Origin of the sequence: Pseudomonas rhizoryzae (assembly GCF_005250615.1) — a bacterium.
Taxonomy (GTDB): domain Bacteria; phylum Pseudomonadota; class Gammaproteobacteria; order Pseudomonadales; family Pseudomonadaceae; genus Chryseomonas; species Chryseomonas rhizoryzae.
In genome coordinates this window covers 285,329-342,999 of sequence record NZ_SULM01000001.1, presented here as the reverse complement: position 1 = coordinate 342,999, position 57,671 = coordinate 285,329, and the positions used below count along the sequence as shown (strand labels likewise).

Annotated in this window: 44 protein-coding genes (2 of these 44 running past the window's edge); 33 read left to right on the top strand and 11 right to left on the bottom strand. The window is 64.1% G+C overall.

Features of this window, described 5'->3' with window-relative positions; translation table 11 throughout:
• From FAZ11_RS01505 to hutG, 14 genes are all read left to right on the top strand, one after another.
• Nucleotides 1-848, top strand: the 3' portion of a protein-coding gene (locus FAZ11_RS01505) for a gamma-aminobutyraldehyde dehydrogenase (RefSeq protein WP_420849688.1). It extends 580 nt beyond the left edge of the window; 848 of the gene's 1,428 nt are visible here — the last part of the coding sequence; its start codon lies off the left edge, out of view; it ends in the stop codon at nt 846-848.
• A gap of 105 nt (nt 849-953) precedes the next feature.
• A complete protein-coding gene (locus FAZ11_RS01500) occupies nt 954-1,982 on the top strand; it encodes an ABC transporter substrate-binding protein (protein WP_058774505.1) in 1,029 nt (342 codons plus the stop codon).
• A gap of 100 nt (nt 1,983-2,082) precedes the next feature.
• On the top strand, nt 2,083-3,156 hold the full coding sequence (locus FAZ11_RS01495; protein ID WP_058774504.1) for an ABC transporter ATP-binding protein: 1,074 nt from the start codon (nt 2,083-2,085) through the stop codon (nt 3,154-3,156).
• Between the two features lie 2 nt (nt 3,157-3,158).
• A complete protein-coding gene (locus FAZ11_RS01490; protein WP_058762234.1) occupies nt 3,159-4,040 on the top strand; it encodes an ABC transporter permease in 882 nt (293 codons plus the stop codon).
• 4 nt (nt 4,041-4,044) lie between these two features.
• Nucleotides 4,045-4,866 (top strand): ABC transporter permease, encoded by an 822-nt coding sequence (locus FAZ11_RS01485; protein ID WP_058774503.1) that lies wholly within the window; start codon nt 4,045-4,047, stop codon nt 4,864-4,866.
• Nucleotides 4,863-6,335 (top strand): 2Fe-2S iron-sulfur cluster-binding protein, encoded by a 1,473-nt coding sequence (locus FAZ11_RS01480; protein ID WP_058774502.1) that lies wholly within the window; start codon nt 4,863-4,865, stop codon nt 6,333-6,335. Before FAZ11_RS01485 ends, FAZ11_RS01480 begins: the two co-directional genes overlap by 4 nt.
• Complete coding sequence (locus FAZ11_RS01475; protein WP_058774501.1) at nt 6,332-7,498, top strand: NAD(P)/FAD-dependent oxidoreductase; 1,167 nt, start codon at nt 6,332-6,334, stop codon at nt 7,496-7,498. The genes FAZ11_RS01480 and FAZ11_RS01475 overlap by 4 nt, the downstream gene beginning before the upstream one ends.
• An 86-nt stretch (nt 7,499-7,584) precedes the next feature.
• Complete coding sequence (locus tag FAZ11_RS01470) at nt 7,585-8,376, top strand: IclR family transcriptional regulator (RefSeq protein WP_058762238.1); 792 nt, start codon at nt 7,585-7,587, stop codon at nt 8,374-8,376.
• 133 nt (nt 8,377-8,509) lie between these two features.
• On the top strand, nt 8,510-8,869 hold the full coding sequence (locus FAZ11_RS01465; protein WP_058762239.1) for a RidA family protein: 360 nt from the start codon (nt 8,510-8,512) through the stop codon (nt 8,867-8,869).
• 58 nt (nt 8,870-8,927) lie between these two features.
• Nucleotides 8,928-10,421: a CoA-acylating methylmalonate-semialdehyde dehydrogenase gene (locus FAZ11_RS01460; protein ID WP_058774500.1), complete on the top strand. Its 1,494-nt coding sequence runs from the start codon at nt 8,928-8,930 to the stop codon at nt 10,419-10,421.
• A 254-nt stretch (nt 10,422-10,675) separates the two neighbouring features.
• Nucleotides 10,676-12,358 carry a urocanate hydratase gene (hutU, locus tag FAZ11_RS01455; RefSeq protein WP_137279345.1) on the top strand — a complete coding sequence of 561 codons (1,683 nt, stop codon included), beginning with the start codon at nt 10,676-10,678 and terminating at the stop codon, nt 12,356-12,358.
• A 111-nt stretch (nt 12,359-12,469) separates the two neighbouring features.
• The gene (locus tag FAZ11_RS01450; protein WP_058774498.1) at nt 12,470-13,876 is read left to right on the top strand and encodes a purine-cytosine permease family protein; all 1,407 of its coding nucleotides are present in this window, start codon (nt 12,470-12,472) and stop codon (nt 13,874-13,876) included.
• Complete coding sequence (hutI, locus tag FAZ11_RS01445; protein WP_058774497.1) at nt 13,873-15,078, top strand: imidazolonepropionase; 1,206 nt, start codon at nt 13,873-13,875, stop codon at nt 15,076-15,078. The genes FAZ11_RS01450 and hutI overlap by 4 nt, the downstream gene beginning before the upstream one ends.
• On the top strand, nt 15,071-15,874 hold the full coding sequence (gene hutG, locus FAZ11_RS01440; protein ID WP_081320096.1) for an N-formylglutamate deformylase: 804 nt from the start codon (nt 15,071-15,073) through the stop codon (nt 15,872-15,874). Before hutI ends, hutG begins: the two co-directional genes overlap by 8 nt.
• Nucleotides 15,875-15,913: 39 nt before the next feature.
• Here the strand turns inward: hutG and FAZ11_RS01435 are convergent, their stop codons facing one another.
• Nucleotides 15,914-17,272, bottom strand: coding sequence for a formimidoylglutamate deiminase (locus FAZ11_RS01435; RefSeq protein WP_058774496.1), 1,359 nt, complete (start codon nt 17,270-17,272; stop codon nt 15,914-15,916).
• 95 nt (nt 17,273-17,367) lie between these two features.
• Between FAZ11_RS01435 and hutC the strand changes: the two genes are divergently transcribed.
• Complete coding sequence (hutC, locus tag FAZ11_RS01430; protein ID WP_058774495.1) at nt 17,368-18,108, top strand: histidine utilization repressor; 741 nt, start codon at nt 17,368-17,370, stop codon at nt 18,106-18,108.
• On the top strand, nt 18,105-18,689 hold the full coding sequence (locus FAZ11_RS01425; protein WP_058774494.1) for a HutD/Ves family protein: 585 nt from the start codon (nt 18,105-18,107) through the stop codon (nt 18,687-18,689). Before hutC ends, FAZ11_RS01425 begins: the two co-directional genes overlap by 4 nt.
• Nucleotides 18,690-18,801: 112 nt before the next feature.
• Here the strand turns inward: FAZ11_RS01425 and FAZ11_RS01420 are convergent, their stop codons facing one another.
• Together FAZ11_RS01420 and FAZ11_RS01415 are read right to left on the bottom strand one after the other, a co-directional pair.
• On the bottom strand, nt 18,802-21,249 hold the full coding sequence (locus FAZ11_RS01420; RefSeq protein WP_058774493.1) for a YbcC family protein: 2,448 nt from the start codon (nt 21,247-21,249) through the stop codon (nt 18,802-18,804).
• On the bottom strand, nt 21,246-22,772 hold the full coding sequence (locus FAZ11_RS01415; RefSeq protein WP_193557162.1) for an NADH-quinone oxidoreductase subunit L: 1,527 nt from the start codon (nt 22,770-22,772) through the stop codon (nt 21,246-21,248). The genes FAZ11_RS01420 and FAZ11_RS01415 overlap by 4 nt, the downstream gene beginning before the upstream one ends.
• A gap of 102 nt (nt 22,773-22,874) precedes the next feature.
• On the opposite strand from FAZ11_RS01415, the gene FAZ11_RS01410 reads away from it, so the two are divergent.
• Nucleotides 22,875-23,771, top strand: a complete 897-nt coding sequence (locus FAZ11_RS01410) for a LysR family transcriptional regulator (protein WP_058774492.1) — start codon at nt 22,875-22,877, stop codon at nt 23,769-23,771.
• 62 nt (nt 23,772-23,833) lie between these two features.
• Here FAZ11_RS01410 and FAZ11_RS01405 read toward each other — a convergent pair whose 3' ends face one another.
• Entirely contained in the window at nt 23,834-26,878 is a 3,045-nt protein-coding gene (locus FAZ11_RS01405; protein WP_058774491.1) for an autotransporter domain-containing protein, read from the bottom strand.
• A gap of 336 nt (nt 26,879-27,214) precedes the next feature.
• Here FAZ11_RS01405 and FAZ11_RS01400 point away from each other — a divergent pair, with 336 nt between their 5' ends.
• The 3 genes from FAZ11_RS01400 to FAZ11_RS01390 all read left to right on the top strand — a co-directional run bounded on the left by FAZ11_RS01400 (nt 27,215) and on the right by FAZ11_RS01390 (nt 32,867).
• The gene (locus FAZ11_RS01400; protein WP_081320095.1) at nt 27,215-27,694 is read left to right on the top strand and encodes an NUDIX hydrolase; all 480 of its coding nucleotides are present in this window, start codon (nt 27,215-27,217) and stop codon (nt 27,692-27,694) included.
• A gap of 382 nt (nt 27,695-28,076) precedes the next feature.
• A complete protein-coding gene (locus tag FAZ11_RS01395; protein ID WP_137279344.1) occupies nt 28,077-30,590 on the top strand; it encodes a nuclease-related domain-containing DEAD/DEAH box helicase in 2,514 nt (837 codons plus the stop codon).
• A 261-nt stretch (nt 30,591-30,851) separates the two neighbouring features.
• Nucleotides 30,852-32,867: a peptidase U32 family protein gene (locus FAZ11_RS01390; protein WP_058767658.1), complete on the top strand. Its 2,016-nt coding sequence runs from the start codon at nt 30,852-30,854 to the stop codon at nt 32,865-32,867.
• Between the two features lie 129 nt (nt 32,868-32,996).
• Here the strand turns inward: FAZ11_RS01390 and FAZ11_RS01385 are convergent, their stop codons facing one another.
• Nucleotides 32,997-33,701 carry a glutathione S-transferase family protein gene (locus tag FAZ11_RS01385; protein ID WP_058765283.1) on the bottom strand — a complete coding sequence of 235 codons (705 nt, stop codon included), beginning with the start codon at nt 33,699-33,701 and terminating at the stop codon, nt 32,997-32,999.
• A 324-nt stretch (nt 33,702-34,025) separates the two neighbouring features.
• Here FAZ11_RS01385 and FAZ11_RS01380 point away from each other — a divergent pair, with 324 nt between their 5' ends.
• The 4 genes from FAZ11_RS01380 to FAZ11_RS01365 all read left to right on the top strand — a co-directional run bounded on the left by FAZ11_RS01380 (nt 34,026) and on the right by FAZ11_RS01365 (nt 38,329).
• Nucleotides 34,026-34,658: a pyridoxamine 5'-phosphate oxidase family protein gene (locus tag FAZ11_RS01380; RefSeq protein WP_058772900.1), complete on the top strand. Its 633-nt coding sequence runs from the start codon at nt 34,026-34,028 to the stop codon at nt 34,656-34,658.
• Between the two features lie 91 nt (nt 34,659-34,749).
• Nucleotides 34,750-35,313 carry a DUF1993 domain-containing protein gene (locus tag FAZ11_RS01375; protein ID WP_058772899.1) on the top strand — a complete coding sequence of 188 codons (564 nt, stop codon included), beginning with the start codon at nt 34,750-34,752 and terminating at the stop codon, nt 35,311-35,313.
• Between the two features lie 905 nt (nt 35,314-36,218).
• Nucleotides 36,219-37,859 carry a methyl-accepting chemotaxis protein gene (locus FAZ11_RS01370; RefSeq protein ID WP_058772898.1) on the top strand — a complete coding sequence of 547 codons (1,641 nt, stop codon included), beginning with the start codon at nt 36,219-36,221 and terminating at the stop codon, nt 37,857-37,859.
• Nucleotides 37,859-38,329, top strand: a complete 471-nt coding sequence (locus tag FAZ11_RS01365; protein WP_058772897.1) for a chemotaxis protein CheW — start codon at nt 37,859-37,861, stop codon at nt 38,327-38,329. Before FAZ11_RS01370 ends, FAZ11_RS01365 begins: the two co-directional genes overlap by 1 nt.
• A gap of 392 nt (nt 38,330-38,721) precedes the next feature.
• Here FAZ11_RS01365 and FAZ11_RS01360 read toward each other — a convergent pair whose 3' ends face one another.
• Both FAZ11_RS01360 and rlmE read right to left on the bottom strand, forming a co-directional pair.
• Nucleotides 38,722-39,543: a GIY-YIG nuclease family protein gene (locus tag FAZ11_RS01360; protein WP_058765290.1), complete on the bottom strand. Its 822-nt coding sequence runs from the start codon at nt 39,541-39,543 to the stop codon at nt 38,722-38,724.
• Between the two features lie 220 nt (nt 39,544-39,763).
• Nucleotides 39,764-40,384 carry a 23S rRNA (uridine(2552)-2'-O)-methyltransferase RlmE gene (gene rlmE / locus FAZ11_RS01355; RefSeq protein ID WP_058772896.1) on the bottom strand — a complete coding sequence of 207 codons (621 nt, stop codon included), beginning with the start codon at nt 40,382-40,384 and terminating at the stop codon, nt 39,764-39,766.
• 242 nt (nt 40,385-40,626) lie between these two features.
• On the opposite strand from rlmE, the gene FAZ11_RS01350 reads away from it, so the two are divergent.
• On the top strand, nt 40,627-42,276 hold the full coding sequence (locus FAZ11_RS01350; protein WP_058765294.1) for an NAD(P)/FAD-dependent oxidoreductase: 1,650 nt from the start codon (nt 40,627-40,629) through the stop codon (nt 42,274-42,276).
• Nucleotides 42,276-42,998 (top strand): TrmH family RNA methyltransferase, encoded by a 723-nt coding sequence (locus FAZ11_RS01345; RefSeq protein WP_058772895.1) that lies wholly within the window; start codon nt 42,276-42,278, stop codon nt 42,996-42,998. Before FAZ11_RS01350 ends, FAZ11_RS01345 begins: the two co-directional genes overlap by 1 nt.
• 9 nt (nt 42,999-43,007) lie before the next feature.
• Here FAZ11_RS01345 and FAZ11_RS01340 read toward each other — a convergent pair whose 3' ends face one another.
• The 4 genes from FAZ11_RS01340 to FAZ11_RS01325 form a co-directional block, all read right to left on the bottom strand.
• Nucleotides 43,008-43,415, bottom strand: a complete 408-nt coding sequence (locus FAZ11_RS01340) for a DUF1850 domain-containing protein (protein WP_058772894.1) — start codon at nt 43,413-43,415, stop codon at nt 43,008-43,010.
• Nucleotides 43,412-45,439, bottom strand: coding sequence for a TRAP transporter permease (locus FAZ11_RS01335; RefSeq protein ID WP_058772893.1), 2,028 nt, complete (start codon nt 45,437-45,439; stop codon nt 43,412-43,414). Before FAZ11_RS01335 ends, FAZ11_RS01340 begins: the two co-directional genes overlap by 4 nt.
• A gap of 232 nt (nt 45,440-45,671) precedes the next feature.
• A complete protein-coding gene (locus FAZ11_RS01330; RefSeq protein WP_058765302.1) occupies nt 45,672-46,625 on the bottom strand; it encodes a TAXI family TRAP transporter solute-binding subunit in 954 nt (317 codons plus the stop codon).
• 596 nt (nt 46,626-47,221) lie between these two features.
• Entirely contained in the window at nt 47,222-47,899 is a 678-nt protein-coding gene (locus FAZ11_RS01325; protein WP_058772892.1) for a DUF4396 domain-containing protein, read from the bottom strand.
• A gap of 156 nt (nt 47,900-48,055) precedes the next feature.
• On the opposite strand from FAZ11_RS01325, the gene FAZ11_RS01320 reads away from it, so the two are divergent.
• From FAZ11_RS01320 to FAZ11_RS01290, 7 genes are all read left to right on the top strand, one after another.
• Nucleotides 48,056-49,318, top strand: a complete 1,263-nt coding sequence (locus FAZ11_RS01320) for a cation:proton antiporter (protein WP_058772891.1) — start codon at nt 48,056-48,058, stop codon at nt 49,316-49,318.
• Between the two features lie 109 nt (nt 49,319-49,427).
• Nucleotides 49,428-52,412, top strand: a complete 2,985-nt coding sequence (gene fdhF, locus FAZ11_RS01315) for a formate dehydrogenase subunit alpha (RefSeq protein WP_058787327.1) — start codon at nt 49,428-49,430, stop codon at nt 52,410-52,412.
• Nucleotides 52,412-52,894, top strand: coding sequence for a helical membrane plugin domain-containing protein (locus FAZ11_RS01310; RefSeq protein WP_058773408.1), 483 nt, complete (start codon nt 52,412-52,414; stop codon nt 52,892-52,894). Before fdhF ends, FAZ11_RS01310 begins: the two co-directional genes overlap by 1 nt.
• Before the next feature lie 7 nt (nt 52,895-52,901).
• Nucleotides 52,902-54,281 carry a cytochrome ubiquinol oxidase subunit I gene (locus tag FAZ11_RS01305; RefSeq protein ID WP_058767436.1) on the top strand — a complete coding sequence of 460 codons (1,380 nt, stop codon included), beginning with the start codon at nt 52,902-52,904 and terminating at the stop codon, nt 54,279-54,281.
• Nucleotides 54,281-55,276: a cytochrome d ubiquinol oxidase subunit II gene (gene cydB, locus FAZ11_RS01300; RefSeq protein WP_058773407.1), complete on the top strand. Its 996-nt coding sequence runs from the start codon at nt 54,281-54,283 to the stop codon at nt 55,274-55,276. Before FAZ11_RS01305 ends, cydB begins: the two co-directional genes overlap by 1 nt.
• Before the next feature lie 755 nt (nt 55,277-56,031).
• On the top strand, nt 56,032-56,277 hold the full coding sequence (locus FAZ11_RS01295) for a hypothetical protein (protein WP_074528027.1): 246 nt from the start codon (nt 56,032-56,034) through the stop codon (nt 56,275-56,277).
• Nucleotides 56,278-57,211: 934 nt separating this feature from the next.
• Nucleotides 57,212-57,671, top strand: the 5' portion of a protein-coding gene (locus FAZ11_RS01290; protein WP_058773405.1) for a SulP family inorganic anion transporter. 1,025 nt of this gene lie beyond the right edge of the window; only the first 460 of its 1,485 coding nucleotides appear in the window; its start codon is at nt 57,212-57,214; its stop codon lies beyond the right edge, outside the window.

The window sequence follows — 57,671 nt, the reverse complement described above, 5'->3', positions numbered from 1 at the left end:
GTGGGGTGGTGAATATTCTCTCCGGGCGCGGCGCGACCCTGGGCGCCCAACTTTCCGCCCATCCCAAGGTGCGCATGGTGTCGGTCACCGGTGACATCGGCACCGGCCAGGCGGTGGTCAAGGCCGCGGCAGGCAACCTCAAGCGAACCCACCTGGAGCTGGGCGGCAAGGCGCCGGTGCTGGTCCTGGCGGATGCCGATGTCCAAGCCGTAGCGGCCATGCTGCGCACCGGGGGCTATTACAACGCCGGGCAAGACTGCACCGCGGCCTGTCGCGTCTATGTCGCCGCTGCTCGCCAGGACGAGTTCCTCGAAGCGCTGCACCGTGAGGTCGCCGGCCTCAAGGCAGGTCATCCGGAAGATCCCGCCAGTGACTTCGGCCCCCTGATCAGCCGCCGCCAGCAGGAACGGGTCCAGGGTTTCGTGCAGCGCGCCCGCGAGCTGGCGCATAGCGAGGTCGTCCTGGGCGGCGCCCCTCAGGAGGGACCAGGCTTCTTTTTCCAGCCCACGGTCATCACCGGCGTCCGCCAGGAGGATGAGATCGTGCAGAAGGAGGTGTTCGGCCCCGTGGTCACCGTGACCCGCTTCGACGACGAGGACCAGGTGCTCGACTGGGCCAACGACAGTGAGTACGGCCTCTCCGCCTCGTTCTGGACGCGGGACGTCGGCAAGGCGTTGCGGCTGTCGAGCCAACTGCACTATGGCTGCGTCTGGGTGAACCAGCACATGACCCTGGCCACCGAGATGCCCCATGGCGGGCTGCGCCAATCGGGCTACGGCAAGGACCTGAGCATGTATGGTCTGGAGGACTACACCAACGTGCGCCACATCATGATCAAGAACGCCTGATCGTCAGGCGTTCGCATCCATAAAGAATGTAGGGAAAGCTATCCGGACAGGACGTCCGAGTGTTTCGCCTCAACTGCCTAACTAAAACAAACCAGGGGTCGAATGATGAAACGGATTAATTGGTCGAACGTCACGTTGGCAATCGCGGTCGGAGTCGTCACCGTTCAGAGTGAAGCGGCTCAAAGCATCACCTTCGCGGGTTGGGGCGGCGCCCTTCAGGATGCCGAGCGCAAGGCCTATCTAGAGCCTGCCGCGAAGCACCTCGGGGTAACCATCAAGGAAGACACCATGGATGGCCTGGCGGCGGTGCGCGCCCAGGTCATGTCGGGCAAACCCGAATGGGACGTCGTCGAGCTGGCCTCGAACGACTGTGTCCTGGCGGAAGCCCAGGGCCTGACCGAGCCGCTGGATTACTCGGTCATCAATGTCGACGGTGTCGACCCCAAGCTGCGGGGCAAGAACTGGATCGCCAGCAACGCCTATTCGACCGTGCTCGCCTGGACCACGGAGAAGGACGCGGCCAAGGTCCGCACCTGGAAGGAATTCTTCGATCCCGCGGTGAAAGGCCCGCGCGCCCTCTACCGGCAGCCCTTCACCACCCTGGAGCTGGCGCTCATGGCCGATGGGGTGGCGCCCAAGGACCTCTATCCACTGGACGTGGACCGCGCCTTCAAGATCCTGGAGCGGATCAAGCCGCAGGTGGTGAACTGGTGGAGCAGCGGCAGCGACTCCGCCCAACTGCTGCGCAGCCGCGAGGTCGACTTCCTGTCGATCTGGGCCTCGCGGGTCGATGATCTGAAAAAGTCCGGCGCCCCCGTCGATTACACCTACGACCAGGCACTCGTGGACTATGACTGCGTGGTGGTACCCAAGGGCGCGCGCAACAAGGCCGGGGCGATGCAACTCATCGCCCAGATCATGTCGCCCGAGAGCCAGGCGAAGCTGGTCACGCTGATCCCCAATCCGCCCATTAACACCAAGGCCTACGACACCGGCATCATTCCAGCGGAGCTGGCGGCCACCTTGCCGACCGCACCGGCCAATGCCGCCAAGACCGCGCTATTCGATCCGCGCTGGTGGCAGGATCACCAGGCCGAGCTGCAACGTCGGTTCGACCTCTTCATCCAGAACTGACGCAGGACGCAGGCTGCGCTGCCCCTCTCGGCTGACGAGAGGGGCTTGGGCCGCGGCCCCTTACGCTTTCGTTTACCGACCTTTGGCCTCGGGCTCGATCATGGCAAAAGATACCCAGCACTCCCTTTCGATCGACATCGAGCATGTCACCAAGACCTACGACAGCTTCGCGGCCTTGGATGACGTGTCGCTCAGTATCCGCAGTGGCGAATTCCTCTCGCTGCTCGGCTCTTCTGGCTCGGGCAAGACCACCCTGCTGATGGCGCTGGCGGGCTTCGTGCGTCCCGATGCCGGCAGCATCCGCTTCGGCGGCCGCGAGATGGTGTTCGAGCCACCGCACAAGCGTGACCTCGGCATGATGTTCCAGAACTACGCCCTGTTCCCGCACATGGACGTCTTCCAGAACGTTGCCTATCCGCTAAAGCTGCGTGGCTATGGACGCGACGACATCCGGCGCCGGGTACAGGAAGCCCTCGAACTGGTCGAACTGGACCAGCTCGTGGCGCGCAAGATCAACGAGATGTCGGGTGGACAGCGGCAACGCATCGCCCTGGCACGCGCCATCGTCTTCGAGCCCAAGGTTCTGCTCATGGACGAACCGCTCTCGGCGCTGGACAAGCGCCTGCGCGAGGCCATGCAGCTGGAGCTGCGCAGGTTGCACGAGCGCCTGGGCATGACCGTGGTCTACGTGACCCACGATCAGCGCGAAGCCTTGACCATGTCCGACCGGATCGCGGTCATGAGCCAGGGGCGCATCCAGCAGATCGATACCCCGAAACGGCTCTACGAACGGCCGGTCAATCGCTTCATCGCCGAGTTCGTGGGTGAGTCGTCATTCCTGCCGGTGACGGTTCGCGACGGTCGCACCTGGTTCCAGGATCAGCTCCTCGAAGCGACGCTCAGCACCAGCGGCCTCCAGCGCCCGAGCCTCCTGCTGCGCCCGGAAAAATTACGTTTCGTCAGTGACCAGGACAGCGCCTTCAACCGCTTCCGTGGCACCATCACCGATGTCATCTACCAGGGCGAAAGCCAACTGATCCAAGTCGACTTGGGTCAAGGTCAGCTGACCACGATTCGCCGGCCCTCGCGCACCGACCACGCGCCGCCGCCCGCCCGCGGTGATCGCGTCACCCTCGGTCTGCACCCGCAGGACACCTACGTGGTGGGAGAATAGCGATGGCCCTCGATGCCCAACAGCCCATGCACCAGAACGCCTTGCGCCGCGCCGCCCGCCGTCATGGCTGGCTGCTCATGTCGCCCCTGGTCCCGGCCCTGCTGTTGATCCTGGTGACCTTCGTCGTACCGATCGGCTGGCTGTTCGGCTTGTCGCTGTTCGACGCCGATGGGCAGCTGACCGTGGACAATTACAGCCGCTTGCTGCAACCCATCTATGTGCTCGCCTTTACCCAGACCTTCAAGATCAGCCTGATCGTGACCCTGGTCTGCGTGCTGATCGGCTATCCGTTCGCCTATTTCATGGTGCACGGCAACAAGGTCTTCGCCGCTATCGCCATGGGCGTGCTGCTGATCTCGCTCTGGACCTCGCTGCTGGTACGGACCTATGCCTGGCTGGTGCTGCTGCAGCGACGCGGCGTGGTCAACGACATTCTGCTGAGTCTGGGGCTGATCGACACGCCCCTGACCCTGGTGCACAACCTGACCGGCACCATCATCGGCATGACCCATATCATGCTGCCCTACCTGGTGCTGCCGCTGTACGCCTCCATGAAGAGCATCGATCCGATCTACACCCAGGCCGCCGCCACCTTCGGCGCTTCACCGGCCAGGGCCTTCCGCGACGTCTTCCTGCCGCTGTCGCTACCGGGCCTCGCCGCGGGCGCGACGCTGGTCTTCGTGCTGAGCCTGGGTTTCTACGTCACTCCGGCCCTGCTCGGCGGCGGCAAGGTGCAGATGCTCTCGATGCGCATCGAGAGCGATGTCGCCCAGTATTCGAACTGGGGCGCCGCCTCGTCGCTGGGGGTGGTGCTACTGGTGGCGACGTTGCTGATCCTGTTCCTCGCGCAGAAGCTCGCGAACCTTGGCAAGCGGGGTAACTGAATCTATGCATCCCTCTCTCTCCCGCATGCTTGGCGAGCTGGCACGTCGCGTCTGGCTGTATCTGTTGATCCTGGCGACCCTGATCTTCCTGGTCACGCCGACGCTGATCGTGTTGCCGATGTCCTTCTCGGATGCACGCTATCTGTCGTTCCCCCCCAAGAGCTTCAGCCTGCAGCCCTTTCTCAACTACTTCGCCTCGATCGAATGGCGCACCGCGACGACCATTTCCCTCACTACCGCCTTCCTGACCATGGTGCTGGCGACCACCCTAGGCACCGCGGCGGCCTATGCCTTGCACAATAGCCAGCAGCGCTACCTGGGCGCGCTGCGTGGGCTGATGATGGCGCCGATGATCGTGCCGACCATCTTCACCGCCATCGGTTTGTTCTTCATCTATGCCAGGCTCGGACTCAACAACAGCATCCCCGGCCTGGTGCTGGCTCATACGTTGCTGGCGCTGCCCTATGTGATCATCAACGTCGGCGCCGGACTCAAGAGCTACGACATGACCCAGGAGCACGCTGCGTGCATCCTCGGTGCCACGCGCTTGCGGGCCTTCTTCGACGTGACCTTGCCGCAGATTCGCTTTTCCATCATCGCGGCGGCCATGTTCGCCTTCGCCGTATCCCTGGATGAAGCCGTGGTCTCCATCTTCATCAGTGGGGGCGATAGCGCGACCCTGACCAAGCGAATGTTCAGCTCGCTGCGGTCCGAGATCGATCCGGTGATCGCGGTGGTCGCGACCCTCATGACGCTGCTGTCCATCGTCATGCTGGCGGTGAGCCTGATCGCCCAGCGCCGCAACAAGCGTGGAGGTGCCGCTTGAGCCAGCCAGCATTGCGCCTACCGGGCGCACAGGGCCAACCCCTGAGTTTCTTCTGGAACGGCAGGCGCTTGGCTGCCCTGACTGGCGACAGCGTCGCCGAGGCCCTGCTGGCCAACGGCATCCGCACCCTGGCCTGGACGCGCAAGTCCCATCGCCCCATGGGTCTGTCGGGGATCTACGTCAATGGAGTGCTGGCACGGGTCGATGGGGTGCCCAATGTACGGCTCGACCAGTGTCCGGTCCGCGATGGCATGAGGGTGGAAATGCAGAACTGCTGGCCGAGCCCGCGCTTCGACCTCTTGCAACTGAGCCGGGCGCTGCCCGCACGCTGGATCCAGGGTGGCTTCGAACATACCAATCTGGTGCCCAGCGGCGGTCGCCTGTTTCAACATTGGGAGCGCCTGCTGGCCTTCCTCGCCGGGGTGGCGAAGCCGTCCAGCGACCGCCGCCAGGTGGCGATACCGCCGGCTACCAAGGTCGTGACCGAGGTGCTGGTGATAGGTGCCGGCCGGTCGGGCTGCGAGGCCGCCAATGCCGCGGCCCGGCAGGGCAAGACCGTGGTGCTGGTCACCCGCGACGAGCGGATCGGCCGCGCTGCGCTCAATGCCGGCCGTCCCGTTCCCGAGCTCGATCCCCGGGTGCAGTGCCTGTTCGGTATCGAGGTCTTCGGTGCCTATCGCGAGGGGAAGCTGCTGGTCGGCGCCCCCCTGGATACCTCTCGGGGTGCCATCGCCTTCGCGGCCACCCAGGTGATCCTGGCGACCGGCCGCCGGGCTGCCGTCCCCCTGGTGGGTGGTGCCTGGCTGCCTGGCGTCATGGATGCGCGGACCGCCCTGGCATTGGCGACGGAACGGCGAATCGCGCCAGGATTGGCAGTCGCGGTGGTCGGCGATGATGACGCTGAAGAGGTCGCGAACCGGTTGCGGGCCCTGGCGGTGAACGTGGTACTGGTCGGCGATGTCCAGCGGCTGCGCCGCATCCGGGGCCACGACCGGGTGCGCGGTATTCACTTGCAGGGCAACAGGCGTTGCGATGCGGTGGTCTTCGCCGGGCCGACGACGTTCGACGACAGCCTGAGCTTCCAGGGTGGCGCTCAAGGGCGCCTGCAGTTGCGCACCGGGGCGGACCCTTTCATCCGCGTCGGCTCGGCGAGCCTCGACGAGCAACGCCTGCCACCACCCTATGATGCGAGTGCCCTGCTCTGCCCTTGCTTCGACGTGTCGGCAGCCGAGGTCGATGCGCTGCTCGACCAAGGTATCCAGGATCTGGAAGTCATCAAGCGCCTGACCTCCTGCGGCATGGGCCCCTGCCAGGGCCAACCCTGCTGGCATTCGCTGCGGGAGTTCGTCGCCTGGCGCCTGGGTACCACCCCGGAACGGCTGAGCAAACCCAGCTTGCGGCCGCCACGGCGCGCCATCACGGTCGCCCAGGCGGCGGGCCTCGCCGATGTCGTGGAGCCTCTGCAATGACTCTTGAACGGCTACCGGAACGCTGCTCGGTGTTGATCGTCGGCGGTGGGATCCAAGGTCTTTCCCTGGCGTTCAGCCTGGCGGAGCGTGGGCTCAAGGACGTGCTGGTACTGGACGCCGGCTATTGGCAAGGCGGCGCCTCCGGGCGCAATGGCACCCTGATCCGTGGCGCCTTCAGTTCCGTGGAATGGACCCGCTTCTTCGCCTATTCCTCCGAGTTGTGGCACGGCCTGTCCAGGCGGCTGGGCGAGAACGTCATGTACTCGCGCCGTGGCTACACCATGGTCGGCGAACGGGACAGCACGGCGCAATTGTTGGACCGCACGCTGCGGGTGCACCAGGAGTGCGGGATCAACTCACACCTGCTGAGCCCGGCGCAGCTGCGCGGCGTCCTGCCCGCCCTGGCCCACGAGCGAGTGAGTGCCGCACTGCACCTGCCCGATAGTGGCGTCGCCCCGCATCACGCGGCCATGCACGCCTATCGCCAGGCCTGCGAACGACTTGGCGTACGCATTCTCTATCGCAGCCGGGTCACGGCGATCGACTACGGCGCCGGGCGGGTATCAGGCGCCTGGGTGGGTCAGCAGCACGTCTTGACCGATACCCTGGTGCTGGCGGGCGGAGCGGACAGCAATGCCCTCGCCGAACTCGTCGGGGTGCCCTTGGATGGCTATCCGATGCGCCTGGAAGCCATGGCGCTGGAGCCCACCCGCCCGCTGATCGGCCCTGCGGTGGCCTTGCTGGATCGGTTGTGCTACCTGCATCAAACCGCCCGGGGCGAGGTGGTGGGCGGCGCCGAAGTCGCCGAGCGCCCCCAAGACACCCTCAATGCCGATGTCCCGGTCATGGCGGCGACCGCGAAAGCCTATCTGGAGATGTTTCCACAGCTGGGCGAGGCCCGTATCCTCCGCCAATGGGCCGGGCTCGTACATATCTCCAAGGACTTCGGCCCCTTGCTGGGTGCCCATCCAGCCCTGGCCGGGCTATTCATCTCGGCGGGCTGGTGCTACGGCCATGCGGGTGCGCCCGCCGCTGGCGACCTGCTGGCCAAGGCCATCGTCGACGGGGTGGTCGATGAGCGTATGCAGCCCTTCGCCGTCGACCGCTTCGACCGGGGCTGCCCGGTGATCGAGCCCGGCATCGTCCTGAGCCACTTTGAATGAATACCCAACGCCTGGAAGAGACTATGGCCGCAGTGGCACCGGCCCGAGAGCGTCCTTCCCGGCGCATACCGACAAGGATCAAGCCCATGAGTGACGCGGAAGACTCGCCACTGTTCGTGACTGCCCTGGCCAAGGGGCTAGCGGTGATCACCGCTTTTCGCAGCAGCCGGCCCACCATGAATCTCGTCGAATTGGCCGAGGCCACCGGGCTGAACAAAAGCACGGTGCAGCGCTCGGTGTTCACCCTCGAGGCCTTGGGCTACGTGTGCAAGGAGGCGGATTCCAAGCGCTATCGCCTTACCCCTCGCTCGCTGGACCTGGGCACCGGCTATCTGCAAACCAGCAGCCTGGTCGGGCTCTCCACGCCCTACCTGCACGAACTCAATCGCGGCACCGAGGAAAGTTGCAATCTGCTGGAGCCCGATCAACAGGACATGATCTACGTGGCGCGCTTCCCGAGCCACAAGCAGATTTCCATTCACGTTCCCGTGGGCCGGCGGTTGCCGATGTATTGCACCTCGGCAGGTCGCGCCTATCTCGCCGCCCTGCCGAGCAGCGAATGCGAAAGCCTCCTGGCCGCCATAGAACCGGTGGCCTACACCGCCAACACCATCGTCGACCGTGAGCAATTGCGGCAGGTGATCGAACAGGCCCGCCGGGACGGCTACGCCTTCGCCAACGAAGAATTCTACGTGGGGGACATCAGCGTGGCGGCCGCGGTCGTCAACGCGGACGGCTATCCCCTGGGCGCCGTGAACGTCGCCGTGCCCTTCAGTCGCTGGTCGCTGGACCTGGTCAAGCGCGACCTCGCCCCCAAGGTCATCACCACCGCCCGATCCATTTCCAGCGCTGCCCGCAGCTTGCGCCCAGCCAGTTGATAGCGGCGGCTCGGCCGCCCGCTTCGAGTCACTGAAAAAAGCGCCCGAGTCGGCGCAGCGGCCTCGCTTTGCCTGCAAAAAGCGTCGCCACCCGTTATCGATTCGCCAACCCTGCCCTCCCGAGGAGCACACCATGCTGATTCAACGCTTCCAACCCAACAACGGCCGTCTCAGCCATGCCCTGGTTTACAACGGTATCGTCTACATCACCGGCCAAGTCCCAGCCGACCGGACCCAGGATGTCGGCGGCCAAACCAGCCAGGTCCTGGCGCGGATCGACGAACTCCTGGCGGAAGCCGGCTCAGACAAGTCCCATATCCTGTTCGCCCAGGTGTGGTTGAAGCATGCCGTGAAGGACTTCGCAGCCATGAATGCGGCCTGGGATGCCTGGGTTCCCAAAGATGCTCTACCGGCCCGAGCCACGGTCGAGGCCAATCTGGCGGCCGAAAACATCCTCGTCGAGATCGCCGTGCAGGCTGCGGTAAAGGCCTGATCCCGTCCCTGGCGCTCCTCTGCGCGGAGCGCCCGCCTTTCGTACAAGGAGTCCCTTCATGAGCCTCAAGCATCTCATCGGCGGCCAACTGGTCGACGGTGGCAGCCGCCGCGCACCGGTCTACAACCCGTCCACCGGCGCGGTGATCCGCGAAGTGCCCCTGGCCGATGCCGCCACCCTGCAGCAGGCCATAGACGCCGCCCAGGCCGCCTACCCGGCCTGGCGCAACACCCCGCCGGCCAAGCGCGCCCAGGTACTGTTCCGCTTCAAGCAACTGCTGGAAAGCAACGAAGACCGCCTGGTGCAGTTGATCAGCGAAGAACACGGCAAGACCCTGGAAGACGCCGCCGGTGAGCTGCGCCGTGGTATCGAAAACGTCGAATACGCCACCGCCGCCCCCGAGCTGCTCAAGGGCGAATACAACCGCAACGCCGGCCCCAGCATCGACACCTGGTCCGACTTCCAGCCCCTGGGTGTGGTCGCCGGCATCACCCCCTTCAACTTCCCGGCCATGGTGCCGCTGTGGATGTATCCGCTGGCCATCGCCTGCGGCAACACCTTCATCCTCAAGCCCAGCGAGCGCGATCCCAGCTCCACCCTGGCCATCGCCCAGCTGTTCGAGGAAGCCGGTCTGCCCAAGGGCGTGCTCAACGTGGTGCATGGCGACAAGGAAGCCGTGGACGGGCTGCTCGACGCCCCCGAGGTCAAGGCGCTGAGCTTCGTCGGCTCCACTCCCATCGCCGAATACATCTATGCCCGCGGTACCGCCAAGGGCAAGCGCGTCCAGGCCCTGGGCGGGGCCAAGAACCATGCGGTGGTCATGCCCGACGCCGACCTCGGCAACACCGTCAATGCGCTGATGGGCGCCGCCTACGGCTCCTGCGGCGAACGCTGCATGGCCATCTCGGTGGCGGTCTGCGTCGGTGATCAGGTCGCCGACGCCCTGATCGCCCGGCTGGTGCCGGAGATCGAGAAGCTCAAGGTCGGCCCCGGCACCCAATGCGGTCTGGACATGGGCCCGCTGGTTACCGGCGCGCACCTGGACAAGGTCACCGGCTACGTCGCCGATGGCGTGGCCGCGGGCGCCAAGTTGGTGGTGGACGGTCGCAGCCTCAAGGTCGCCGATCATGCAGAAGGCTTCTTCCTCGGCGGCTGCCTGTTCGACCAGGTCACCCCGGAGATGCGCATCTACCAGGAAGAAATCTTCGGGCCGGTGCTCTGCGTGGTGCGGGTCAAGAGCCTGGACGAGGGCATCGCCCTGATCAATGCCCACGAATACGGCAACGGCACCTGCATCTTCACCCGCGACGGCGAAGCGGCGCGGCGGTTCGCCGACCAGATCGAAGTGGGCATGGTCGGCATCAACGTACCCCTGCCGGTACCGGTGGCCTACCACAGCTTCGGCGGCTGGAAACGCTCGCTGTTCGGCGACCTCCACGCCTATGGTCCGGACGGCGTGCGCTTCTACACCCGCCGCAAGACCATCACCCAGCGCTGGCCGCAACGCGAAGCTCAAGAAGCCTCGCAGTTCGCTTTCCCCAGCAACGGCTGAATGGGCGGAACGCGCTTGGCCGGCTATGCCGCCCAAGCGCTATAGAGCCAACCAGGGGGCGTAAAGGTATCCAGAGGGCGGAGGGTAACGCCATCTGGATCTCCCGGCGTTCGTGTTTACCTGGCACTGCCTGCGCGTGGCTTTCTGATAGCGCCCCAACTGACGGGTATCCCTTGCCCCCCTCTTGCCTGGGCGACCTTTTTCCTATACTTGTATATACATGCTTTATCATTCAACAGCTCGCAGGACCCGCCATGACCGATTCCACCCGCCATCGCTCCGTCACCATCCGTGCACCGCGCGGCACCCAGCTCAATACCCGCAGCTGGTTCACCGAAGCGCCCCTGCGCATGCTGATGAACAACCTGGACCCCGAGGTCGCGGAAAACCCCGAGGAACTGGTCGTCTATGGGGGTATTGGCCGGGCGGCGCGCAACTGGGAGTGCTACGACGCCATCGTCGCCAGCCTCAAGACGCTGGGTGACGACGAGACGCTGCTGGTGCAGTCGGGCAAGCCGGTCGGGGTGTTCAAGACCCACAGCAACGCCCCGCGCGTGCTGATCGCCAACTCCAACCTGGTCCCGCACTGGGCGAGCTGGGAGCATTTCAACGAACTCGACGCCAAGGGCTTGGCCATGTACGGCCAGATGACCGCGGGCAGCTGGATCTACATCGGCAGCCAGGGCATCGTCCAAGGCACCTACGAGACCTTCGTCGAGGCCGGGCGCCAGCACTATGAGGGCAATCTCAAAGGGCGTTGGGTACTGACCGCCGGCCTGGGCGGCATGGGCGGCGCCCAACCGCTGGCCGCGACCCTGGCCGGTGCCTGCTCGCTGAACATCGAATGCCAGCAGAGCCGCATCGATTTCCGCCTCAAGACCCGCTACGTCGACGAGCAGGCCAAGGATCTGGACGATGCCCTGGCCCGCCTCGACCGCTACACCAGTGAAGGTGGCGCCATCTCCATCGCCCTGCAGGGCAACGCCGCGGAGATCCTGCCCGAGCTGGTACGACGCGGCGTCCGCCCGGACCTGGTCACCGACCAGACCAGCGCCCACGACCCGCTCAATGGCTATCTGCCGGCCGGCTGGACCTGGGAGCAATATCGCACGCGCGCCCTCAGCGAACCGGCGGCGGTGGTCAAGGCGGCCAAGGCTTCCATGGCCCAGCACGTGCGCGCCATGCTCGACTTCCAGCGCCAGGGCGTGCCCACCTTCGACTACGGCAACAACATCCGCCAGATGGCCAAGGAAGAAGGCGTGAGCGATGCCTTCGCCTTCCCCGGTTTCGTCCCGGCCTATATCCGCCCGTTGTTCTGCCGGGGCATCGGGCCGTTCCGCTGGGCGGCGCTGTCCGGTGACGCCGAGGACATCTATCGCACCGATGCCAAGGTCAAGGAACTCATCCCCGATGACGCCCACCTGCACAACTGGCTGGACATGGCACGCGAGCGCATCGCCTTCCAGGGTCTGCCGGCGCGTATCTGCTGGGTCGGCCTGGGCCAGCGCGCCAAGCTTGGCCTGGCCTTCAACGAGATGGTCCGTACGGGCGAACTCAAGGCGCCCATCGTCATCGGCCGTGACCACCTGGACTCCGGCTCGGTGGCCAGCCCCAACCGCGAGACCGAAGCCATGCGCGATGGCTCCGACGCCGTCTCCGACTGGCCGCTGCTCAACGCCCTGCTGAACACCGCCAGCGGCGCCACCTGGGTCTCCCTGCATCATGGCGGTGGCGTGGGCATGGGCTTCTCGCAGCACTCGGGCATGGTCATCGTCTGCGATGGCTCCGATGAAGCGGCCGAACGCATCGCCCGGGTGCTGACCAACGACCCGGCCACTGGGGTGATGCGCCATGCCGACGCAGGCTACGAGATCGCCATCGAGTGCGCGCAGGAGCAAGGCTTGAACCTGCCGATGATCGCCAAGCCTCAGGCGTAATAGGTGGCGCGGTGGTGGCCCTGCTGCCGCCACTGGCGCCTTTCCGGGTCCCGGCCTCCCCGGCTGCCTGCGATGGGCACTGGCGGAAGCCCGTCATCGCGCAGGTCCTGCATGTCCGAGTCCGCTTCCGCGTCGTCGCTGATCGAACGGCGCTCCATCGACTACATCCCCACCCACGAACGCCATGGCCGGCTGTACAGCCAGGTCACTCTCTGGCTGGGGGCCAATCTGCAGATCACCGCCATCGTCACCGGCGCCCTCGCCGTGGTGCTGGGCGGCGATGTCTTCTGGTCGCTCTGGGGACTGTTGCTCGGCCAGGTGCTCGGCGGCGCGGTGATGGCTCTGCACGCCGCCCAGGGCCCGCGCCTGGGGCTGCCGCAGATGATCTCCAGCCGCGTGCAATTCGGCGTCCAGGGCGCGGCCGTGCCCCTGGTGCTGGTCTGCCTGATGTACCTGGGCTTCACCGCCACCGGCACGGTGCTCTCGGGGCAGGCGCTCGGCCAGCTGTTCGGGGTCAGCGACAGCCTGGGCATCCTGATCTTCGCCGCGGTCATCGTGCTGGTGACGGTGCTGGGCTATCGCGCCATCCACCTGCTGGGACGGCTGGCCAGCGTCCTGGGGGTGATCGCCTTCTGCTACCTGTTCAGCCGGGTACTCAGCGTCGGCGACGTCTCGGCGCTGTTGCAGAATCGGCAGTTCAGCTGGAGCGGCTTCCTGCTCGCCGTGTCCCTGGCCGCCTCCTGGCAGATCGCCTATGGCCCCTATGTGGCCGACTACTCACGCTACCTGCCCGCCCGGACCTCGCCACTGAAGACCTTTCTCGCGGTAGGCGCCGGTTCGGTGCTGGGGGCCCAGACCGCCATGGTGCTCGGAGTCTTCGCCGCGGCCATGGCCAACGGCCGGTTCATGGGCCATGAGGTCGCCTTCATCGTCGGCCTGGGTGGCAGCGGCGCCACGGCCGCCTTGCTCTACTTCAGCATCGCCTTCGGCAAGGTGACCATCTCCACCCTGAATTCCTATGGCAGCTTCATGTGCATCGCCACCCTGATCAGCGGCTTTCGCGGCGAAGTCGAGATCAGCCCGCGGCAGCGACTGCTGTTCGTGCTGGCCATCGTCGGAGCGGCGACCCTGATCGCCCTGCTCGGCCAAGGCGCCTTCCTGCTGGCGTTCAAGTCCTTCATCCTCTTCCTGCTGACCTTCTTCACGCCGTGGAGCGCGATCAACCTGGTCGACTACTACCTCATCACCCGCGAACGCTACGACCTGGCGGCGCTGGCCGACCCGGATGGCCGCTACGGGCGCTGGAACGGTACCGGCCTGACCGTCTACGTCATCGGCGTGCTGATCCAGCTGCCCTTCCTGTCGACCAAGCTCTACACCGGCCCGCTGGTCGCCCACCTGGGCGGGGTCGACATCTCCTGGGGCATCGGCCTGCTGGTGCCGGCCCTGCTCTACTGGCTGCTGGCCCGCCGCCGCGCGACCGCACCGGCCTATCCCCTGCGCGAGGACACCCCATGAAGCTCTGGTACAACTGCCATGCCGCCACCCTGGTCGACGGCGTCTATGGCGCCCTGGAAGGCGCGGCCCTGCTGGTCGATGGCGAGCGTTTGCACTGGGTGGGTCCGCTGGCCGAGCTGCCCTCGATCGCGATCAGCGAACGGCATGACCTGGGGGGCGCCTGGGTCACGCCGGGCCTGATCGATTGCCACACCCATCTGGTCTTCGGCGGCGATCGCAGTGGCGAATTCGAGCAGCGCCTGCAGGGTGTCAGCTATGCCGAGATCGCCGCCGCTGGCGGCGGCATCGCCAGCAGCGTGCGCGCCACCCGCGCCGCCAGCGAGGACGAATTGCTGGCCAGCGCCCTGCGCCGCGCCCGCCCGCTGCTGGCCGAAGGCGTCACCGTGCTGGAAGTGAAATCCGGCTATGGCCTGGACCTGGCCAGCGAACGCAAGATGCTGCGGGTGGCACGCCGACTGGGCGAGGAATTGCCGGTCACCGTCCGCACCACCTGCCTGGCCGCCCACGCCCTGCCCCCGGAATTCGCTGGTCGGGCCGATGACTACATCACTGCCATCTGCGACGACTGGCTCCCGCAACTGGCTGCCGAGGGCCTGGTGGATGCGGTGGACGCCTTCTGCGAGCACCTGGCCTTTTCCCCAGCCCAGGTCGAGCGGGTCTTCCAGACCGCCACCCGGCTCGGCCTGCCGGTCAAGTTGCACGCCGAACAGCTGTCGGTGCAGCACGGTGCGGCGCTCGCGGCCCGCTATGGCGCACTGTCGGCCGATCACCTCGAGTACCTCGTCGAGGACGACGTGGTGGCCATGGCCGCGGCCGGCACCGTGGCGGTGCTGCTACCCGGCGCCTTCCTCACCTTGCGCGAGACGCAATTGCCCCCGGTGGAAGCGTTGCGCGCCCAGGGCGTGCCCATCGCCCTGGCCAGCGACGCCAATCCGGGCACCTCGCCGGTGCTGTCCTTGCGGCTGATGCTCAACCTGGGCTGCACCCTGTTCGGCCTCACCCCGGAAGAAGCCCTGGCCGGCGTCACCCTCAATGCCGCCCGGGCGCTTGGCCTCGCGGACCGCTACGGCAGCCTGGAAGCGGGCAAGTACGCCGATTTCATCGTCTGGGACATCGCCCGCCCCGCCGAGCTGGCCTATTGGCTCGGCGGCCAACTCGACACCCGCATCATCCGCCACGGCAAGGAGCTCGCCCGTGTCTGACACCTTCAAGTTCACTCGCGGCCAGGTGCCGCTGCTGATCAGCATGCCGCATCCCGGCACCCGCCTCACCCGCGCCGTCGAGCAGGGCCTGGTGCCCGCCGGCCAGGCCCTCGCCGACACCGACTGGCACATCCCCCGGCTCTATGCCATGGCCGAGGAACTGGGCGCCAGCCGGCTGGAGGCGCTCTATTCGCGCTATGTCATCGATCTGAACCGACCCGACGATGACGTGCCCCTCTACAGCAGCGCTACCACCGGGCTCTTTCCCGAGGTGCTCTTCGATGGCAGCCCGCTGTTCCGCGACGGCCAGGCGCCGGATGCCCAGGCGCGCCAGCAGGCGCTGGAAGAGATCTGGCGGCCCTATCACCACACCTTGGTGGCGGAGCTGCAGCGCCTGCGCGATACCTTCGGCTATGCGCTGCTGTGGGATGCCCATTCCATCTGCTCGCGCATACCACGGTTGTTCGACGGCCAGTTGCCGGATCTCAACTTCGGTACCTTCGACGGGGCCAGCTGCGATCCGGAACTGACCAGCCGGCTGCAGGCGGTCGCCAGTGGCCAGCAACGCCTGACCCACGTCTTCAACGGCCGCTTCAAGGGCGGCTTCATCACCCGCCACTATGGCGCCCCGGACCAGCACATCCATGCTGTGCAACTGGAACTGGCGCAATGCACCTACATGGACGAGGCGCCGCCCTTCGGCTATCGCGAAGATCTCGCTACCCCTACCCAGGACGTCCTGCGCCAGTTGCTCGAGGCGGCGCTGGCTTGGGGACGCGAGCGCTACGGCCGCTGAGCCCAAGGTCCCCGACTCGGTCGGGGACCACCTCTCCCGTCAAGCGAGCAGGGTGCGCAGTACCTGGGCGAATTCACGGGCACTGGCCGCCTCGTCCGGGTGCCGCCCCGCCTGTACGACCCAACGCCCTCCGACCATCACGTCCCTTACCTGGCGATCGCCGCCAGCGAACAACCAACGGTTGAGCACGGCCTCCGCCGGTGCGCTGGACAGATAGGGATCGGCGCCATCCAAGACCACCCAGTCGGCACGCCGGCCGACCGCCAGCGCGCCAATCTCCTGGCCCAGGGCCGCGGCGCCACCCTGCAGGGCCTGCTCGAACAGCTGGTGGCCGACATTGGGCTGGCGCGCGCCGACCAGGCGATTGCGCTGCTGGTCGCGCAGGCGCTGGCCGTACTCCAGCCACCGCAGCTCCTCGACCGGGCTGACACTCACATGGCTGTCCGAGCCGATGCCGAAGCGCCCACCGGCGGCGAGGAAAGCCGTCGCCGGAAAGATCCCGTCCCCCAGGTTGGCCTCGGTGGTCGGGCAGAGACCAGCGATGGCCCCACTCTGCGCCATCAGGGCGACTTCGTTGGGCAGCGCATGGGTTGCATGGACCAGGCACCAGCGCTCGTCCACCGCCACCTGGTCGTACAGCCACTCGAGGGGCCGGCGACCACTCCAGGCCAGGCAGTCGTCCACTTCCTTCTGCTGCTCGGCGATATGGATGTGCACCGGCCAGTGGACATCCGTCGCCGCCAATACCGTGGCGAGTTGCTCGCCGCTGACCGCTCGTAACGAGTGAAAGCACAGGCCCAGCCGCTGCCGGTCATCCAGCACCGCCGCCAGGCGGGGCAAGAGTTCCAGATAGCTGTCGGTGGTATGCAGGAAGCGTCGCTGACCCGCGGTCGGCGCCTGGGCGCCGAAGCCGCTGTAGCTGTAGAGCACCGGCAACAGCGTCAACCCTATGCCCGCGCTGCGCGCCGCCTGGGCGATACGCCCACCCAGTTCGGCAGGGTCGTCGTAGGGAACACCCTCTGGGTCATGATGCACATAGTGGAATTCGGCCACGGCGGTGTAGCCGGCCTTGAGCATCTCGATATACAGCTGGCGGGCCACGACCTGCACCTGCTCCGGCTCGAGCCGGCCCACCAGGCGATACATCAGGTCGCGCCAGGTCCAGAAACTGTCCTGGGTGGCGCCCGCCACTTCCGCCAGGCCGGCCATGGCCCGTTGGAAGGCGTGGGAATGCAGATTGGGCATGCCCGGCAGCAGCGGGCCCTGCAAGCGCTCGGCGCCCTCCGCCGAGCCGTGGGCCTGAACGCTTTGCAGATAGCCCCGGGCGTCTACCTCCAGGCGCACGTCCGTCGCCCAGCCTTCCGGCAGGAGCGCCCTTTCCGCAAAAAAAGCCGGCATAATCGACCTCATCATAGCTCTGTCTAACATGTATATACATATACAGACATAAACCACAACGGTAAACTGCTAGCTGTCTTTCCAAGGGGCCTTTCATGCCTTCACCGTCGAACTCCGCCTCTGCGCCCAAGGCCGCTCCCGCGCCCTTCTACGAGCAGGTCAAGCAACTCATCCTGAGGCAGATCCACTCGGGCGCCTGGCCACCCCACCAGAAGATCCCCTCCGAAGCGGAATTGGTCGCCCAGCTGGGCTTCAGCCGCATGACCGTGCACCGCGCCCTGCGTGAGCTCACCAGCGATGGCCTGCTGGTGCGGATGCAGGGCGTCGGCACCTTCGTCGCCGAGCCCAAGGGTCAGGCGGCGCTCTTCGAAGTGCACAACATCGCCGACGAGATCGCCTCCCGTGGCCACCGGCACCACCTCGAAGTCATCCGGATGCAGAGTGAAACGGCCAACGGCGAACGCTCCATGGCGCTGGGCGTGCGCGAGGGCCAGCCGGTCTTCCACTCGCTGATCGTGCACTACGAAAATGACGTGCCGGTGCAGATAGAGGATCGCTACGTCAATCCGGCGGTGGCGCCCGAGTATCTTGAGCAGGACTTCAGCAGCGAAACGCCCTACGTCTACCTGAATCGCCTGGCGCCCCTGACCGAGGGCGAGCACGTGGTCGAAGCCGTGCTCGCCTCCGCCGAAGAGCAGCAGCTGCTGCGCATTCCTGCCACTGAGCCGTGCCTGATGATTCGGCGGCGCACCTGGTCGGGACGCCGCGCCGTGACCAGCGCCAGGCTGCTGTATCCCGGCAGTCGCTATCGGCTGGAGGGGCATTTCGGCTCATGAGCAGGCTCACTCGCCTCCCCGCCGCCGAGCACCAGCGCATGCCCTGGCGCAACGGCCTCGGCAGCACCCTCGAAATCGCCCGCGATACACCCGCCACGGCTGCCGACTTCGGCTGGCGCCTATCCCTGGCCGACGTGACGCAATCCGGCGCCTTTTCCCCTTTTGCCGGCATGACGCGGATCATCAGCGTGATCGAGGGTGCGGGGATGCGGCTGCAGGTCGACGGTGAAGTGAGTCCACCCCTGGGCCGCTGGCAGGCATTCGTCTTCTCCGGTGACGCCCAGGTCGAGTGCGAGCTGCTCGATGGCCCCATTCGCGACTTCAACCTGATCTATCGCGCCGATCGCTATGCCGCCGAACTCGACTGGGTATCGATTGACGGCACCTGGGAGCTGAATGATTCGCCAGCGCTGCTGCTGTTTTGCGCCGAGGGATCGCTGGAGGTCCGCCATGAAGGTGCCATCCTCGGGCTCGCACAGCTGGATGCCCTACACGTCCAGTCTGGGCCGGCGCCTACCGAGTTGACTATACAAGGCAAGGCCCAGCTTGGCGTGATCCGCCTGCGCGCTCTGGCACTGTAGCCTTGAAGCCACGCATTACCCAGTGATTACAGCCGCGGGGTACCAGAGGATCGGACCCCGGTACCCCGCGATGGCTCGATGGGCTGGCTCACCCATATGGATGTCCTTTCGCTCAAGCCCCCGGCAACGTCTGCCAGCCACTGGCCGTGCGCAGTTCCAGGCAGGCCGGCTGACCATCGAGACGCAGCAGATGCAGCCAACCGTGCTGCACCAGATCGCGCACCACCGCATGGGCGGCGATCACCTGATCGATCAGGGCGCGGGGCGCCTCGATCACCACGTGCAGGCGCAGCGGCCGGTGCATCCACTGCTTGCCGTCGTGCAGCGACTGCCGCGCCAGGCCGATGCGCAGGTCGCCGCCATTACCCTCGAACACGCCGATGTTGCCACCCACCACGTTGTGCAGCAGCTTGTTGCCGCTGCCGAATCTCAGGTTGTCGGTGGTCGAGGTGAAGTACTGCAGGTTGATCCAGTGCGCCACCACCATGGGCGCGGTCATGATCGCCTCCAGCACCTTGCCGGCTTCGTCCTGCCGCCAGTCATAGTCGTGCAGGAAGGCCCGCCCCTGCAGGTCTACCCCGCGGGTGCGGGCGCGGGGCGCGGCGATGAAGGCGGCATTGCCGGCCAGGCCCCACTCGGGCCGGGTTTGCGCCCAGTCGCGGGCACGCTGCCGCAGCCGTCCGAGCAGCTTATCCGGTTGCTCGCGCAGCGCCGCCAGCCCCAACTGCAGGGCTCTTTGGCGGCGGACCTCGGCAGTGGCCTTGTCCAGCGCCGTCCGCAGGCGTTGCCAATGGGGCTGCAAGGCCTCGGGCAGCGCCTCATAGCCGAAGACCTGCACCTCGTCGGTGGTGGTGTTGTGCAATCCTGCGAGGACCTGGCAATGCGGTGGCAGTTCGAGTCCGCGCTCACCCAGACCGGCGCGCACCGCGCTGTCGTTGAGCAGGCCGGCCAGCAGCCGTGCATTGATCTCGCCGCTCTGGCCGCAGCAGGCGCCACAGTCGAGACCGGCCGCCTGCGGATTGTTGGCGCTCTGGCTACCGTGGCCGAGCAGCACCAGCAGCGCCGGCACCGGCCCACTGAGCCCCATGGCCGTGAGAATACGTTCGGCCAGGTCGACCTTTTGCGCCAGCGCCATGGCCGGCAGCTGCGGTTGCAGGCGTTGCCATTCGCTACGGCGCCAGGCGCTCTGGTCGGGCTGGACCGCCCCGCCGGTCAGGCCGTAGGTCCGCCCCAGCAGCGCCCCGGCATAGCCGAGGCCGATACTCTCGACCAGGGTGAAGGTCGAGGCCGGCAGCCGCTCGAACAGGCGCCAGCGGCCCTGGCGCGCCAGGCGCTCCTGGCGTACCGCGGCCAACTGCCGATCTCCGGTGGCATCGCCACTGCCCTCGCTGACCTGCAATTGCGGGGCGAGCAGGCCCGGCAATTGCGGGCGCGTGGCGCTGGTGCCCAGGGGCGTATAGGCGATGGGCAAGCCGAAGAAGCCGGCGAAGCCGCCAGTCTCCAGCTCCGGGCAGGCTTGCTCGAGGGCGCGTCTCAACGGCTCCGAGCGTACGTCGATGCAGAAGAACAACTTGGCCAGCGGCGCCTTGGGCAAGGCCGCGGGTACGCTCTGGCACAGCGCCTGCTGCAACTGTTCCTGCCAGGCCAACTCATCGGCCCGCTGCCAGAGTTGCAGGGCCTGCCAGGTGGCCGAAGGCGCCTGCTGCAAGCGCGCCCGCCAGGCCGAGCGCCAGAGGTGCCAACGACTGTCGGTATCGCGCCGCCGATCATCCACCAGCCACTCCCAAGCCGCGCGGATGGCCAGCAGTTCGAGCATCGTTTGATCGTCTTCACCCTGCAGCCTGGCTTGCCAACGCCGGTAGGCGCACCAGGACGCCCAACCCAGGTTACGCAGCAGCAGACAATCGAACCAGGCGCCCCACTCGTCCGCCGACAACTCCAGATGTTGCACCGCCGCCTCCAGGGCCGCCAGCGGCTGCGCGGGCAACTCGGCGATGCGCTGGTGCAGGTCGCGGCAGGCGCTGAGGACACTCAAACCCTTGTCTGCCAACAGGCTGTCGCGCCAGGCCTGGTAGAGCCCGGCACCGTCGGCGGGACGCCAGTCCGCCTGCTCACGATCGAACCAGGCGGCGCAGCTCTGGCCGATCTGGTGGGTGATCAGCGCCGGCCAGCCCGGTAGCGGGATACCCGGCTCGGCCAGGTCCTCCAGCAGCGGCAGCCCCTGGTTGGCGTCCTCAGGCACGCTGAGGGCGTGCAGCAGTTGGGCCGGCGTCCAGGCCCCGCCCTGCTCGGCCAGCGCCTGCTGCAGATGGCGCTCGGCGATGGCGCCGTCCTGCCAGGCCTGGCGGTAGTCGGCGACGCCCAGGGTCAGGCGGCTGCCGGCACGCTGCCAGAGTTGCGCGGCGACGGTCCGCCAGGGTTGCTCGCGCCGCTCCCACAGGGGGTTGACGGCGATCATGCGATCCAGTGGCCAGGTCGGCGCGATACGGGCGCAGGCCTGCCGCGCAGCCTCGTGCAGAGAGGCCTGGGCAAGGTCGGGAATGGGGGCGTAGGCAGTCATGAGCGGTCTCCAAGGGTCGCGAAAAAGGGCTGGGGCGCAGGCGCTGGCCACAGGCGGAAGGTCAGGCGGGTGAAGTGCTCATCCAGGTAGAAGCCGGCGAAGGCCAGGGGGTAGAGACGTTGTGCCAGGGCGCCACGGGGGTGCGCCAGGAGCATGGCCTGCAGCAGATAGAGGCCGAGCAGCAGCAGCACGGCGAGGCCGGTCAGCGGCAGCGGCGCCGCGGGCAGGCGCTGGTCGAGAATCCAGCCGGCTGCCTGGTGCCACAGCAGGTAGGCGCCCAGCAGCAGGCCGAACATCAGCAGGCCATGGGCCAGTTGGCCGCGACTCAGGCACCAGGGGGCCAGGCCGATGGCCAGGATCGTCAGGGCCACCCAGGGCAGTTCGTGGCCCGGCAGCGCCCAGGCCCACAGCCCTTTCAGCAGGAGCAGCGCCAGGGCCGCCACCGCCAGGGCGCGCAGCAGACCGCCCAGCTCGGGCACCGGCGTCAGCGGCTGCAGGGCATGTAGCCGGCTATGGGCCACCGTCTCGCCGGCCGCCAGGAAGGCATGGGCCTTGTACAGCGAGTGGGCCAGCAGGTGCACCAGAGCCAGCTCGTACAGCCCCAGGCCACATTCGAGCAGCATCAGGCCCATTTGCGCACAGGTCGACCAGGCCAGGCGCACCTTGATGCTGATCCGGGTCATCATCACCAGCGCCGCCAGGACCGCCGTCAGGCCGCCGACCAGCACCAGCAGGCTCTGCGCCGGCACGGCGGCGGAAAACAGCGGGGCGAAGCGCAGCAGCAGGAAACCGCCCAGGTTGACCAGTCCCGCGTGCAGCAGCGCCGAGACCGGCGTCGGCGCCTCCATCACCTGAATCAGCCAGCCATGTACCGGCAACTGTGCCGACTTGAGGATCACCGCCAGGGCCAGCAGCAACGCAGCCAACTGCAGGTCCCACCCCAGATGGCCGTTGGCTTGCAGCTGCCCGTTCACGGCCGCGAGGATCGCCGTGATCTGGCTGTCACCGCTCGCCCGCACCAGCAGCACGGTCGCCAGCAGCAGGCTGACATCGGCCAGGCGGCTGGCGAGAAATTTCTTGTGGGCGGCCACGACGGCCTGGGGCCGGTCGCGATAGAAGGTGAGCAACTGGTGCAGGCACAGGCTGGACAGGATCCAGGCACCCACCAGCAGGTACAGGTCAGCGGTGGTCACCACCGTCGCCACCGCCGCCAGGGTGGCCAGCAGGGCGAACGCGTAACGCCGTTGTCCCGCTTCGCCTTCCAGGTAGCGCTGGGAATATTCGATGATCACCAGGGCCAGCAGACCGATCAGACCGGCCATGGCCAGGCCGAGGCGATCGTGGTGCTGATCGTCGAGGGCGGCTTGGCCCCAGGCGAGCAGCACCAGGAGCAGGCCGAGATAGCCGGCCAGCCGGGCCGGCCACCAGAAGCGACGGGGTGAGACGAGCAAGGCGACCGGTAACAGCGCCAGGGCATAGACCCAGGGCAGCAACGGGGCCAGGGAAACAGGCAGGCTAGACATGTGCGCTCTCCTTGAACACGGGATGGCACTAGTGTCCGAAAGCGCTCGAACTATTTAAAATAGATAGATATGAACCTATCGTTCGCTTTAAAAGAATGAAGCATGCGCCGACTGAATTTCCATCACCTGCACTACTTCTGGGCCGTCGCCAAGGAAGGCAATCTGACCCGCGCCGCCGAGGCGCTGCATGTCTCCCAATCCGCCCTGTCCACCCAGATCCGCGTGCTGGAAGATCAACTCGGCCATGCCCTGTTCATCCGCTCCAGCCGCAGCCTCAAGCTGACCGAAGCCGGGCAACTGGTACTGGATTACGCCGACACCATCTTCGCCCTCGGCAGCGAGTTGCAGACCACCCTGCAGCACACCGGCCAGGCCAGTCAGACGCTGCGCATCGGCGCCGTCGCGACCCTGTCGCGAAACTTCCAGGAGAACCTGCTGCGCCCCTTCCTCGGGCGAAACGACCTGGTGATCACCCTGGAGTCCGGCGGGGTGGACGAACTGCTGGAACGCCTGGCCCTGCACAAGCTGGACGTGGTGCTGACCAACAAGGCGGTCAGCGCCGACAGCCAGCGCACCTGGCAATGCCGTCTGCTGGCGCGCCAGGCGGTGTGCCTAATCGGCCCACCGCGCCAGGACAGCCGCCCCTTCGACCTGCGCCGGGACCTGCAACAGGCCCGGCTGATCGTGCCTGGGCGCAGTAGCGACGTGCGCAGCCAGTTCGAGGTCTATTGCACCGGCCACGGACTGCATCCGTTGATCTGCGCCGAGGTCGACGACATGGCGATGTTGCGCCTGCTGGCGCGAGACTCCGGCGACATGGCCCTGCTGCCGGCGGTGGTGGTGCAGGATGAATTGCGCAGTGGGGCGCTACAGCTGTACGCCGAGGTGCCCGAGATCGCCGAGCAGTTCTATGCGGTGACCCTGCAACGGCAATTCCGGCTGAAGATCCTGGACGAATTGCTGGGTCAGCCGCCGGCGCAGGCTGCGGCCGAGGGCTAGTGTGGCACCCTGCATGCAGCCCCTAGCCCCGCCATTGCGGCGAGGCCAGGGGATTCAGGGGCTTAGAAGCGCCAGCTCAGCTTGGCGTTGAGATCCTGATCCTTGCTGCGACCGCTCAGTTGGCCGTCGTAGCCCAGGCCCAGGGACACCGTCTCGGTCAGCGCCATGTCCAGCGCGCCCTGCACCACCGCCGCTTCGCGGGCGATGGGCGCCCCCACCACGGTGAAGTTCGGGCCACCGGCGAAGGCCGCTTCGTGCTCCGGCGTGGTGTCACCGAAGGCATGGCGCCAGCCCAGGGTGGCACTCGGTACCACCTTCCAGTCACCCAGCGGCTTGCTCGCCAGGCGCAGGCCCAGGGTGCTGAAGGTCACGTCGGTGTTCTGCCGCGGATTGTCCAACGCCAGGACACCGCTGCGCTCGTGGAAGCCATCGGTCTGCAGATGCACATGGGCCAGATTGGCGAAGGGCGAAAGGTTCAGGCTGCCCGCGTCGATCCGGTAGGCCAGTTCACCGAAGGCCTGGGTGGTGCCGGCGTCATAGTCCGGCGCCAGATGCTGGTTGCTGCCGAGGATCGTGAGATCGCGGCGCGCCTCCACCGAGTGCCAGGTATGGGCCAGGCCGAACTTGAGGCTCAGTGCATCCCACTGGTTGCCGGCGTAGAGACCCAGGTGGTAGTCGGTGCTGGTGGCCGAGCCCGATTCGTCGCGCAGGTCGAGATCGGTATGGCCGAAGCCGATCAGGCCACCGGCGCGCCAGCCGCTGTCCAGCGGGAGATCGGCGCCGATCAGCAGGCCATGGCTGTGGCTGTCCAGGCTGCTGGCGTCGTGGCTGCCGTCATTGCGACCCCAGGCGCCGAGGGCCTGGGTCCAGACCAGGCCACGCTCGGGGGTACCGGCCAGGCCCTGGATACCGGCGCTGGACGGCGCATCGTCCTGGGCCTCGTGCAGGCGCTCGGCCATGGCGTTGCGCACCAGGCGGCTGTCTTCCACCAGCACCGTCTTGGTGGAGGCGTGCAGTTCGTTGCCCAGGCTCTGGAAGGTCGAGCGAGCGCCAGCGGCATTGGTCGCGGCCACCTGATTCCACAGCGCATTGCCGGCACCGGCCGCATCCAGGCCAGCCGCGGCGGCGCGGGCGTTGCGGCCATCGGCCAGGTCGGCGAAGGCCACGCCGTTGCGCGGCAGGCTCAGGGTCGCCTGGTTGGCGCCGTAGCTCAGGGTCGGGGTGAGGAAGGCGAAGTCGGACTGGATCTGCCCGAAGCTGCCGCTCAGGCCATTGCCGGCGCTGAGCAACTGATAGCTGCCCAGCGGCTGCCAGTAGGGGCTGGAGACCAGCGCCAGGGTAGCGCCATTCACGGCGATGCTGCCGCTGGCGACCAGGCGGTCGGCGCGGCCGGTGGCATCGGTCTCGACCTGATAGATGGAGCCCTGGTCGAGGGTCACGTTGCCATTGACGTTGAGCTGGCCCACCGAGTTACCCGGCGCGAGGATACCGCCCTGGGCCACGCGCAGACTGGCCAGGCTGCCGTTGCCGCCGAGGGTGGCACCGGAATTGACCGTCACCGCCGAATTGCCGAGGTTACCGTTGATGGCCAGGCGGCCCTGGTTGACAGTGGTGGTACCGGAGAAATCGCTATTACCGGTCAGGCTCAAGGAGCCGACGCCGGTCTTCACCAGGCTGCCGTTACCGTGCAGGTTGTTGGCCAGGCTGTCGTTGACCGACTGATCCAGCACCAGGGTGGCGTTGTCGGTGATGTCGCCGCTGCCGAAGGCCTGGGCATAGCCGCGCAGGGTGCCGCCATTGATCACCGTGCCGCCGGTATAGGTGTTGAAGCCACTGAGGATGAGTTCGCCACTGCCGTTCTTGGTCAGGCTGCCGCTGCCGCCGATGTCGTTGCGCCAGGCGTCGCGAGCGTTGAAGCCACCCAGACTGGCGTCCATGTTGACGCTCACGTTGCCGTTGAAGGACGCATAGCCATCGGCCGCCGCCATCAGATTGAGGCGACCGTAGCCGTTGGATTCGTCGATCACTACGTAGCCGGAGGACAGCTCGGTGCTGGCCAGGATGTCGCGGCGCTGGCTGGCGCTGAGGTAAGGGAAGCGCGTCTCCAACAGCACCTCGGCGTTGACCGGCACCACCGGCGCCAGGTTGGTCGGGCCGATGGGCGCGAAGCCGTAGGTCAGGCGGGCGGTGTAGAGCGCCTTGTCCTGGGCATGCTGCGACTGCCGGTCGGTGGCCGGATCGATCTTGTCCACGCAGTTGTTGATGTCGCCGCCGCACACCTGGGCGAAATAGGCCTGTGCCTGGGCGAAGGCATCGCTGCGCAGCTGGGCGTTGTTGACCAGGTTGTCGATGGCGAAATAGGTGGCGGTGATGCGCCCGCCGATCACATCCAGCGGCGAGTGCATGCCGGCGACGATGCGGTTATTGCCCAATTCCGAGGCGCGGAAGAGTTCCTCGCCCAGCCGCTGGGGCACGGCGTAGCCGTAGCCGATGGCGGCCAGGTAGGCGGCGTTGGTATGGCCGCTGGGAAAGCCGCCGTCGCTCTGCGGCGTCTGGCTGCGCTCAGGGTGCAGCGACAGCGGCACGATATCCTCGCTGGTCTGCCGCCAGGGTCGGGGATACTGGTAAAAGTTCTTCGCCGAACTGGTGGAGGCGTCGTTGCGGATCGCCTTGACCAACTCCGCTACCTTGCCCAACCGAGAATTGACGTCACCGGAGCCGTTGCCCTGGTCTTCGTATTTCACCGTCTGGGTGGAGTCGTCGAATACCGGGATGGTGGTGAAGGCGCCGGAGCCCGCCAGATAGGCATTGGCCAGGGAACCCAGGCCACTGATCAGGCTGTAGCTCTGATCGCGGCGGTCATCGTAATAGGCCGCCACTTCCTGGTCGTGGGTGCGGGTATGGGCCAGATCGATCACATACTGCTCGTTACGCTGCAGGATCGGCGCACCCAGGGCCGTGGGGCTCCCGGTATTCCAGGTGGCTCCCGGCGTCCAGAGCTTGTTGTAGCCCGAGAGCAGATCGACGCCATTGGTGGCATTGCTGCTCGACCGACTGGCAGCCTGCACCGAGAGCGCCAGCAGCGAGGCCGTGAACACAGCCGTCATCACCACGGGTTTGTTACCTGAACGTTTCACCAACTCTTCCCCCTAGCCTCATGGACACAACCTGTTACAGGTTGCTACGAGGCGGCGAGGCTAGAGCGGTTGTATTACGTTACGACGGCAGTCTGATGGCAGTTTTTGTTTCCTGGGCAACAGGTTACGAACGCAACCCGTTCTCCCTTCCCGCGAGCGTCAAGAAACTGCGCAGCACCTTCCTCCGCAGGACACGACCGAAGCGACTTGGCTGAGCGAGGTACACTCCCCCTCACATCGCCGGCCCTGCCCAGGGATTCAGCATCGCGACGCTATAAGCCGCCTCACCCCAGCGGAGTCCAGACAGTGACGACTACCCTCCACATCGCGGCAGCCGTGCTGCTGAACGAGCACCAGCAACTGCTGCTGGTGCGCAAGCGCGGCACCTCGGCCTTCATGCAACCGGGAGGGAAGATCGATCCTGGTGAGCAGCCTCTGGATGCCCTGATCCGAGAGCTGCACGAAGAGCTTGGCCTCGTCATCGATCCGAGCGACGCCACCTTTCTCGGCCAGTATCAGGCTCCGGCGGCTAATGAGCCTGGATTCATGGTTGATTGCGCGTTGTATTGGGTAGCAATGAAAGCTGGAGATGAAGCGATTCCAGCGGCTGAAATTGAGGAGGTGGTGTGGGTTTCGGTGTTGGAGGCTTGTGAGTTGGAGTTGGCGCCGCTGACTCGTAAGGTGGTCTTACCACTATTGAGGCGTGCCATTCTGCCTAGTTTAGGGTTGCGCCCCCCGAGCCTTCGACATAACGAGCTTTTCGAAACGCCAAAACAGAATTTATGATGCCTTTTGCTCTTCCTTTTCGATAACAACGACATTTATTTTGGTGCGACATTAGTAAAATTATCTTAAAACCCCTTTTACTGCACTAGCCTCTATTGGGTGTTGATTACGCAAACAATCAACAGGCAGCAGCCAGTTTTTCCATACACCATGCCTATACCTACCGACAAAACAAACATCAAGACCAAACCATTTTCGCATATAACCTACTTGAGAAGCCAGCACGCCCATTGGACAACTGAAACTCACTTAAGAAGTAGCTCCAACCATTGATCTGACCTAACTTTCTAGAATAAAATTAAGTCAGAAATTCCTGATTTAATTAGAAACGCCCACTATAGCCTCTAAGGCGTAATTTTTTACAAAATCTAAGGAAGCCCAAATGGCAAGGATGATTCCTGATCATGGTCCTTGTGACAGCGAAAGCGAAGGCGAAAGAGATCTTTATACTCTGCTCAGAGCACAATTACCAAACGACTATACCGTTATTCACAGCCTTCCGTGGCTTTGCTCTGCAGTGCGCACGCTTGATCCGAAAGCCAAGCCAACCGGAGAGATAGACTTCTTAATAATCCATCCTAAAAAGGGGCTTCTTGTACTTGAAGTAAAAAGCGGTGAATACAGAATTGAAAAAAATCGCTTTATTCATTTACATAAGAACCACATCATCGACCCTATCGGCCAAACTCGCAACAACACACACGGCATTGCCAGATGGTTAGGGGCCGATCCATCACTCCGACTTCGAATCGGCTACGGATTTGTTTTCCCTGACTCTGATTTTACGGGCAGGTCTCCAGCCCCAGGCATGTACGATTCTTCCACTACTCCTGCACAACCCTTGTATATAGACTACCGAGCGATGCCTGACATTGCACCGCGAGTCATCGAGTTGATGGACTATTGGAAAACAACACTGAGAAATACTGATCTAGGCGAAAATCGAGCGGCTAAGATTGTCGAATTTCTTACGCCAACAATTAATGGAAAACCGGGCTGGAGCAGTCGAATCCTGTTTAACAACAAGGTTTGGCTACAGCTGACCGAAGAACAAAGCAAAGTAGCAAGCAGGATTATAAAAACACATAACTCTCTCGTTACAGGCTGGCCAGGAACTGGCAAAACTCTAATTGTAATTGAAACAGCTAGAAAACTAATAGCACAGCAAAAAAAAGTGCTCGTTGTCTCGTTTAACGCCAAGCTTACTGAGCACATCCGCACCCAACTTTCAGGCCTAAAATTTTGCGACGTAATGACTTGGCATGGCCTATGCGGACAAGCGTCTACAGCACTCAACCGAAGCGAAAATGAAAAGGTCGATGATTGGTACAGGAAACAATGCGAGCGAGACTTAAGAGACGCCATCGATGAAAAGTTGATGAATCATTACGACGCACTACTCGTCGACGAAGCTCAGGCTCTTACCCAATCATGGTGTGCAACCTTATGCAATTGGTTTGACAATAAAACAAAAGCTTTTTTCTGTGACGAAACACAGGTATTCCCATATGAACGCGGAACAATATCAATCAATGAACTTAGCAAACTACTCGAAACAGAACCTTTCCCTCTAACAATTATTCTGCGAATGCCAAGGGCTGTCACCAATTTACTCGAAGAGGTTGTACCTCCAAAACTTCAACACTCCACTCCTAGAGCACTAGAATCTGACAGCGTCATAGAAATAATCACATCAACACCATGCGAAACAGTCTCATCTGTTAGACAAGACCTAATAAATGATGGGGTCTCTCCTGAAGAAATACTGATACTGACGCCCAGCTTTCTGCCACCAAGCTTCATTGAATATCTAGAAAGCGAACGTCCACGCCGCGAAGTTGTTGCTAAATTTCGCGGCTTGGAAGCGCCAATTATTTTAATACTCGGCGCAGACTGGCTTGAGACAGCGGAACTCTTTAGCGCCTATTCCCGAGCCACCTCTAAGTGCATTGCCATCTATGACTCAAATAGCCGGCACTGGGCAGAAGCAGAGGCTTTTAGATCACGCCTAAAAAGCTTTCCTGAAAACCAAGCACTCTTGCAAGAAGAAAAAAACAAGCTACTTATTAGTAATATCATCTCTCTTCAGACAGAAAAAAACTCACTAAAACTTAAAAGCATAAATATTTCCTGGGCGAAATCTTGGAAGGCGTGGTTAATAGAAGCCGATGACGAAAAAGCTTTATCTGGAATGTGGATTGATTATTTAGCACAATACCTGAGCCAACCCATATACTTTTGGCCCGAAGGCTCCACATCAAATCTCTTCCTAGTCAAAACAGAGTCACCAACTTCTACAGAGTCATATCACAGAGAATTACTGTTTTTTAAATTTTGCGAAACTTGTAATGGCTTGACACCGCACATGGGCGTCACTCAAAGCAACTGTAATTTATGCATCACCGCAGCAGACAAAACCTTGCACTTGCACACAAAGAAAATAAAGAGACTACAATTACTCGACAAGATAATTACTGGAGACTTACCCAATAAACGTATCCGCAAGCTACAACCAAGACTTCCACTAAATATCGCCGCTGCTGCAGCCTTATTCCGCGCAGAGCGAAACAAAATACGCTCAAATGCTTTAAACGCACCGCTACCGGTTGGTCGAAGAATCTACCTCATAGCTTTTGCCTTTGTTCAGGCCAGAATCTCCACTTTCGCACCTGGAAAGACAATGCAAGCAAATGCTCTTGCGGATGAAATTTACAGTAGATTCAAAGCATTGAATCAAATATCCCTAATGGAGTGGAGAAAAATTTTTTCCAATGCAATGGGTACATTTTATTCGAAAGGTTACATACAAAAAATCAATAAAGGCCTTTACTGCCCAACGGAAGATGACGGGGTGTCTACGTTAAGGAGGCAGGCTTCCGGAAAAGGCAGCGATTAAATTAACCAAGTCAATTGCAGGTAGACTTTCGATGTCGTTTTTCACTTTGCCCCAAACCTAAAACCGATACAGGAACTATGCTGATAGCTCTGATATCTCACTTATTCTATAAGCAGGCGTAACTCGTACGGGCTTTAGGTGGTGATGCTTTACTGACTTACCATCCCACCGGCAACCACCCAGCCCCCACACGTGCCCTCCTCCCCCACCCCCGCTACAATACCCACCCTGCCGTGCCCCACCTGATCGAGAAGAACCGCCATGTCCCTGCCCAAGCACCATCTGGAATTGCTCAGCCCTGCCCGCGATGTCGGGATCGCGCGGGAGGCCATCCTGCATGGGGCGGATGCCGTCTACATTGGTGGGCCGAGCTTTGGCGCGCGGCACAATGCCTGCAATGAGGTGAGCGAGATCGCCGAGCTGGTGACTTTCGCCCGGCGCTACCATGCGCGGGTGTTCACCACCATCAACACCATTCTGCATGACGACGAGCTGGAGCCGGCGCGCAAGCTGATCCATCAGCTCTACGACGCGGGCGTGGATGCGCTGATCGTGCAGGACATGGGCGTGCTGGAGCTGGATATTCCGCCGATCGAGTTGCACGCCAGTACCCAGACGGATATCCGCACCCTGGGCCGGGCCAAGTTTCTCGACCAGGCCGGCTTTTCCCAACTGGTGCTGGCCCGCGAGCTGAACCTCAAGGAAATCGCGGCCATCGCCGCCGAGACCGAGGCGGCCATCGAATTCTTCATCCATGGCGCCCTGTGCGTGGCCTTCTCCGGCCAGTGCAACATCTCCCATGCCCAGACCGGCCGCAGCGCCAACCGTGGCGACTGTTCCCAGGCCTGCCGCCTGCCCTACACCCTCAAGGACGAAAAAGGCGGAGTGATCGCCTACGAGAAGCACCTGCTGTCGATGAAGGACAACAACCAGAGCGCCAATCTGCGCGTCCTGGTCGAGGCCGGGGTGCGTTCCTTCAAGATCGAGGGGCGCTACAAGGATGTGGGCTACGTGAAGAACATCACCGCCTACTATCGCCAGCTGCTCGACGAGATCCTCGAAGACCGCAGCGACCTGGCGCGCGCCTCCAGCGGCCGCACCGCGCACTTCTTCGTGCCCGATCCGGACAAGACCTTCCACCGCGGCAGCACCGACTACTTCGTTACCGACCGCAAGATCGATATCGGCGCCTTCGATTCGCCGACCTTTACCGGTCTGCCGGTCGGCCAGGTGGAAAAGGTCAACAAGCGCGACCTGATCGCCGTCACCCAGGAGCCGCTGTCCAATGGCGACGGCCTCAATGTGCTGGTCAAGCGCGAGGTGGTGGGCTTCCGTGCCAATGTCGCCGAACTGAAAGGAGAATTCGAAGAGGACGGTGAGAAGCGCTACCGCTATCGCGTCGAGCCCAACGAGATGCCCGAGGGGCTGTTCCGCCTGCGGCCGAACCATCCGCTCTCGCGCAACCTGGACCACAACTGGCAGCAGGCGCTGCTCAAGACCAGCGCCGAGCGCCGTATCGGCGTACGTTGGCAGGCCGAGCTGCGCGAAGAGCGCCTAAGCCTGACCGCCACCAGCGAGGAAGGCGTGAGTGTCGAGGTCGCCCTGGCTGGCCCCTTTGGCGTGGCCAATAAGCCGGAACAGGCACTGGACGGCCTGCGCGATCTGCTGACGCAACTGGGCACCACCGAGTACCACGCCCTGGACGTGGTCCTGGACGCCCCCCAGGCCTTCTTCGTGCCCAATTCGCAACTCAAGGCGCTGCGCCGCGAGGCCATCGAGCAGCTGACCGCCGCCCGCATCGCCGCCCATCCGCGCGGCAGCCGCAAGGCCGAGACCAGTCCGCCGCCGGTCTATCCCGAGGCACACCTGTCGTTCCTCTACAACGTCTACAACCAGAAGGCCCGCGACTTCTATCATCGCCATGGCGTGCAACTGATCGACGCCGCCTACGAGGCCCACGAAGAGCCAGGCGAGGTGCCGGTGATGATCACCAAGCACTGCCTGCGCTTCTCCTTCAACCTCTGCCCCAAGCAGGCCAAGGGCGTCACCGGGGTGCGCACCAAGGTCGCGCCCATGCAGTTGGTCCATGGCGACGAGGTGCTGACCCTGAAGTTCGACTGCAAACCCTGCGAGATGCACGTGGTCGGCAAGATGAAGGGCCATATCCTCGACCTACCGCTACCGGGCAGCCAGGCCGCGGCCAAGGCGGTCGCCAGCATCAGCCCGGAAGACCTGCTCAAGACCATCCGCAACAAACCGACCGGGTATAGCCACTGAGCCCTGAAAGGTTCTGCGAATCCGGCCTTGGTTGATGTCGCTGGCCTGCTCGTAGCGGTGTAGTTGCGCACCTCTGGCTAGGCGGCGGCTCGCGAAATCGCAAAATCGCGAGCCGCCAGCTCGACTCGGCTAGCGTTCAGCTGCCGCCGGTGTCTGCCGGGCAACCCCGTCGTAGGCATCGAGCATCCGCTCGCACCAGCCAGTGATGGAATCGTCCGGGGACAATAGTGGTTGCCTGCTGACGACCCGGGCCCATTGGAAGGCGCCAAAGACGATGTGATCGGCATAGGCCGGGGCATCACCGGCCAGGTAGTCCTGCAGTGCCAGGGTGCTGCGCAGCGGCTTCAGGACCTCGCGAAATGCCTGCAGCGAGCTATCGCGCTGCGCGGCCAGGGCCTCCAGTGACACCCCGAACGCCGCCTCTCGGGTCCGCTTGAAATAGTCCTGGTCGGCCTCATCCAGCACGGCATGGACATCGGGCAGGATCAACCGCGCCAGCGCCGGATGGACACTCTCGGCGACCCACTGATTGATGAAGCGCGTCAGCGCCTTGAGCGAGGTATCGCCCAGCAGCGAGGGCCGCTCGGGGTATTGGCGATCCAGGTACTCGGCGATGGCCCAGCTGTCGCTCACCCACTGCTCGCCGTCGACCAGCACCGGTACCTTGCCCTGTCCGGAAAAGGCAATGGCCTCCTTCTCATGGAAGCGCCAGGCAAGGGTTTCGACTGGCAGCCCCTTATGGGCGAGCGCCAGCCGCACGCGCCAGCAATAGGGGCTGAAGCGGCAGCTGTCATCGGCACCGGTCAATTCGTACAGGCGTAGCGGCGTGGTCATCGGGGTGTCTTCTCCTGGTTAACCAACGGGGGGGTTCTCGGGTGATTGCCGGGTCAGGCGCATTCGCCTGCCGGGTCTTCTGGGACAGCTGCAAAGCGCCATGAGTATAAGGTCGACTGCGCTTTGCTCGTCCAACGGACTATTCGCACGGCGGGCAGACGCCCTTGGCGTGGCGCGCCGACACCGGAGCGCGTCCTGGTTCCAGGCTGTCGTCGTCCGTATCGGCTACAGTTCAGCATGCCCCTTTAGCCGTCGAACCTGAAGAGCACAGGCATGCAACCTGTAACGAGGGGCGCGCAGACCCCATCAAGCCAGGAGCCATGCATGGAGCAGGACCAGCAAAAGCAGGACTACATCACTACGATCCAGGCACTGGAAAGCCTCTATGGTCAGGTCGCAGCACCGTCGCTGCTCAAAGAGGTCGATCACATCCATCCCGCCTACCAGCCGTTCATCGAGGCGGCGTCCTTCGTGGTCCTGGCTTCTTCAGGATCTCAGGGGCTGGATGCCTCTCCGCGTGGCGATGCGCCGGGATTCGTCCAGGTTCACGACGCCAAGACGCTGTATCTGCCCGACCGCCGTGGCAACAATCGCCTGGATACGCTGCGCAATATCGTCCAGGACCCGAGGGTGGCCCTGCTGTTTCTGATTCCCGGTATTGGCGAGACCCTGCGCGTCAACGGCACTGCCCGGATAGCGGTCGATCCGGCCTTGCTGGCGCGCTTCGAGGTCAATGGCCAAAGACCGCGAACGGTGCTGGAAGTCAGCGTCACCAGCGTCTATTTTCAGTGCAGCCGAGCGGTGATCAGGGCTGGCCTATGGGATGCCTCCAAGCACCTGGCACGCAGTGCACTACCCTCCCCCGGCGCGATCTTCAAGCAGCTGTGCCCGACGCAGGTGGATGGCGAGGCGTACGACCAGGCCTTGCCGCAACGCATCGCCAATACGCTCTACTAAGGCCCTATGAGTCTGCCCCACCCGACGGTCTTCCCCACCGGCGCCTGCGGCTGAGCAGACCAACTCCCCCTTCAGTTCTCGAGAACCTGCCATGACGCTCACCGATATCCTCGTTCCCACCTACACCAACATGCTCCAGGCCTTGTCGACCTGGCTCGACAAGGCAGAGGCGCAGCGACCCGGCGGTGCCGCCGAGGCGCTACTGGTGGCGCGCCTGGCGCCCGACATGTTCCCGCTCGCCACCCAAATCCGCTTTGCCTGCGTCCAGGCCCAGGAAGGCATTTTCCGCCTGCATGGCCAGCCCTTTCCGCCCTCGCTGACGACCCTGCTCGATGAGGGCCGCCACGGCGCCGAGCAGCCTGGCACGCTCGCCCAGGCGCGGGCGCGGATCAGCGAAACGCTGGTAGTGGTAGAGCGCACGGTGGCTGAACAGTCACCGGTCGCCGAGGGAACGCCCCTGGCCCATGAACTGCCGCAGGGCCTGGTGTTCGATTTCTCGGCGGAGCAATACGTACGCGATTGGGCGCTGTCGCAGTTCTACTTCCATGTGATGACGGCCTACGCCATCCTGCGGGCGCAAGGCGTGGAGCTGGGCAAGACCGACTACGTCGCCCATATGCTGCCCTACCTGCGCCCTGCCGCCGCGCCTGCATGAGCCAGCCCTCAACACACCCAGGTGACGCCCGAGTTGGACCAGGGCGGTCGCTACCTGGGGCTCTGCCTGGACGTCTATTGGGCCAATGCCAATGACCTCGCGCCCATTCGCAAGGAACTGCACTAGGAAATGGGCCGGCCCGGCTTTCCGGTCACCCTCCTCGATGAAGATACGGTCGCCGTTCGCTGGGCGCGCCAGGTCGCGACGGCTGAATGCTTGGACGTGCCCCTCCGCGATACTCCGAGCGTGTGTCAGTCTTCACCAGCGTTAAACAGCAACACTGACAACTGACCAAGGTTGGTCAAAACCCTCTTGCAGAATGAAGGAGGTCCTAAGATCTTCCAGCAAAGCCCGATCAATCTCCCCGCGGGACAATTTATTTCAGGTGCGATAGCCAAGCATATCGCCTCGGCGGCGAACTGCTCTAGGACTGCACTTCGCAGTTTCATTATTTTCGATTTTTAATAAGTAGCGACTCTATCCACCCCAATCTTAAAACCACTCAACACATTACCCACCGCCTGCGAACTTTCAAACTTTCGACAGTGATTGGCAGTCTCCCCTCTATTACTCCATAAATTGACCTGCGGGGAGTTCGGCACGCCCATGTTGGCTTCCAGACCAGGAGCATGACGCCCAAAGCCGCGCCCGGATTGCCCTCCAGAGGTATGGCACCGCACATGGCTTGAGCTCCGTGAGATTCGCGCAGACGCTCACCGCTATCGCAAAAATCTTTATCAGGACAACTCAGCATAACTTCGATAAGTAGTTGCCATTCATCCCCGTGGCATAAGGCCACTATAAATTTAAAATTCCCCAATCCGAAAGACTGACTATTGACGCCGCTATCTCGCCGTCGGTTTTGGCTGATCTTGATCATCAGCCTTTCTCAGTAGGAGCTTCAGATGTTCAAGAATTTCCGGATTGGCACTCGTCTCATCGTGTCCTTTATCGCCGTGGCGGCTATCAGCCTGGTGGTCGGGATGGTAGGACTCAATAACAGTGGTCAGATCAACGATCTGGCGACGCAACTCTATCAGCGCGAATTGCTCGGGCTTTCCTATATCAAGGAAGCCAATCTGAACCTCGTCGTCATAGGCCGTGCCCGCGGCAACTACCTGCTCGCCACCACTGACGAAGACCGCACCCGCGCCCAGGCGGAAGTCAAACAGGGGCTGGCGAACGTGCGGGATTATCTGGCCAAGGCCCGACCGCTGTTCACCAGTGAGGCCTCGGCGAACAACTTCCGGCAGATCGACGAACTGCTCAACAGCTATGCCAACCGCCTGGATCAAGCCATGGCGATCGCCCGTGAGCAGCCGCTGCGTGAGGCCAATCCGGTGCTGGACGACCAACTCGCCAGCGTGCGGCACTATGGCGACCAGGTGGGTACGCTGATGGACGAGCTGTCCAAGCGCAAGGAGCAGAACGCCAGCGACGCCAACGACCTGACCGACCAGCTCTATGAGCGCAGCCGCGTGACGCTGATCGGCATCATCGCCCTCGGGGTGGCCTTCGGCATCCTGCTCGGCTTCCTGATGAGTCGCAGCATCACCCGGCCACTAGGCGCTGCCGTGGCCGTTGCCGATCGCCTGGCCGCCGGCGACCTGACCCAGCGCATCGCCGCCGAAGGTCGCGACGAGACCGCCGCGCTGCTACGGGCCATGGACGGCATGAGCCAGCGCCTGGCGCAGATCATCAGCGACGTACGCAGCGCCTCCGATGGCCTGGCCAGTGCCTCGGAAGAGATCTCCGCCACCGCCCAGAGCATCAGCCAGGCCAGCACCGAGCAGGCGGCTTCCGTGGAGGAAACCAGCGCCAGCGTCGAGCAGATGTCGGCCTCCATCGCCCAGAACACCGAGAACGCCAAGGTCACCGATGGCATGGCCGGCAAGGCCGCGAGCGAGGCGAACGAAGGGGGCCAGGCAGTGGGCCAGACTCTGACCGCCATGAAGACCATCGCCGACAAGATCGGCATCATCGACGACATCGCCTACCAGACCAATCTGCTGGCGCTCAATGCGGCCATCGAAGCGGCCCGGGCCGGCGAGCATGGCAAGGGCTTCGCCGTGGTGGCCGCCGAGGTACGCAAGCTGGCGGAACGCAGCCAGGTCGCCGCCCAGGAGATCGGCAACGTCGCCCAGGGCAGCGTGGCCCTGGCCGAACGCGCCGGCTCCTTGCTGGACGAGATGGTGCCCTCGATCAACAAGACCTCCGACCTGGTGCAGGAAATCACCGCCGCCTCGGAAGAACAGAGTGCCGGCGTCGGGCAGATCAACAGCGCCATGCTGCAACTGAGCCAGGTCACCCAGCAGAACGCCTCGGCGTCCGAGGAACTGGCCGCTACCGCCGAAGAGATGAGCAGCCAGGCCGAGCAGCTTCAGCAACTGATGGAATTCTTCACCCTCAGCAGCTCATCCGCCGTGAAACCACTGGAGGCCGCCGCACCCAAGCGCTCGAAGCCGGCATCGTCGCTGGACACCGCGCGGCGCGCCCCTGCGGGCGGCGTGCCAGCCGGCTTCGCCCGTTTCGAGGAGCACGCCTGATGCTGTCCCGTCAGTTCCTCATCTTCCAGCTCGGCAACGAGCGCTATGGGGTGAATACCGGCTGCGTGCGGGAGATCATCGAGTATGGCGCGGTCACGACGGTGCCCCTGCTGCCGCCCGCGCTGCGCGGCGTCATCAACCTGCGCGGTGCCGCCGTACCGGTGATGGACCTCGGGGTGCGCTTTCATGACCAGGTGACCGAGACCTCGAGGCGCAGTTGCATCGTGGTCCTGGAAACCCAGGTCCACGGCGTGACCCAGTTGTTCGGCATCGTCGTCGACGCCGTCTGCGAGGTGCTGGAGATCGCCGCCGACGGCATCGAGCCGGCCCCACGCTTCGGGGCCTCGATCCGCACCGACTACATCTCGGGCATGACCAGGCAGGGCGCGGGCTTCGTCGTCCTGCTCGACATGGAACGGGTGCTGGGTGAAGACGAACTCACTCAGCTCGCTGCTGCAACAGCTGCCTGACCCCAAGTCTCCGGCGCCGGATAGCCTTGGCGCTTTGGCGTCAGGCCGCCCGCGATAGCCAGAACAGGGCGCGGCTGTAAGGTGGGCGGTCGTCTCGTCTTTAACCGACTACGGCAGTGCGCCCAGCGCTACCGGTGTCGATGCACTTGCTGCGCGCTACTGTCCGTAGGCCAACCTGTTGAACGCCGGTCACCGTACCGACTTCAAGCTCAGGCGCCCCGCCGAACTCGACCGTAGCTCACCTCTCGGCCAGGTGACCGTGGTGCGCACATCTCCGCGGTACCGACCTCACTGACCGAGCTGCCCGGAGCCAGCAGCTTCCACCTGCCCCCCGCGCGGATAGGCACCATGACGAGCACTCATGGCTTTTTTTAATTCAGTGACGTACGGACCTAATTCCGGTTGTAGCCATGCAAGCGGGTCAACAATACTTCCTTCCAATGATTTTCCCGCGCCGATATTTCGGAACTCATTGCATGGAGGTCGGTGATTTCCAGTATCGAGAATCGAAGATCATATTTCCGCTCCGGGACTGCCTCGATTCCGAATTCCTGCCTCAGAGCGACATTGCCCCCGTGCGTAGTGGCGGCATAGGTGCACCAGCGTCCCCATATCCCGTCTTCCCCGTCAGCTTTGCCGACATAAAGCTTCCCTGTGGCGCTGTCGGTGATCAGGTAGATGCCTTTGACGCTGGATAAGGCGGATCGCCACGTCGAAACGTCTTGGCGCACCACAATATCGAGATGCTCCTTCGTCAAATTAACGGACTTATAGCCCGGGAAGTCGCCGATGGTCAGCCGCTTGGATAGCAGCTCGCTGACAACCAAGTCGGCGGCCAGGGTCGTACCAAGCGGATAGGAATGGCGCTCTTTATACTGGCTGTCCAAATAGAGTCGACCTACCCACTCCTCGGCTGCCTCTATCCGTTCGAGCTCATAGAGGTAGTGCGGGCGGGGCTCGGTGTGTGAAGTACTGCCAATCTTGCGGAACAGTCCGGCAAACAACCAACGCGTCGGACGACCGGCCTGTATCAACGAGACGACAAACTCCTTCTGGAAATTGCGCTGCGTCTGCCAGGATTGCCAGGCGTCGAATCGCCCCTCGAGAAAGACGTCCAGCGGGTGTTCCTTACCGTTGTGCCGTGCAAGGTGAACCTTGGCGTTCTCGGCAGTGAAGCCAGGTTCCCAGAGCGTGAGTAGATCGAACAGCAGCATGTCGCCTTCCATTGCACATAGGGTAAGAGGTGCCCACAACGCCGATCCAGGCGCTCGGGCGGTCGATTCGTGCCATTGCAACGAATCCGTTTCAGACTCGACCGTACAAGAGGTCAGGGTTCACTACGGCGCAAGTGGCCATCGAGTGCCCGGCCATCCCGGTTCCATCCGAGGTGAAGAGGTGTGAACGGCGAATCGAGCCGAAGGAAGCGGGGTTGCCTCAGCCCTTGAATCCCCTGCCCACCAGATAGACCTCGCGCGAGCGCGGGCGCGAGGCTTCGGGCTTGCGGATCGACACCTTCTCGAAGGAGGTGCGCACGTCCTTGAGGAAGTCATCGGAGCCTTCGCCCTGGAACACCTTGACCACGTAGTTGCCGCCCGGCTTGAGCACCTGGCGCACCATGTCGAGGGTCAGCTCGACCAGGTACATGGCCGCGGCCTGGTCGGCCGCCGCGACACCACTGATGTTGGGGGCGATGTCGGACACGATCAGATCGGGTTGCCGACCATCGAGCACGCCGAGGATCTTCTGGAAGACGGCGTCGTCGGTGAAGTCACCCTGGACGAAGTCGACGTTATCCAGCGCGCCCATCGGCAGGATGTCGGTCGCCACCACGCGGCCCTGGTCGCCGACGATGCCGCCGGCCACCTGCGACCAGCCGCCGGGGGCCGAGCCCAGGTCCATGACCAGCATGCCGGGACGGATCAGTTTGTCCTTCTCGTTGAGCTCGATCAGCTTGTAGCTGGAGCGCGAGCGCAGGCCGTCTTTCTGAGCGCGTTTCACGAAGGGATCGTTGACGTGTTCATCCAGCCAGCGACGGCTGCTTTTGGATCGTTTCATGTTGGAGCTACCACGGAAATCGGGAGAGAAGCGGACGCAAACCAAGCCGGCCGGCCGCGAAGTGGCGGCGATTATAAGCCGATAACGCCGCGGGACGAATCAGGGATCACCGAGGCGACCGCTGGACGGGCCGCGCGAGCGCCCATCGTCGCGGCCTGACAGCACCGGAGACGACGGGTACAATCGCCGCCCTTCCCCTTCTCCTCTCTCCTTTGCCGGAGTCACCGGCCAGGATTATTGTCATGATTCGCATCAACGAACTGTCCCTGCCGCTCGATCACAGCCCCGCCGAACTGCGCCAGGCCATCGTCGCTCGCCTGAAGCTGCGCGACGCCGATCTGCTGAACTTCACCGTGTTCAAGCGCAGCTACGATGCGCGCAAGAAGAACAGCGTCATCCTCTTCATCTACATCATCGATCTGGAAGTGCGCGACGAGGCGGCGGTGCTGGCGCGCTTCGCCGACGATCTGCAGGTCCGCCCGGCACCGGACACCGGCTATTACCCGGTCGGCCAGGCCCCGGCGACGCTGACCGAGCGCCCGCTGGTGGTGGGCTTTGGCCCCTGCGGCCTGTTCGCCGCCCTGCTGCTGGCCCAGATGGGCTTCAAGCCCATCGTGCTCGAACGCGGCAAGGATGTGCGCAGCCGCACCAAGGACACCTGGGCGCTGTGGCGCAAGAAGGTGCTGACGCCCGAATCCAACGTGCAATTCGGCGAAGGCGGTGCCGGGCTGTTTTCCGATGGCAAGCTCTACAGCCAGATCAAGGACCCGAAGTTCTACGCCCGCAAGGTGATGCACGAATTCGTCCGCGCCGGCGCGCCGGAAGAGATCCTCTACGTCAGCAAGCCGCACATCGGTACCTTCCGCCTCACTGGCGTGGTGGCGGCCATGCGTGAGGAGATCATCGCCCTCGGCGGCGAAGTCCGCTTCGAGAGCAAGGTGACCGATCTGTTGATCGACGATGGCCAGCTCGAAGGCGTGGTACTCGCCAACGGCGAAACCCTGCACAGCCGCCACGTGGTGCTCGCCCTGGGCCACAGCTCCCGCGACACCTTCCGTATGCTGCACCGCCAGGGCGTGTATATCGAGGCCAAGCCCTTCGCCGTCGGCTTCCGCATCGAACACCCCCAGGGCATGATCGATGAGGCCCGCCTGGGCAAGTACGCCGGCCACCCGGAACTCGGCGCCGCCGACTACAAGCTGGTGTACCACGCCAAGAATGGTCGCGCCGTCTACAGCTTCTGCATGTGCCCGGGTGGCACCGTGGTGGCCGCCACCTCGGAGCCGGGCCGCGTCGTCACCAACGGCATGAGCCAATATTCGCGCAACGAGCGTAACGCCAACTCCGGCATCGTGGTGGGCATCAATCCCGAACAGGACTTCCCCGGCGATCCGCTGGCCGGCGTCGAGTTGCAGGAACGCCTGGAATCGCGCGCCTACGAGCTGGGTGGCAGCGACTACTGCGCGCCCGGCCAGTTGGTCGGTGACTTCATTCGCGGCGTGCCCTCCACCGAATTCGGTGAAGTCGAGCCTTCCTACAAGCCCGGCGTGCTGCTGGGCGACCTGGCGCCGTCGCTGCCGGCCTACGCCATCGAAGCCATCCGTGAAGCCCTGCCCGCCTTCGGCAAGCAGATCCGCGGCTTCGACCGCCATGACGCCATCCTCACCGGCATCGAAACCCGTACCTCCTCGCCGGTGCGCATCACCCGTGACAACGAAACGCTGCAGAGCCTGAATCTGCGCGGCCTCTATCCCGCGGGTGAAGGCGCCGGTTATGCCGGCGGCATCCTCTCGGCAGGGGTGGATGGTATCAAGGTGGCCGAGGCGCTGGCCAAGTCGATGCTCGCGGACGCCGAGGCGCTGACCGCCCCGCTCAACCGGGCCGCTGGCTGATGAAGCTCGACGACATCAAGAAACTCCACCAGAAGAAATACCGCGCCGAGTTCGGTCACTTTCTGGTGGAGGGCGAGCACTTGGCGCTCGAACTGCAAAAGGCCGCGCTGCAGAATCCGCAGCTGCAACGCGCGGAGCTTTACGTGACCAGCGCCTACGAGCACTGGCAGAGTCCGTTCCGCACACACCTGATCAGCGACCGGCAGATGGCGCAGCTCGCCGATACCAAGACGCCGCAGGGCATCATCGCCGTGGTGCCCATGCCCTCGGCAGCGCCCGCCCCCGTGGCAGGCGAGCGCGCCGTCTACCTGCACGAGATCCAGGACCCCGGCAACCTGGGCACCATCCTGCGCACCCTGGCCTGGTTCGGCGGCTTCCGCTGCCTGCTCAGTCCGGGCAGCGTCGACCCCTACAACCCCAAGGTGGTCCGCGCCAGCATGGGCGCCATCTTCCACACGCCGCTGGAGCTGGATGTCGACCTCGATGGCTTGCCGGAGCGCTTCCCCCGCCTCGCCTGCCTGGACATGCAGGGCGAGCCGGTGCAGTCGGCCGAGTTCAAGACCTTCGACTGCTATCTCTTCGGCAACGAAGCGCGCGGCGTCCCCCGTGAACGACTCGCAACCTTGAATGCCCAGCCCTTCACCATCGGCGGCTCAGGCGCCATCGAGTCGCTGAACCTGGCGGCGACGGTGAACATCTGCGCCTACGAGTTGAGCCGGTAGCGTCCGGCGCTAACCCGGGTCAGCTGAGCGCGCGCCCTGCTCGCAACTCCAGAGTTCCAACGCCGGCTGGCTCGCCGTTGGCGGACCGAGCCAGTCGCTCAAGGGGCGACAACGCTGGTCGCTGCAGAGCTGGTAATCCCCGGCCTCGGGCGTGCGCCCCAGGCGCAGGGGCTGCAAGGGCGGCAGCTGACGCCGATAGTGCCAGCTGCCGTCACGCAGCTCGGCGCCCTCGGGAATCTCCATCCCGGCGCCCGAGCCCTTGACCCGCGCCTCGCCCAACACCAGGCCCTCGGCGGTGAGGCGGTAATCTTCCTCCCAGCGGAGCTTCTCGATGGTGTGATTCCAGGCCAGGGTGAAAGCCGGCATGGGCAGCGAGGCCCACACCACGCCGGCCATCCCCAGGCACAGACCGATCACGCCGTCGCCACCTGGGCACGCCGCGCACGCCACAGGTGCTGGCCGACGAACAGAGCGCCAAGGGCGAAACCGATCTCGTCGCTGGCAGGCGTGGCCAGGATCAGGCTGCACCCGGCGGCGAAGCCCAGCACGCGCTCCCACCAGCGCAACCGGACCTGCAGATAGCCCGTGAATATGGCTCCCAGCAGGCCGATGGCCAGCACCGCCTTGCCGACGACATAGAGCGTCGCCAGCAAGCTGCCACCCTGCAGCATCAGCGCCGGCGAATACACGGCCATGAAGGGCACGACGAAGCCGGCCACCGCGATCCGTACCGCCCATAGACTGATCTTCAGGCCACGCTCCTTGGCGATGGGCGCAGCGGCGAAGCAGGCCAGCGCCACCGGCGGTGTGAGGTCGGCCATGATGCCGAAGTAGAAGACGAACATGTGCGAGACGATCAACGGCACTCCCAGATCCAGCAGCGCCGGGGCGGCGATGGAGCTGGTGATGATGTAGTTGGGAATGGTCGGGATGCCCATGCCCAGCACCAGGCAGGTGAGCATGGTCAGCACCAGGGAAAGGAACAGGTTGTCCTGGCCGATGGCGAGGATGTAGCCCGCGAAGGTGGATGCCACCCCGGTCAGAGACACCACACCGATGATCACTCCGACCAGAGCGCAGGCGATACCCACCGGCACCGCATGGCGCGCCCCTTCGACCAGGGCATGCAGGCACAGGGTCAGGGTCTCGCGGCCACCCTTGACGAACCAGCACGCCACGACGAGCAGGCCGATGACGCCGAAGACGATACCGATGCCCAGCTGGAAGAAGCCGGCGCAGAGCACCCCGAGGGCGATCCAGAAGGCGAAGCGCATGGCCTTGGAGGACACCTGCAGGATGATCGCCGAGCCGAGGATGACCATGGCGGTCAGGGCCAGGCCGACGGTGCCGGAGAACAGCGGCGTGCGTCCGGAGAACAGCAGATAGACCAGAATGGCCAGGGGGATCAGCAGGAACCAGCGCTCGCGCACGGCCCTCCAGGGATTCGGACATTCGTCCTTGGGCAGACCGCGCAGGTTGGCCCGCTTGGCCTCCAGGTGCACCATCCAGAACACCGAGCCGAAATACAGGAGCGCGGGGATCAGCGCGGCCTTGGCCACCTCGAAGAAGGGTACGTTGATGGTCTCGGCCATGATGAAGGCCACGGCCCCCATGATCGGCGGCATGATCTGACTGCCCATCGACGCGGTGGCCTCGACACCGCCAGCGAAGGCCGCGCGATAGCCGAATCTCTTCATCAGCGGGATGGTGAACTGACCGGTGGTGACCACATTGGCCACGCCGGAGCCGGTGATGGTGCCCATCAACGCGGACGACACCACCGACACCTTGGCCGGGCCACCCAGCTTGTGGCCGAACAGGCCCATGGCGAAATCGGTGAACAGCCTGATCATCCCGGCCTGCTCGAGGAAGGCACCAAACAGGATGAACAGAAAGATGTAGGTGGCCGATACGTAGGTTGGCGTGCCGTACAGTCCCTCGGTGCCGAACGACAGCTGGTTGACCAGTTGGTCGAGACCATAGCCCCGGTGCATCAGCTCCCCTGGCAGGTACTGGCCCAGCAACCCATAGGCGAGGAACAGCGCGCAGATGATCGGCAGGGCGATCCCCATGACCCGGCGCGCGGCCTCGAATACCAGCACGATCAAGGTCAGGCCGACGATCATGTCGGTGCGGGTCAGGTCACCCGAGCGCTGGATCAGATCCGCCTCGAAGTACCACTGGTAGAGGGCAGTGGCCATACCCGCCAGGCCCAGCAACCACGCCAGGGGTTGCCAGGGGCGTCCCTTGCCCAACGCTGGAAAGCTGATGAATACCAGCAGCAGCAGGAAGCCAACGTGCACGGCGCGCAGCACCTGGGTCGACACCGGATGGAAGGCGGCGGTGACGATCTGGAAGATGGAAAACAGCAGCGCGACGGCGAACAGCGCCTTTGGCCAATCGGACGGATTGGCAGACAACCCGTTGTTCTGCTCACTCATGGGATGCGAACCTCACGATTACCTCGATGCGAGACAGCTTCGCCGACAGAGACGCCCTCCTTGACGCCGATTCCAGTCGCAACGCTGGGCTACGGGTGTTCCTGCGGCAGGCCTGCCGGAGCGCATCCACCCGCGCTCCTCGCGTGAAGCGCGCGGATGGCTCCGCTCATACGAGCGCCTGAGCGGCAGGGGCGCAGACCGATCCTCGCTCCGCGCCCTGCCCGGCTCCGCCCTAGAGGGCGCCGACTTCCTTGTAGTAGCGCTCGGCGCCCGGATGCAGCGGGATCGGCAGGTTCTTGGCGGCGGTCTGCAGCTTGATGTCCTTGGCCGCGGAGTGGGCATTGCCCAGACGGTCGAGGTGCTCGAACATCAGCTTGGTCATCTGGTAGGCGACGTCGTCGGAGACGCCCTCCCGACTGACCAGGATGTTGGTGATGGCCACGGTGGGCACGTCGGCGGTCTGGCCGTCATAGGTGCCGGCCGGGATGGTTGCCGGCTGATAGGCGGCGTTGCCGATCTTGCTGACGACATCCGCTGGAATGGCGACGAAGCTGACCTTCATGGTCGAGGCCAGGTCCCGAATGGCCGCCATGCCCAGACCGGACGACTGCAGGGTGGCGTCGAGCTGGCGGTTCTTGATCAGCTCCACCGACTCGGCATAGGGGAGGAATTCCACCGCGCCCATGTCCTTGTAGGTCAGGCCGGCCGCCTTGAAGATGGCGCGGGCATTGAGCTCGGTGCCCGACTTGGGAGCACCGACGGAAATGCGCTTGCCCTTGAGGTCGGCCAGGGACGTGATACCGGAGTCGGCGTTGGCGACGATCTGGATATAGTTCGGATAGGTGCCGGCGATGGCCCGGATCTTCTTCAGCGGGGTCTTGAAGCCAGCATCTTCCACACCGTTCCAGGCATCGGCTACCGAATCGCCGAGGGCGAAAGCCAGCTCTCCACGACCCGCCTGCAGCAGATTGAGGTTTTCCACCGACGCCTTGGTGGCCTGAACCGAGGTCTTGGCCCCGTCGATGCCGGTACTGTAGATCTGCGACAGGGCTACGCCGATGGGGTAGTACACACCGCTGGTACCTCCGGTGAGCACGTTGATGAAGGTCGGCGCGGCCAGCACGGCAGTGCTGGCGGTAAAGGCGGCCGCAGCGGCGAAGAGGCCGAGTTTCTTGGTCAGGCGCATGCAGGTATCTCCATTGTTTTTATGGCTTTGTGCAGAGTTACAGCGGGAACGGCGCACGGGTGCAGCCCAGTGGGTTCAATTCGGCGGAGGGGACGGTGCTGACGTACCGCCGCAGCATGCGACAGTCGCCGACATGACCATAGGTACGACCTGGCGTTCGTGCCTGGGCATTTAATGGGCTGACCTCTTTTAGTTGTTATGGTCGTAGAGCCAGCAGCCCAGAGGGCCGCTCTGGATTTATATCAGATGTCATCTCAGAGGCGAGTAAGCTCTGAGACTTACCCGTGTCAACTTGTAACAGGCAGCCACGCCCCGCGGACCAGCAGCGCTGCCCGGTATCACCGACACCGGGATGCCTGCGGCGAGGTATGGTTGCCGCCATCAGGTGAATGATCACGACTGGACAGATCTTGCGACCTCTGGCGCGGATCGTCCCGGCGCCAGCTGCCACCAGACCCGGTCTCACGACATGCCTGATGTGCCAGTACGGTTTGCGGGAGACTAGTCCCGCTGTCACCCTCCGCCTTGACCGCGCCCGCTGGGCGAACCGCTCCTGGGCTAGACACCTTGCCCGCCAGCATCTGCCGGTACGGGCGTTACATGGCTTCCTTGACGCCTCGCTTGATCAACCAGGCATTCACCGGACAGCTGATGATGAAGCCGGCATACATGGCGAGCTGCATCATGAACCAGAACACTGGCTCGCTCTTGGGCAGCGCCGCTTCGGAAAACAGCCCGAACAGACATAGCGCCATCCAGCCGTACATGCCGACCTGCCAGGCCAGCAGCGACAGGGTATCGGCCTTGACTGCCGCCTTGAGGCCCTGCCAGCGCGACAGCTGGCGCATGGGTTTGATGCTGAAGTACTGGAAGACGATGCCCAGCAGGAAGGCCAGTACGAAATCGACCGCCCAGGTGCCGAATATCCGCTGCCCGAACAGGCTTACCGGCACCGCGATCACCAGGGTTTCCGCGAGGAGATCACCCAGGGTGCAGCCGCTCCCACAGTGGCTGGCACCAAGCATGACACTCTGGTGAAAGGGTCTTTGACCATGGGCGTGATGCTTCGCCCCGCCTTTCGCCACACGACCGATGCGGTGATAGAGCAGCAGGCCAGGAACGCCCGCCCAGAGCATGGTCAGAGGCCACACCAGGTTCATGATGGTCATGGGCTGCGGGCGACGGTACAGATCGAGCAGCACCCATAGGGCACAGAGGATAGCCAGACTCAGCGACAGGATGGCCAGCAGGTGTAGCCAGAACGGAACGGACATCAATGAAGACTCGGGTGACGGCTGGTGTGCAGCCGACCCTCGGCAAACGGCGAGAGTTCGCTTGCCGTTGCACATCCCCAGGCCACCGAGACGGTGCAACCTCCCGGCGTGGACAGGGGTCGCTGGATAAGGTGCAACTGTTCCTGGACGCTTTCGATGCTCGATCTCGCCGCTGGCTTCGTCTCTCTCACCGCCCTGCTCGCCTTCATCAACCGGCGTTTCATCGGGCTGCCGCCCACCATAGGCGTCATGGCCATCGCCCTGATCGGCTCGCTACTGCTGCACGGCCTGACGCTACTGGGATTGCCAGGACTGGAACACCGCATCCAGATCGCCATGCAGCAGGTCGACTTCGATCGACTGCTGCTCGACTGTCTGCTGTCGTTCCTGCTCTTCGCCGGTGCCATGAATCTCGACTTCGCAAACATCCGCAAGCGCGCCTGGGCGATCGGACTGCTGGCGACGGCCGGCGTGGCCATTTCCATCCTGGGCATCGGCCTGGCCACCTGGTGGCTGCTCGAGCAACTGGACTTGGGAGTGTCCCTGATATGGTGCCTGGTCTTCGGGGCCGTCGTCGCGCCGACCGATCCGGTGGCGGTACTGGGTATCCTCAAGTCCGCAGGCGCGCCCAAATCCCTGGAGACCACCATCGTGGGTGAATCCCTGTTCAATGATGGCGTGGCGGTGGTGGCCTTCACCCTATTGGTTGGCGCGCTGGGCAACAAAGCGCTACCTGCGCTGGACGAGACGCTTTGGCTACTGCTCGAGGAAATCGGCGGCGGCCTATTGCTGGGCGCGCTACTGGGTGGCCTGGCCTATCGCCTGATGAAATCCATCGATGACTATCAGGTTGAGGTGCTGCTCACCGTGGCCCTGGTCCTCGGCGGCTATACCTGGTCCATCCACCTGGACGTTTCCGGCCCGATCGCCATGACCGTGGCTGGTCTGATCGTCGGCAATCTGGTGCGGGAACGCGCCTTGTCCGATCGCACGCGCAAGCACCTGGACAGCTTCTGGACGCTCATCGACGAATTCCTCAATGCCCTGCTGTTCGTGCTCATGGGGTTGGAATTGGTGCTGGTGCCGTTCGAATGGCGCTATGTGCCGCTGGCGATGGCATTGATCCTGGTCATCCTCGGGGTGCGGCTGGCCACGGTCGGCCCCCCCTTGGCGCTGATCGGATTCTGGAAGCGCGAACTGCCGCCCGGGGCGGCACGCATCCTGACCTGGGGCGGCTTGCGTGGTGGCGTTTCGGTAGCCCTGGTACTGGCTCTGCCTAGCGGTGACGAACGCGATCTGTTCCTCAACCTGACCTATCTGGTGGTGCTCTTTTCGGTGCTCGTTCAGGGCCTGACCATCGGTGGCCTGGTGCGGCATACCTGTCGTGCGGTCCCTCCGAGGCAAGCGCAGCGGGACTGAAAAATACCTCCCGCTTCGCCCGAACGGTCGGCGTCTGGATGACGTCCTCTGCAGGAGTTCGTGGCGGCCCCGGTCGACCGCGCTTCTGTCGACCAACCGGATCCCCGCCATGCCCGCAGTTGCCCAATGCACCCTCTTCTACGATGGCCGCGCCCTCGAAGGCCCCGTCGACCTGCCCCTGGTGGATTTTCTCGCCGCCCACGACATCCACCTGCCCCACGTCTGCTATCACCGCGCCTTGGGCGCACTGCAGACCTGCGATGTCTGCTGGGTGGAGGTGGACGGCGACCTGGTACGCGGCTGCACCCTGCGCAGCCAGGAGGGCCTGCGCGTCGGTAGCCAGGTCGACCGCGCGACGGCGGCTCGCCACGAAGGCATGGACCGCATCCTCGCCAAGCACGAGCTGTACTGCACGGTCTGCGAGCACAACACCGGGGACTGCACGCTGCACAACACCGTGGCCGATATGAAGCTGCCCATCCAGCGCTACGCCTACCAGCGCAAACCCTACGCCAAGGATCATTCCAACCCCTTCTACACCTACGATCCGGATCAGTGCATTCTCTGCGGCCGCTGCGTCGAGGCCTGCCAGAACGTCGAGGTCAACGAGACCCTGAGCATCGACTTCAGTCAGGACCATCCGCGCGTACTCTGGGACGGCGGCGAGCGCATCGAGGGCTCCAGTTGCGTGAGTTGTGGCCACTGCGTCACGGTCTGTCCGTGCAATGCGCTGCTGGAAAAGACCATGCAGCCCGATGCCGGCCCTTTCACCGCCATGCCGGAAGCGCTGAAGCGGCCGCTGATCGACGCCATCAAGACGGTCGAGCGGACCATGGGTGCGCCGCCCATCACCGGCATCTCGGTGATGGACATGCATTGGCGCCAACCGGAGATCCGGCGCACCAAGACGGTCTGCACCTACTGCGGAGTGGGCTGCAGCTTCGAAATGTGGACTCGTGACCGCCACATCCTCAAGGTTCAGCCGGTGGTGGACGCGCCCGTCAATGGCATCTCCACCTGCATCAAGGGCAAATTCGCCTGGGATTTCGTCAACGATCCGCAACGCTTGACCACGCCATTGATCCGTGAGGGCGACCGCTTTCGCGAAGCCAGCTGGGACGAGGCCCTGGAGCTGGTGGCGCGGCGACTGCTGGAGATTCGCGATCGCCACGGAGCGGACAGTCTGGGCTTCATCGGCTCGAGCAAAGCCAGCAACGAAGAGGCCTATCTCACGCAGAAGATCGCCCGGCTGATCATAGGTACCAACAGCGTCGACAATTCTTCACGCTACTGCCAGAACCCGGCCACCCAGGGACTGTTCCGTACCGTAGGCTACGGCGGCGATGCCGGCACCCTGGCCGACCTGGAACAGGCCGACCTGGTGATTCTGGTGGGGAGCAACCTGGCCGAGAACCATCCCGTGTTCGCGTCCAAGCTCAAGGCTGCGCAAAAGCATCGTGGTCAGCGGCTGTTGGTGGTGGATCCGCGCCGCCATGAAATGGCCGAACGGGCCGAGCTGTTCCTGCGGATCAGACCGGGCACCGACCTGGTCTGGGCCTCGGCCATGGCGCGCTACCAGTTCGATCACGGCCTGGCGGACGAAGCCTTCCTCGCCCAGCGCGTCACGGGGGTCGCAGACTATCGTCGCTCCCTGGCGCCCTTCACCCTGGAATTCGCCGAGCAGGTGACCGGCATTGCCCGTGATCAGCTGGTGGAGGCCGCCGAACTCATCGGCCGCGCGGGCGCCGTCTGCCTGTGCTGGGCCATGGGCATCACCCAGCACAGCCATGGCGCGGATACCAGCACCGCCCTTTCCAACCTGCTCCTGGTGACCGGCAACTATGGCCGACCCGGCACCGGTGGCTATCCCATGCGCGGCCATAACAACGTGCAGGGCGCAAGCGACTTCGGCTGTCTGAAGAATCAATATCCGGGCTACGAAAAGGTCACGGATCCGGCAGCACGGGCCAAATGGGCCAAGGCCTGGGGCGTCGCGCCGGAGCGCCTGTCCGACCAGGTCGGCCAGGACAACTTCCTGATGGTGCAGGACGCCGCCGAGCACAAGGTCCGGGCGATGTATGTGATCGGCGAGGAAACCGCCTTTTCCGATGCCGACAGTCACAATGTCCACGCCGCCTTTACCCGCCTCGATTTCCTGGTGGTCCAGGACATTTTCCTGAGTCGCACCGCCGAGTTCGCCGACGTGGTGTTGCCGGGCTGTCCGAGCGTGGAAAAGGACGGCACCTTCGTCAACACCGAACGGCGGATCCAGCGCTTCTACGAGGTGCTCCCGCCGCTTGGCGACTGCCGGCCCGACTGGCGCATCCTGACCGATCTGGCGGCCCGCATGGGCCACGACTGGGGTTACAGCCATCCCAGCCAGATCATGGCCGAGGTGGCCGGCATCGCCGACCTCTTCGCCGGGGTCAGCTATGAGCGCCTCGAGGGCTGGAATTCTCAGCTCTGGCCAGTCGCGGCCAGCGGGGCGAGCACGCCGCTGCTCTACACCGACCGCTTTCATACCGAGGACGGGCGCGCCAGGCTCTATCCGGTGGACTGGCAGCCCCCGGCCGAAGACGTGGACGCCGAATACGACCTGCTGCTGGACAACGGCCGGATGCTCGAACACTTCCAGAGCATGAACCAGACCGACAAGGGCGGGCGGGTGACCGAGCTTTCTCCCCACTGGTTCGTCGAGATCAGTCCGACGCTTGCCCAGGAGCGGGGGCTGGAAGAAGGCAGCTGGGTGCGCCTGAGTTCCAGACGCGGCCAGGTGGAGGTGCCCGTGGTGATCACCGACCGGGTCGCCGGCGAGGTGCTGTTCATGCCCATCCACCAGGGCAAGCCGGGGCTCAACGCCCTGACCGGCGAACATCACGATCCCGACGTCAACACCCCTGCCTACAAGGAAACCGCGGTGCGCCTGGAGCGCCTCGGCCGGGCGCCGCTGCCGCAGCCGTTGCCGCAAGAAAACTTCCGCCACGGCCGGCGTACGCCCCTGGAGGGCGTCCCGGCACAACTCGTCGAGGTGAAGTGGGCCCGGGACGACTATGCCCCACCCCTGCAGCCCGCCCCCCATCCGGAGCGCTTCTGATGGCTGAACGCATTACCCATGAGGTCACCCCACCCAAGCTCGGGCCCGATGCCCAAGAAGAACTGGACCGGCTGCTGCAGACCCTGCACGAGCACGGGATGCTACGCTTCGCCAACGACCTGGTCGCGGCCAACACCCAGGTCGCCAAGGTGCTGGTCGATGGGCTGAACAAGCCTGGCTCGCTGAATGTCGTCCAGAACCTATCGGTGCTGGCCATGGCGCTGTCGACGATACCGCCCGGTCAGTTCTATAGCCTGGCCTTTTCGCTCCGCGACGCCCTGACAGCCGTCACCGAAACGCGCCGCGAATCCGCCGCCCAGGAGGCACCCGGCGTGACCGGGGCCTACCGGTTATTGCAGGACGAAGACCTCTGGCGCGCGCTGACCCCGCTGCTGGAGGGCTTGAAAGCCTTCGCCGCCGGCCTCGATCAGCCGGTGGATCGCCCTATCTCGGCCTTTACCGGCAAGCCGAGCGACGCCTAGGCCGGACATGGATACCGCCGATCCCGCCCTGTTGGCGGCCCGCGCCCAGTTTGCCATCGCCATCGGCTTCCATATCGTGCTGGCCGCTTTTTCCATTGGCCTGGCGAACTTCCTGCTGGCCCTGGAGGTACTGTGGCGCTGGCGCCGGGAACAGACCTACCTGGATCTCTATCGCTTCTGGCTGAAGATATTCGCGCTGAACGTGGCCGTGGGCACCGCCTCGGGGCTGATCATGGAATATCAGTTCGGCATGAACTGGGCAGGTCTGGCGACCAAGGCTGGCGCAGTGATCGGACCGCTGATGTTCTATGAGGTGATGGTCGCCTTTTTCCTCGAGGCGGGCTTTCTCGGCATCATGCTGTTCGGCCTGAACAAGGTCGGTCCGCGCCTGCATCTGCTGGCCACCGCCCTGGTGGCCCTGGGCTCGTTGCTCAGTGCCTTCTGGATCCTGTCGGCCAACTCCTGGATGCATTCCCCGGCGGGCTTCGAGCTGGCCGCGGATGGCCGTTTCCTGCCGGCGGACTGGTGGGCCATCGTCTTCAATCCGTCCTTTCCCTATCGCTTCGTGCACATGACCCTGGCCGCCTTCATCGGCACCGCGACCCTGGTGGCGGCCGCCGGTGCCTGGCATCTGCTGCGCGAACCCGACAATCGCCACGCGCGCATCCACTACTCCATGGCGCTCTGGGCGCTGGTGCTGCTGGTGCCGCCACAGATCCTCGCGGGCGACCTGCACGGCGAGAAGACCCTGGAGCTGCAGCCGCAAAAGGTGGCGGCCATGGAGGGCAGCTGGGACCGCCCGGCCCCGGGCGCGGGCGAACCCCTGCGGCTGTTCGCCCTGCCCAGCCAGAGCGAGCGTCGCAACCGCTTCGAGGTGGCCATCCCCCACCTGGGATCGCTCTACCTGCGCCATGACTGGACCGGCACCATTCGTAGCCTGAATGAATTTCCGCCGGGCGACCTACCGCCCGTAGCCATCGTTTTCTTTGCCTTTCGCATCATGGTCGGCCTGGGCCTGCTCATGGCGCTCCAGGGTCTGGCGGGTCTGGTGCTGCGTATCCGCGGCAGGCTCTACCGGGCTCGCTGGCTGCAGCGAGCCAGCCTGATCATGGCTCCCGCCGGCTTCCTCGCGATGCTGGCGGGCTGGGTGGTGACGGAGGTCGGCCGCCAGCCCTTCACCGTCTACGGACTGCTTCGCACGGAGGAAAGCCGCTCGCCGGTCGACCTCGGTTTCGTCCTCGGCTCGACCGCCGTCATCCTATTGGTCTATCTGGCGGTATTCGGCATCGGCCTGCGCTACCTGCTGCGTGCCATGGCCCAGGCCCCAAGGCACCAGGAACGCGGGCCGGAACCGGAGCTGGCCAACGATACAGGAGCCGAGCGCTGATGCCTGCCGACTGGCTGGTGCTGCTGTCGGCGGCCGCGCTGGCCTTCGCCGTGCTCTGCTACATCGTCCTGGACGGCACCGATCTCGGTGTGGGCATGCTGTTCGCCTGCAATCCCCGGCCGGAACACCGGCACGTGATGGCCTTTTCCATCCTGCCGATCTGGGACGGCAACGAAACCTGGCTGGTACTGGGCGGTGGTGGTCTGCTGGCGCTGTTTCCGTTGGCCTACGGGCTTTTGCTGCCAGCCCTCTATCTACCCTTCGTGCTGATGTTCCTGGCGTTGGTAGTGCGGGCGGTGGCCCTGGAATATCGCGACCGGGCCGAAACGCCGGGCCGACAGCGGTTGTTCGACGGTGCCTTATTCGCGGGTTCGCTTCTGGCTTCCCTGGCCCAGGGCAGCGTGCTCGGCACCCTGGTCCAGGGCGTACCCCAGCTCAATGGCCACTACCTTGGCCGGGGCTGGGAATGGTTCAGCCCCTTCGCCCTCTATTGCGGGATGGCTCTGGCCGTGGGTTATCTCTGGCTGGGAGCCTGCTGGTTGTATTGGCGCAGCGAAGGCGAGCTGCACCGGAGGTCGCGGCGCCAGGCCCTGTGGTTCGGCGGTGCGACTCTGTTGTTGTTGGCTGGGGTACTGGCCTGGACGCTGCTGCAGGATCTACGCTACGTACAGCGCCTGGCGAAACCGGAGATAGCCGGCAGCCTGGCTACTCTGGCGCTGTTGCTGGCTGCCCTGTTCCTGTTGAGTTTTCGTGCCCGCCATCACTACCTGCCGCTGTTCGTCGCCTTGGGCATGTTCCTGCTCACCTATGTGGCACTGATCCTGGCACTCTACCCGCTGATCGTACCCCCGCACCTCACCCTGACCGCCGCCGCCTCCCCGCCCGCGAGCCAGGGCTTCATGCTGGCAGGCTTCGCCGTGCTGGTGCCGTTCACCCTCGCCTACAGCACCTACGGTTTCTGGATCTTTCGCGGCAAGATCAGATCGCGTCGTTGATCTAGCTAGCGCAACAAACGGATATTGGCCAGACACTCGCCGACACTAGAGGCGTTCCCCCTGGTAGGCACCGTCTGCGGTAACCGTCCTTGGCTGGCCCACCGCCAGGCGTTGCCCGTCACCCTGTTGCACCTCTTGCCGGCCTCACCGGTCACTCGTCCCGCGCGCTTATGACTCCGGTACGCGGAGCCGGCGGTGGTCGACCTGGCCGCTGCCGTTAGATCCGCGCCTCCAACCCGCTCGGCCGGCGGCGTACGTCGAAGAAGGCGCCTCAGCGGCGCTGTCTCTCGCAAGCGACCAAAATAGCTTCATTCCCAGGACGGATTGCCGGTCGGCGGCGGTATGGCGCAGGTCTGAACATCGCTACCTGCAGAACGCCATGAAACTTCATCCACCCAGACGATGGGCGTCCCGTACTGAGCCTTGCCGGCCCAGAACAGCGCGCAGGTAGCACCCTTTCGCAGCCGCCTGGGGAGCGCAGGCGGCCACCTGCCTTGTCGTACTAACGGCGTCAGCTGGAACCTGAAGCGCTGCCCTCATCCCTGGCAGAAGCGCTGTGCGTCGCTGCCAAACATCTTGATTACCGTGGGCACCTGAAAAAACTGCTGGCGTCAGGAGAGGCCCTGCCCACCTCACCAGCCTGCTGACCATTGGTCTGAACGAAACCAGGTCGGCGAATCGATTATTGCGATATTTAAATAGACAGATCATAGTGGCTTAGTGCCATCCACCTGATCGAGGTCCGAGCCCCCATCATGCACCGTGATCCCAGAGACCAAGCCCGCGAAGCGCTACTTGGCCTTTATCGTCAACTCCAGGATAACGCCAGCCAGCTGACCAAGGTCGACTGCGATAACCGGGACATCCAAGATGTCCTGCAGGCGGTACAGGATCTCAATCAAAGGGTTGCCGATTTGGTGGCAGAGACCGCCCTGTTGGCGCCCCTGAAATTGGGCCCGCTCGCGGGAAGCGGCTCGTATGACGGTACTGGCCAACCTTGATCCATCGCCTCTAGCGACTCGACCGGCCATGGCTGCCAGCCCAGGCGTCGCGACAGAATGCCCTGCCAGGCCAAGCGCACTGGCACCGGTAAAATAACGGGCGCCTACCAAGCCCAGTGGCTGCCAGCAGCTTTACCTGGCAACCACTGGAAGGCACGCGCCCACTCGGGCAGGGCATTTCTTCCTCGGTACGATCGTCGACACTGCATTCTTCACGTACGGTTAGGCTCTGTACGAAAAGTCGCCGAGCACAGGCATTTTTCCTAGTGCCCCCCTGATGTCCGTGCGCTCTTTCAGCATCGCCCTCCATAGCTCCTTGGGCCTTGGAATCCCCGCGACCCCGGTCGTTGTGGTGAAAGGTCCGGCATTTCGGGAATGTCGCGGATCCGACGCGAGCGTCAGGCATGCACGATCCGCCGCCAGGACTATCACGACCGCGCAGGTCGACTTGGCTTCTAGCGCCCTGGTTGTGCGCGAACGGACAGCCAAACGCCTTGATCGGCTTCTTGCGGCAGTTGGCGTGTCAGCCAAGGGGCTTGCGGCGCTTTCCCTTCCTGCTTTTCCCCTCTGTGGCGCGCGCGGTGAGGGTGGATGAGAGAGAGCGGTGGAAGGTGGTCCAGGCAGAGGGTGATGAATTTCCATCATGATTTCCCGGATGCCAGGCTTGGTTTGCGACTTCGCTCAAGATTCACCGTCGTGGCTGCCCGCCCTCACCAGATAGCTACCCATTGTGTTATGGTGACTTCCATGCAGCACTCATCCCTTGACTGGCAACCCAGTCCCCCATAGCTCGCACCTCTCCCGTCCTTGCCCAGCTGCGAGGACGTCAGCCGTCTCGTCGCGCCCGCGACAGGACGGTTGCCAACCCTGAAATTCACGCCTGATCCGGCGGCTGCCACCTGCTCGACGGGTCAGGCACAGGTGCGAGTTGTCTATGTTGCTTACCCTCAAGACGCATTGGTTTTCCAATGTGAAGAACGATGTGCTGTCCGGCTTGGTCGTCGCCCTGGCGTTGATTCCCGAAGCCATCGCCTTTTCCATCATCGCGGGACTCGATCCCAAGGTCGGGCTCTACGCCTCCTTCTGCATCGCCGTGGTGATCGCCTTCGTCGGCGGTCGCCCGGGGATGATCTCGGCGGCCACGGGCGCCATGGCGCTGCTGATGGTGACCCTGGTCAAGGAGCACGGCCTGCAATACCTGCTCGCCGCCACCCTCTTGACCGGGGTGCTGCAGATCGCCGCCGGCTATCTGCGCCTGGGCGCGCTGATGCGCTTCGTGTCCCGCTCCGTGGTGACCGGCTTCGTCAACGCCCTGGCGATCCTGATCTTTCTTGCCCAGTTGCCCGAGCTGACCGATGTCGGCTGGGAGGTCTACGCCATGACCGCCGCCGGGT

What these genes read in the sequence shown, in the direction of transcription:
- FAZ11_RS01460 (WP_058774500.1), top strand. Translation starts at nt 8,928, where the DNA reads ATGAGCCTCAAGCATCTCATCGGCGGCCAACTGGTCGACGGTGGCAGC.
- FAZ11_RS01425 (WP_058774494.1), top strand. Translation starts at nt 18,105, where the DNA reads ATGAGCAGGCTCACTCGCCTCCCCGCCGCCGAGCACCAGCGCATGCCC.
- FAZ11_RS01380 (WP_058772900.1), top strand. Translation starts at nt 34,026, where the DNA reads ATGGAGCAGGACCAGCAAAAGCAGGACTACATCACTACGATCCAGGCA.
- hutC (WP_058774495.1), top strand. Translation starts at nt 17,368, where the DNA reads ATGCCTTCACCGTCGAACTCCGCCTCTGCGCCCAAGGCCGCTCCCGCG.
- FAZ11_RS01485 (WP_058774503.1), top strand. Translation starts at nt 4,045, where the DNA reads ATGCATCCCTCTCTCTCCCGCATGCTTGGCGAGCTGGCACGTCGCGTC.
- FAZ11_RS01470 (WP_058762238.1), top strand. Translation starts at nt 7,585, where the DNA reads ATGAGTGACGCGGAAGACTCGCCACTGTTCGTGACTGCCCTGGCCAAG.
- FAZ11_RS01495 (WP_058774504.1), top strand. Translation starts at nt 2,083, where the DNA reads ATGGCAAAAGATACCCAGCACTCCCTTTCGATCGACATCGAGCATGTC.
- FAZ11_RS01370 (WP_058772898.1), top strand. Translation starts at nt 36,219, where the DNA reads ATGTTCAAGAATTTCCGGATTGGCACTCGTCTCATCGTGTCCTTTATC.
- FAZ11_RS01335 (WP_058772893.1), bottom strand. Translation starts at nt 45,439, where the DNA reads ATGAGTGAGCAGAACAACGGGTTGTCTGCCAATCCGTCCGATTGGCCA.
- FAZ11_RS01360 (WP_058765290.1), bottom strand. Translation starts at nt 39,543, where the DNA reads ATGCTGCTGTTCGATCTACTCACGCTCTGGGAACCTGGCTTCACTGCC.
- FAZ11_RS01465 (WP_058762239.1), top strand. Translation starts at nt 8,510, where the DNA reads ATGCTGATTCAACGCTTCCAACCCAACAACGGCCGTCTCAGCCATGCC.
- FAZ11_RS01475 (WP_058774501.1), top strand. Translation starts at nt 6,332, where the DNA reads ATGACTCTTGAACGGCTACCGGAACGCTGCTCGGTGTTGATCGTCGGC.
- FAZ11_RS01390 (WP_058767658.1), top strand. Translation starts at nt 30,852, where the DNA reads ATGTCCCTGCCCAAGCACCATCTGGAATTGCTCAGCCCTGCCCGCGAT.
- FAZ11_RS01345 (WP_058772895.1), top strand. Translation starts at nt 42,276, where the DNA reads ATGAAGCTCGACGACATCAAGAAACTCCACCAGAAGAAATACCGCGCC.
- FAZ11_RS01450 (WP_058774498.1), top strand. Translation starts at nt 12,470, where the DNA reads ATGTCCGAGTCCGCTTCCGCGTCGTCGCTGATCGAACGGCGCTCCATC.
- FAZ11_RS01325 (WP_058772892.1), bottom strand. Translation starts at nt 47,899, where the DNA reads ATGTCCGTTCCGTTCTGGCTACACCTGCTGGCCATCCTGTCGCTGAGT.
- FAZ11_RS01420 (WP_058774493.1), bottom strand. Translation starts at nt 21,249, where the DNA reads ATGACTGCCTACGCCCCCATTCCCGACCTTGCCCAGGCCTCTCTGCAC.
- cydB (WP_058773407.1), top strand. Translation starts at nt 54,281, where the DNA reads ATGCCTGCCGACTGGCTGGTGCTGCTGTCGGCGGCCGCGCTGGCCTTC.
- FAZ11_RS01320 (WP_058772891.1), top strand. Translation starts at nt 48,056, where the DNA reads ATGCTCGATCTCGCCGCTGGCTTCGTCTCTCTCACCGCCCTGCTCGCC.
- rlmE (WP_058772896.1), bottom strand. Translation starts at nt 40,384, where the DNA reads ATGAAACGATCCAAAAGCAGCCGTCGCTGGCTGGATGAACACGTCAAC.
- FAZ11_RS01385 (WP_058765283.1), bottom strand. Translation starts at nt 33,701, where the DNA reads ATGACCACGCCGCTACGCCTGTACGAATTGACCGGTGCCGATGACAGC.
- FAZ11_RS01405 (WP_058774491.1), bottom strand. Translation starts at nt 26,878, where the DNA reads ATGACGGCTGTGTTCACGGCCTCGCTGCTGGCGCTCTCGGTGCAGGCT.
- FAZ11_RS01295 (WP_074528027.1), top strand. Translation starts at nt 56,032, where the DNA reads ATGCACCGTGATCCCAGAGACCAAGCCCGCGAAGCGCTACTTGGCCTT.
- FAZ11_RS01365 (WP_058772897.1), top strand. Translation starts at nt 37,859, where the DNA reads ATGCTGTCCCGTCAGTTCCTCATCTTCCAGCTCGGCAACGAGCGCTAT.
- FAZ11_RS01310 (WP_058773408.1), top strand. Translation starts at nt 52,412, where the DNA reads ATGGCTGAACGCATTACCCATGAGGTCACCCCACCCAAGCTCGGGCCC.
- FAZ11_RS01305 (WP_058767436.1), top strand. Translation starts at nt 52,902, where the DNA reads ATGGATACCGCCGATCCCGCCCTGTTGGCGGCCCGCGCCCAGTTTGCC.
- FAZ11_RS01330 (WP_058765302.1), bottom strand. Translation starts at nt 46,625, where the DNA reads ATGCGCCTGACCAAGAAACTCGGCCTCTTCGCCGCTGCGGCCGCCTTT.
- FAZ11_RS01490 (WP_058762234.1), top strand. Translation starts at nt 3,159, where the DNA reads ATGGCCCTCGATGCCCAACAGCCCATGCACCAGAACGCCTTGCGCCGC.
- FAZ11_RS01375 (WP_058772899.1), top strand. Translation starts at nt 34,750, where the DNA reads ATGACGCTCACCGATATCCTCGTTCCCACCTACACCAACATGCTCCAG.
- FAZ11_RS01410 (WP_058774492.1), top strand. Translation starts at nt 22,875, where the DNA reads ATGCGCCGACTGAATTTCCATCACCTGCACTACTTCTGGGCCGTCGCC.
- FAZ11_RS01395 (WP_137279344.1), top strand. Translation starts at nt 28,077, where the DNA reads ATGGCAAGGATGATTCCTGATCATGGTCCTTGTGACAGCGAAAGCGAA.
- FAZ11_RS01415 (WP_193557162.1), bottom strand. Translation starts at nt 22,772, where the DNA reads ATGTCTAGCCTGCCTGTTTCCCTGGCCCCGTTGCTGCCCTGGGTCTAT.
- fdhF (WP_058787327.1), top strand. Translation starts at nt 49,428, where the DNA reads ATGCCCGCAGTTGCCCAATGCACCCTCTTCTACGATGGCCGCGCCCTC.
- hutU (WP_137279345.1), top strand. Translation starts at nt 10,676, where the DNA reads ATGACCGATTCCACCCGCCATCGCTCCGTCACCATCCGTGCACCGCGC.
- hutI (WP_058774497.1), top strand. Translation starts at nt 13,873, where the DNA reads ATGAAGCTCTGGTACAACTGCCATGCCGCCACCCTGGTCGACGGCGTC.
- FAZ11_RS01500 (WP_058774505.1), top strand. Translation starts at nt 954, where the DNA reads ATGAAACGGATTAATTGGTCGAACGTCACGTTGGCAATCGCGGTCGGA.
- FAZ11_RS01435 (WP_058774496.1), bottom strand. Translation starts at nt 17,272, where the DNA reads ATGCCGGCTTTTTTTGCGGAAAGGGCGCTCCTGCCGGAAGGCTGGGCG.
- FAZ11_RS01350 (WP_058765294.1), top strand. Translation starts at nt 40,627, where the DNA reads ATGATTCGCATCAACGAACTGTCCCTGCCGCTCGATCACAGCCCCGCC.